55 protein-coding genes and 1 pseudogene (1 of these 56 cut by a window edge) are annotated in these 56,137 nt (G+C 60.1%); 26 read left to right on the top strand and 30 right to left on the bottom strand.

Translation table 11 applies throughout. From position 1 onward, the window contains the following. The 4 genes from GV818_RS17250 to GV818_RS17235 form a co-directional block, all read left to right on the top strand. Positions 1-4,143, top strand: partial view of a hemagglutinin repeat-containing protein gene (locus GV818_RS17250; RefSeq protein ID WP_161777069.1) — the 3' portion only. 816 nt of this gene lie to the left of the window's left edge; 4,143 of the gene's 4,959 nt are visible here — the last part of the coding sequence; its start codon lies beyond the left edge, outside the window; the stop codon is at positions 4,141-4,143. A 250-nt stretch (positions 4,144-4,393) separates the two neighbouring features. Continuing rightward, the gene (locus GV818_RS17245) at positions 4,394-5,020 is read left to right on the top strand and encodes a response regulator transcription factor (protein WP_161756963.1); all 627 of its coding nucleotides are present in this window, start codon (positions 4,394-4,396) and stop codon (positions 5,018-5,020) included. A 43-nt stretch (positions 5,021-5,063) separates the two neighbouring features. After that, positions 5,064-6,707 (top strand): response regulator, encoded by a 1,644-nt coding sequence (locus GV818_RS17240; protein ID WP_161777068.1) that lies wholly within the window; start codon positions 5,064-5,066, stop codon positions 6,705-6,707. Positions 6,708-6,942: 235 nt separating this feature from the next. Next, positions 6,943-9,891 carry an HD domain-containing phosphohydrolase gene (locus GV818_RS17235; protein ID WP_161777067.1) on the top strand — a complete coding sequence of 983 codons (2,949 nt, stop codon included), beginning with the start codon at positions 6,943-6,945 and terminating at the stop codon, positions 9,889-9,891. A gap of 4 nt (positions 9,892-9,895) precedes the next feature. On the opposite strand, the gene GV818_RS17230 is transcribed toward GV818_RS17235, so the two are convergent. Then, positions 9,896-10,378 (bottom strand): GAF domain-containing protein, encoded by a 483-nt coding sequence (locus GV818_RS17230; protein ID WP_161756966.1) that lies wholly within the window; start codon positions 10,376-10,378, stop codon positions 9,896-9,898. After that, positions 10,375-11,265 carry an ATP-binding protein gene (locus tag GV818_RS17225; protein WP_161756967.1) on the bottom strand — a complete coding sequence of 297 codons (891 nt, stop codon included), beginning with the start codon at positions 11,263-11,265 and terminating at the stop codon, positions 10,375-10,377. Before GV818_RS17225 ends, GV818_RS17230 begins: the two co-directional genes overlap by 4 nt. Before the next feature lie 165 nt (positions 11,266-11,430). On the opposite strand from GV818_RS17225, the gene GV818_RS17220 reads away from it, so the two are divergent. Continuing rightward, positions 11,431-13,752, top strand: a complete 2,322-nt coding sequence (locus GV818_RS17220; RefSeq protein WP_161756968.1) for a hybrid sensor histidine kinase/response regulator — start codon at positions 11,431-11,433, stop codon at positions 13,750-13,752. Here the strand turns inward: GV818_RS17220 and GV818_RS17215 are convergent. The 3 genes from GV818_RS17215 to msrB all read right to left on the bottom strand — a co-directional run bounded on the left by GV818_RS17215 (position 13,736) and on the right by msrB (position 15,176). Next, a complete protein-coding gene (locus tag GV818_RS17215) occupies positions 13,736-14,197 on the bottom strand; it encodes a MarR family winged helix-turn-helix transcriptional regulator (RefSeq protein ID WP_161777066.1) in 462 nt (153 codons plus the stop codon). The genes GV818_RS17220 and GV818_RS17215 overlap by 17 nt on opposite strands. Continuing rightward, positions 14,194-14,679 carry a glutathione peroxidase gene (locus GV818_RS17210; RefSeq protein WP_161777065.1) on the bottom strand — a complete coding sequence of 162 codons (486 nt, stop codon included), beginning with the start codon at positions 14,677-14,679 and terminating at the stop codon, positions 14,194-14,196. Before GV818_RS17210 ends, GV818_RS17215 begins: the two co-directional genes overlap by 4 nt. 104 nt (positions 14,680-14,783) lie before the next feature. After that, positions 14,784-15,176, bottom strand: coding sequence for a peptide-methionine (R)-S-oxide reductase MsrB (msrB, locus tag GV818_RS17205; RefSeq protein WP_161777064.1), 393 nt, complete (start codon positions 15,174-15,176; stop codon positions 14,784-14,786). Between the two features lie 224 nt (positions 15,177-15,400). Here msrB and GV818_RS17200 point away from each other — a divergent pair, with 224 nt between their 5' ends. Then, positions 15,401-16,612: a pyridoxal phosphate-dependent aminotransferase gene (locus GV818_RS17200; protein WP_161756972.1), complete on the top strand. Its 1,212-nt coding sequence runs from the start codon at positions 15,401-15,403 to the stop codon at positions 16,610-16,612. A gap of 303 nt (positions 16,613-16,915) precedes the next feature. Further along, the gene (htpX, locus tag GV818_RS17195; protein WP_161777063.1) at positions 16,916-17,803 is read left to right on the top strand and encodes a protease HtpX; all 888 of its coding nucleotides are present in this window, start codon (positions 16,916-16,918) and stop codon (positions 17,801-17,803) included. Positions 17,804-17,872: 69 nt separating this feature from the next. Here the strand turns inward: htpX and GV818_RS17190 are convergent, their stop codons facing one another. After that, the gene (locus tag GV818_RS17190) at positions 17,873-18,538 is read right to left on the bottom strand and encodes a thiopurine S-methyltransferase (RefSeq protein WP_161777062.1); all 666 of its coding nucleotides are present in this window, start codon (positions 18,536-18,538) and stop codon (positions 17,873-17,875) included. A gap of 102 nt (positions 18,539-18,640) precedes the next feature. Between GV818_RS17190 and GV818_RS17185 the strand changes: the two genes are divergently transcribed. Next, positions 18,641-19,408: a DODA-type extradiol aromatic ring-opening family dioxygenase gene (locus GV818_RS17185; protein WP_161777061.1), complete on the top strand. Its 768-nt coding sequence runs from the start codon at positions 18,641-18,643 to the stop codon at positions 19,406-19,408. A gap of 145 nt (positions 19,409-19,553) precedes the next feature. Here the strand turns inward: GV818_RS17185 and GV818_RS17180 are convergent, their stop codons facing one another. Beyond that, positions 19,554-21,227: a DEAD/DEAH box helicase gene (locus GV818_RS17180; RefSeq protein ID WP_161756976.1), complete on the bottom strand. Its 1,674-nt coding sequence runs from the start codon at positions 21,225-21,227 to the stop codon at positions 19,554-19,556. 421 nt (positions 21,228-21,648) lie between these two features. On the opposite strand from GV818_RS17180, the gene GV818_RS17170 reads away from it, so the two are divergent. Continuing rightward, a complete protein-coding gene (locus GV818_RS17170; protein WP_161777060.1) occupies positions 21,649-22,440 on the top strand; it encodes a crotonase/enoyl-CoA hydratase family protein in 792 nt (263 codons plus the stop codon). Between the two features lie 54 nt (positions 22,441-22,494). Here GV818_RS17170 and GV818_RS17165 read toward each other — a convergent pair whose 3' ends face one another. Further along, on the bottom strand, positions 22,495-23,250 hold the full coding sequence (locus tag GV818_RS17165) for a spermidine synthase (protein ID WP_161756978.1): 756 nt from the start codon (positions 23,248-23,250) through the stop codon (positions 22,495-22,497). Positions 23,251-23,411: 161 nt separating this feature from the next. Between GV818_RS17165 and GV818_RS17160 the strand changes: the two genes are divergently transcribed. Then, positions 23,412-24,758 (top strand): class II 3-deoxy-7-phosphoheptulonate synthase, encoded by a 1,347-nt coding sequence (locus tag GV818_RS17160; RefSeq protein ID WP_161777059.1) that lies wholly within the window; start codon positions 23,412-23,414, stop codon positions 24,756-24,758. Positions 24,759-24,825: 67 nt separating this feature from the next. Here GV818_RS17160 and GV818_RS17155 read toward each other — a convergent pair whose 3' ends face one another. Together GV818_RS17155 and GV818_RS17150 are read right to left on the bottom strand one after the other, a co-directional pair. Beyond that, complete coding sequence (locus GV818_RS17155) at positions 24,826-26,040, bottom strand: winged helix-turn-helix domain-containing protein (RefSeq protein ID WP_161777058.1); 1,215 nt, start codon at positions 26,038-26,040, stop codon at positions 24,826-24,828. 64 nt (positions 26,041-26,104) lie between these two features. Further along, positions 26,105-26,326: a DUF1127 domain-containing protein gene (locus tag GV818_RS17150; protein ID WP_161757115.1), complete on the bottom strand. Its 222-nt coding sequence runs from the start codon at positions 26,324-26,326 to the stop codon at positions 26,105-26,107. A 97-nt stretch (positions 26,327-26,423) separates the two neighbouring features. Here GV818_RS17150 and GV818_RS17145 point away from each other — a divergent pair, with 97 nt between their 5' ends. Beyond that, complete coding sequence (locus tag GV818_RS17145; RefSeq protein WP_178124966.1) at positions 26,424-27,278, top strand: LysR substrate-binding domain-containing protein; 855 nt, start codon at positions 26,424-26,426, stop codon at positions 27,276-27,278. Here the strand turns inward: GV818_RS17145 and GV818_RS17140 are convergent. After that, the gene (locus tag GV818_RS17140; RefSeq protein WP_161777056.1) at positions 27,268-28,017 is read right to left on the bottom strand and encodes a sulfite exporter TauE/SafE family protein; all 750 of its coding nucleotides are present in this window, start codon (positions 28,015-28,017) and stop codon (positions 27,268-27,270) included. The genes GV818_RS17145 and GV818_RS17140 overlap by 11 nt on opposite strands. A gap of 107 nt (positions 28,018-28,124) precedes the next feature. Here GV818_RS17140 and GV818_RS17135 point away from each other — a divergent pair, with 107 nt between their 5' ends. The 3 genes from GV818_RS17135 (at position 28,125) to GV818_RS17125 (ending at position 30,254) form a co-directional block, all read left to right on the top strand. Beyond that, positions 28,125-29,075: a LysR family transcriptional regulator gene (locus tag GV818_RS17135; RefSeq protein WP_161777055.1), complete on the top strand. Its 951-nt coding sequence runs from the start codon at positions 28,125-28,127 to the stop codon at positions 29,073-29,075. A gap of 76 nt (positions 29,076-29,151) precedes the next feature. Further along, the gene (locus GV818_RS17130) at positions 29,152-29,613 is read left to right on the top strand and encodes a MarR family winged helix-turn-helix transcriptional regulator (protein ID WP_161756984.1); all 462 of its coding nucleotides are present in this window, start codon (positions 29,152-29,154) and stop codon (positions 29,611-29,613) included. Positions 29,614-29,834: 221 nt separating this feature from the next. After that, complete coding sequence (locus GV818_RS17125) at positions 29,835-30,254, top strand: organic hydroperoxide resistance protein (protein WP_161756985.1); 420 nt, start codon at positions 29,835-29,837, stop codon at positions 30,252-30,254. A gap of 71 nt (positions 30,255-30,325) precedes the next feature. Here the strand turns inward: GV818_RS17125 and GV818_RS17120 are convergent, their stop codons facing one another. Both GV818_RS17120 and earP read right to left on the bottom strand, forming a co-directional pair. After that, the gene (locus GV818_RS17120) at positions 30,326-30,898 is read right to left on the bottom strand and encodes an elongation factor P (protein ID WP_161756986.1); all 573 of its coding nucleotides are present in this window, start codon (positions 30,896-30,898) and stop codon (positions 30,326-30,328) included. Positions 30,899-30,946: 48 nt separating this feature from the next. Beyond that, positions 30,947-32,080 (bottom strand): elongation factor P maturation arginine rhamnosyltransferase EarP, encoded by a 1,134-nt coding sequence (gene earP, locus GV818_RS17115; RefSeq protein ID WP_161777054.1) that lies wholly within the window; start codon positions 32,078-32,080, stop codon positions 30,947-30,949. A 123-nt stretch (positions 32,081-32,203) separates the two neighbouring features. On the opposite strand from earP, the gene GV818_RS17110 reads away from it, so the two are divergent. Both GV818_RS17110 and GV818_RS17105 read left to right on the top strand, forming a co-directional pair. Then, entirely contained in the window at positions 32,204-32,599 is a 396-nt protein-coding gene (locus tag GV818_RS17110; RefSeq protein ID WP_161777053.1) for a hypothetical protein, read from the top strand. A 2-nt stretch (positions 32,600-32,601) separates the two neighbouring features. Then, positions 32,602-33,084 carry a GreA/GreB family elongation factor gene (locus GV818_RS17105; RefSeq protein ID WP_161757030.1) on the top strand — a complete coding sequence of 161 codons (483 nt, stop codon included), beginning with the start codon at positions 32,602-32,604 and terminating at the stop codon, positions 33,082-33,084. A 12-nt stretch (positions 33,085-33,096) separates the two neighbouring features. Here GV818_RS17105 and cysB read toward each other — a convergent pair whose 3' ends face one another. The 5 genes from cysB to GV818_RS17080 all read right to left on the bottom strand — a co-directional run bounded on the left by cysB (position 33,097) and on the right by GV818_RS17080 (position 37,056). Then, positions 33,097-34,071 (bottom strand): HTH-type transcriptional regulator CysB, encoded by a 975-nt coding sequence (gene cysB / locus GV818_RS17100; protein ID WP_007931387.1) that lies wholly within the window; start codon positions 34,069-34,071, stop codon positions 33,097-33,099. 111 nt (positions 34,072-34,182) lie between these two features. Then, positions 34,183-34,683 (bottom strand): universal stress protein, encoded by a 501-nt coding sequence (locus tag GV818_RS17095; RefSeq protein ID WP_161757031.1) that lies wholly within the window; start codon positions 34,681-34,683, stop codon positions 34,183-34,185. 95 nt (positions 34,684-34,778) lie between these two features. Further along, positions 34,779-35,684, bottom strand: coding sequence for a 5'-nucleotidase (locus GV818_RS17090; RefSeq protein ID WP_161757032.1), 906 nt, complete (start codon positions 35,682-35,684; stop codon positions 34,779-34,781). 29 nt (positions 35,685-35,713) lie between these two features. Next, positions 35,714-36,670 carry a putative 2-dehydropantoate 2-reductase gene (locus tag GV818_RS17085; protein ID WP_161777052.1) on the bottom strand — a complete coding sequence of 319 codons (957 nt, stop codon included), beginning with the start codon at positions 36,668-36,670 and terminating at the stop codon, positions 35,714-35,716. Next, positions 36,670-37,056: a thioredoxin family protein gene (locus GV818_RS17080; RefSeq protein WP_161777051.1), complete on the bottom strand. Its 387-nt coding sequence runs from the start codon at positions 37,054-37,056 to the stop codon at positions 36,670-36,672. Before GV818_RS17080 ends, GV818_RS17085 begins: the two co-directional genes overlap by 1 nt. Between GV818_RS17080 and GV818_RS17075 the strand changes: the two genes are divergently transcribed. Further along, positions 37,055-37,489: a PilZ domain-containing protein gene (locus tag GV818_RS17075; protein WP_161757035.1), complete on the top strand. Its 435-nt coding sequence runs from the start codon at positions 37,055-37,057 to the stop codon at positions 37,487-37,489. The genes GV818_RS17080 and GV818_RS17075 overlap by 2 nt on opposite strands. Positions 37,490-37,629: 140 nt before the next feature. Next, entirely contained in the window at positions 37,630-38,706 is a 1,077-nt protein-coding gene (locus GV818_RS17070; protein WP_161757036.1) for a 3-deoxy-7-phosphoheptulonate synthase, read from the top strand. A gap of 60 nt (positions 38,707-38,766) precedes the next feature. Here the strand turns inward: GV818_RS17070 and GV818_RS17065 are convergent, their stop codons facing one another. Next, the gene (locus GV818_RS17065) at positions 38,767-39,048 is read right to left on the bottom strand and encodes a GNAT family N-acetyltransferase (RefSeq protein WP_011062548.1); all 282 of its coding nucleotides are present in this window, start codon (positions 39,046-39,048) and stop codon (positions 38,767-38,769) included. Positions 39,049-39,692: 644 nt separating this feature from the next. On the opposite strand from GV818_RS17065, the gene GV818_RS17060 reads away from it, so the two are divergent. Then, a complete protein-coding gene (locus GV818_RS17060) occupies positions 39,693-39,944 on the top strand; it encodes an Lpp/OprI family alanine-zipper lipoprotein (protein ID WP_161757037.1) in 252 nt (83 codons plus the stop codon). A gap of 127 nt (positions 39,945-40,071) precedes the next feature. On the opposite strand, the gene GV818_RS17055 is transcribed toward GV818_RS17060, so the two are convergent. The 3 genes from GV818_RS17055 to GV818_RS17045 form a co-directional block, all read right to left on the bottom strand. Then, entirely contained in the window at positions 40,072-41,046 is a 975-nt protein-coding gene (locus GV818_RS17055) for a L,D-transpeptidase family protein (protein WP_161757038.1), read from the bottom strand. A 133-nt stretch (positions 41,047-41,179) separates the two neighbouring features. Further along, positions 41,180-41,473 carry a hypothetical protein gene (locus GV818_RS17050; RefSeq protein WP_161757039.1) on the bottom strand — a complete coding sequence of 98 codons (294 nt, stop codon included), beginning with the start codon at positions 41,471-41,473 and terminating at the stop codon, positions 41,180-41,182. Positions 41,474-41,529: 56 nt separating this feature from the next. Then, the gene (locus tag GV818_RS17045; protein WP_178124961.1) at positions 41,530-42,135 is read right to left on the bottom strand and encodes an arylesterase; all 606 of its coding nucleotides are present in this window, start codon (positions 42,133-42,135) and stop codon (positions 41,530-41,532) included. A gap of 10 nt (positions 42,136-42,145) precedes the next feature. On the opposite strand from GV818_RS17045, the gene GV818_RS17040 reads away from it, so the two are divergent. Together GV818_RS17040 and GV818_RS17035 are read left to right on the top strand one after the other, a co-directional pair. Next, positions 42,146-42,829 (top strand): ABC transporter ATP-binding protein, encoded by a 684-nt coding sequence (locus tag GV818_RS17040; RefSeq protein WP_161757041.1) that lies wholly within the window; start codon positions 42,146-42,148, stop codon positions 42,827-42,829. Beyond that, complete coding sequence (locus tag GV818_RS17035; RefSeq protein ID WP_161757042.1) at positions 42,829-45,333, top strand: ABC transporter permease; 2,505 nt, start codon at positions 42,829-42,831, stop codon at positions 45,331-45,333. The genes GV818_RS17040 and GV818_RS17035 overlap by 1 nt, the downstream gene beginning before the upstream one ends. Positions 45,334-45,366: 33 nt before the next feature. On the opposite strand, the gene greB is transcribed toward GV818_RS17035, so the two are convergent. Continuing rightward, entirely contained in the window at positions 45,367-45,840 is a 474-nt protein-coding gene (greB, locus tag GV818_RS17030) for a transcription elongation factor GreB (RefSeq protein ID WP_161757043.1), read from the bottom strand. 347 nt (positions 45,841-46,187) lie between these two features. Between greB and GV818_RS17025 the strand changes: the two genes are divergently transcribed. Continuing rightward, positions 46,188-46,817: a response regulator transcription factor gene (locus GV818_RS17025; protein WP_161757044.1), complete on the top strand. Its 630-nt coding sequence runs from the start codon at positions 46,188-46,190 to the stop codon at positions 46,815-46,817. A gap of 143 nt (positions 46,818-46,960) precedes the next feature. Here GV818_RS17025 and GV818_RS17020 read toward each other — a convergent pair whose 3' ends face one another. The 3 genes from GV818_RS17020 to GV818_RS17010 form a co-directional block, all read right to left on the bottom strand. Next, complete coding sequence (locus tag GV818_RS17020) at positions 46,961-47,269, bottom strand: class I SAM-dependent methyltransferase (protein ID WP_161757045.1); 309 nt, start codon at positions 47,267-47,269, stop codon at positions 46,961-46,963. Between the two features lie 298 nt (positions 47,270-47,567). Continuing rightward, entirely contained in the window at positions 47,568-48,002 is a 435-nt protein-coding gene (locus GV818_RS17015) for a DoxX family protein (RefSeq protein WP_161757046.1), read from the bottom strand. A 102-nt stretch (positions 48,003-48,104) separates the two neighbouring features. Further along, a complete protein-coding gene (locus GV818_RS17010; protein ID WP_161777050.1) occupies positions 48,105-49,526 on the bottom strand; it encodes a transglycosylase SLT domain-containing protein in 1,422 nt (473 codons plus the stop codon). Between the two features lie 233 nt (positions 49,527-49,759). On the opposite strand from GV818_RS17010, the gene GV818_RS17005 reads away from it, so the two are divergent. The 3 genes and pseudogenes from GV818_RS17005 to GV818_RS16995 all read left to right on the top strand — a co-directional run bounded on the left by GV818_RS17005 (position 49,760) and on the right by GV818_RS16995 (position 52,592). Then, positions 49,760-50,566, top strand: coding sequence for a TatD family hydrolase (locus GV818_RS17005; protein ID WP_161777049.1), 807 nt, complete (start codon positions 49,760-49,762; stop codon positions 50,564-50,566). An 86-nt stretch (positions 50,567-50,652) separates the two neighbouring features. After that, a complete protein-coding gene (locus tag GV818_RS17000) occupies positions 50,653-52,134 on the top strand; it encodes a methyl-accepting chemotaxis protein (RefSeq protein ID WP_161777048.1) in 1,482 nt (493 codons plus the stop codon). A 142-nt stretch (positions 52,135-52,276) separates the two neighbouring features. Then, positions 52,277-52,592: pseudogene (locus tag GV818_RS16995) on the top strand (terminase). A gap of 4 nt (positions 52,593-52,596) precedes the next feature. On the opposite strand, the gene GV818_RS16990 reads toward GV818_RS16995, so the two are convergent. From GV818_RS16990 to GV818_RS16980, 3 genes are all read right to left on the bottom strand, one after another. Beyond that, the gene (locus tag GV818_RS16990) at positions 52,597-53,394 is read right to left on the bottom strand and encodes an acyl-CoA thioesterase (RefSeq protein WP_161777047.1); all 798 of its coding nucleotides are present in this window, start codon (positions 53,392-53,394) and stop codon (positions 52,597-52,599) included. Between the two features lie 109 nt (positions 53,395-53,503). Beyond that, the gene (locus GV818_RS16985; RefSeq protein ID WP_161777046.1) at positions 53,504-54,271 is read right to left on the bottom strand and encodes a CHAD domain-containing protein; all 768 of its coding nucleotides are present in this window, start codon (positions 54,269-54,271) and stop codon (positions 53,504-53,506) included. 143 nt (positions 54,272-54,414) lie between these two features. Then, the gene (locus GV818_RS16980; RefSeq protein WP_011062563.1) at positions 54,415-54,693 is read right to left on the bottom strand and encodes a hypothetical protein; all 279 of its coding nucleotides are present in this window, start codon (positions 54,691-54,693) and stop codon (positions 54,415-54,417) included. Between the two features lie 220 nt (positions 54,694-54,913). Here GV818_RS16980 and GV818_RS16975 point away from each other — a divergent pair, with 220 nt between their 5' ends. After that, complete coding sequence (locus tag GV818_RS16975; protein ID WP_161757052.1) at positions 54,914-55,948, top strand: patatin-like phospholipase family protein; 1,035 nt, start codon at positions 54,914-54,916, stop codon at positions 55,946-55,948. Between the two features lie 28 nt (positions 55,949-55,976). Here the strand turns inward: GV818_RS16975 and GV818_RS16970 are convergent. After that, positions 55,977-56,137: winged helix-turn-helix domain-containing protein (locus tag GV818_RS16970; protein ID WP_178124960.1), on the bottom strand; the 161-nt coding region annotated here is incomplete at its 5' end.

Below are 56,137 nucleotides of genomic sequence, written 5' to 3'. Positions count from 1 at the left end.
GTGCGCGTCGGCGCGGTCCAGGTGGACGGTCGTGACGGGGTCAAGCTGAGTTCCGCCGGCGACCTCGACATCCGCGGCCAGGCTGTGGACAACAGCCTCGACGCCATCCGCGCCGGCGTTCGCAGCCAGGGCGATATCGAGCTGCACGGAGCCAAGGATCTGACCCTGGCAGCTACCGATGTCAGCGGCCGCAACGTCAAGCTCGATGCTGGGCGCAACCTGACCCTGAGCAGCATCGAAAGCCGCAAGCTCCAGGAAAAACGCCAACAGTGGGACAAAAGCACTATCGGCATTACCTGGGAAACCTACGACCGCACCGAGACCGACAGCGACACCCGCCAGCACGGAAACAAAGTGGTGGCACAGCACGATGCCGAGCTGAATTCCGGTGCCCATACAGAAATCCAGGGCAGCAGCGTCGAAGCCGGTAATCGCCTGAAAGCCAACAGCGGCGGCGATCTGCGGCTGACGGCAGCCACCGAAACCCACACCCAGCGCGACCAGGGCCAGCATCGCAAGCACCTGTGGAAGGAGAACTGGGACACCGCCAGCAGTGAGCAACGCAGCGTCACCAGCCAACTCAAGGCCGGCAGTCAGCTGAAACTGAGCAGTGAGCAAACGCTGCAACTGCAAGGTGCCGATCTGCACAGCAAAGGCGACATTGAGCTGGCCGCGAAGGACGTCGACATCAACAGCGCCAGCCGTCAACAGAGCCAGAGCAACCAGCGTTACTCCGGCGACCTGGTGGGTGGTGGTTTCTTCGGCAAGAACGCCGACGGCGACCAGGGCAAGATCGAAAACCAAGGCAGCAAGGTCAATGCCGACGGCAAGCTGATCGTCCGCGCCGACAGCGTCCGCGTCAGCGGCAGCCAGGTCCGCGGCGGTACCGAGGCCAGCGTCGTCAGCGACAAGGGCTCACTGACCATCGATGGCGTGCAAGACACCTCCCACAGCAACAACCACAGCAAAGACAGCAAGTTCTTCGGCATCGCCAAGGACGAGAGCCGCCAGCAGAACAAGGGCAGCAGCACCGTCAGCAGCCAACTGCGCTCGGACAGCAACCTCAAGTTGCACAGTGCCGAGGACCTGACCATCAGCGGTTCCCAGGTCACTGCCAAGGGCCACCTCGACGCCAGCGCCGACGGCACCGTCAAAGTCGCGGCAGCCGAAGATACCCAACACAGCAACACCAGCACCCAAACCCGCGGCTTCGACGCTTACGCCAAGGAAAATGCCCCGGGCACCACTCAGTACCGGGCCGGCGTGCGCTACCAGGATGAACAGCGCAACGAGAGCACTGACAGCACCCGACAGCAGGCCTCCAGCCTCAGCGGCGGCACCCTGGCGGTCAGCGCCGGCGCCGATCTGCGTGTCGAGGGCAGCAACCTGGCGGCAACGGCTGGCGATGTCAGCCTGAGCGGGAAGAATGTGCAGTTGCTGGCTTCGGACAACACCCAAGAGAAACGCAGCGACAGCACCACCACCGGCGGCGGTTTCTACTACACCGGCGGCCTGGACCGGGCCGGCAATGGCGTGGAAGTGGCTCACAACAGCAGCCAGGACAGCAGCAGCAAGACCACCGCCCAGACCAGCAGCGTCGCCGCCAGTGGCAACCTGACCATCAATGCCGGCAACCGTCTGAGCACTGAAGGTGCCCAGGTCAAGGCCGGTGGCGCGCTGCAAGTCAACGCCGCCGAGATCGATAACAAGGCCGCGCACAACAGCGAAAGCAGCCAGCACCAGGAGAACAACTGGGCGGTGGATGTCGGCGCCAATGTCGAATACAAGGGTGTCACCCGGCCGATCGAGAAAGCCATCCAGGGAGTGGCACAGCGCAAGTTCCACCAGCCCGGAGTGCTTGATGCCCTGGAACAGCCCAACATCGGGCTCGATGTGGATGTCAGCCACCAGAACCGCCAGCGCAGCGAAAGCACCAGCAATGCCGTGGTCAGCCAGTTGAGCGGCGGCCAGGTCGACGTCAAGGTCGACGGACAACTGCGTGATCAAGGCACCCAGTACAGCGCCACCGACGGCGCCGTGAAGATCAGCGCCGACAGCCTGCTGGCCAGTGCCGCCAGCAATACCCACAGCAGCAGCGAACAGGCCGTGGACGCCAAGGCCGGCGTACGGGTCTACACCAATACCGGTGAGGACCTGAATATCCGCGGCAGCGGTGCCGGCGGCAGCAGCACCGTCACCAGCAGCAGCGAAAAAGCCCAGGTGGGCAGCTACGCTGGCAGCCAAGGCGTGGACATCAAGCTCGCGGGCGACGGGCGCTTCGAAGGTAGCCAGTTCAATGGCGGCCAAGCCGGGGTGAGCATAAAGACCGGTGGTGAGCTGGCGCTGAACCAGGCCAATGACCGCCAAAGCAGCAGCAACTCCAGCTTGCGTGGCGATGCCTCGCTGAGCCTGGGCACGATGCCAGGCAGCAGCGGTACCAACTTCAACCTCGGCGCCGGGCTGCAACTGGATCACAAGACCCTGGACCAGCAGGACAGCCAAGCGCGAGTTGCCAGTATCCAGGGCCAGGGACCGATTCAGTTGCACAGCGGCGCCGGCATGACGCTGCAGGGCACACAGATCGGCAACGCCGCGCGCCCCACCGGCGATATCAGTCTGAACGCCGGTGGCAAGCTCGACTTGCAGGCCGCAGTCGACACCCACAGCAGCCAGGGCAGCAACCTGGGCGGCGGCCTCACGGCAGGTGGCGGCAAAACCAGCAGCGAACAAAGCAGCGGCAAGAGCGCCAACTTCAGCGCCAACTTCAACATTGGCCGGGTCTCTGAAAATGACCAGAGCCAGCACGGCGGCCAACTCTATAGCCAGGGCACGGTCCTCCTGGGCAGCGCCGCCAGCGGCGACAGTGCGATTCACTTGCAGGGCACGCGGATCGACGCCGCCAAGGTGGTCCTGGATGCAGCCCAGGGCGGCATCTATCAGGAGTCGGCGCAGTCCACCCTGGCCCACAACAACTGGGGCCTGAACTTGGGCGCAGGGGCAAACCTGGGCAAGACCACCCTGGCCGATGCCGGTGAACACGACTCGCCGAAGATCGACCGCGGGATCAATGCCCGGGTCAAGATCGACGTCGACCAGCGTCAGAGCACCACCCAGCACAACAGTCTGATCAAAGCCGATCAGGTGACCTTCAACAGTGCCGGTGACGTGCATCTGGCCGGTGCCCGCATCGACGCTCAGCGAGTCGACGGGGTGATCGGCGGCGACCTCAATGTCGAAAGCCGTCAGGACCAGTCGCGCAGCACCCAGGTCAATATCGACGCCAAACTGGACGTGGCAAAAAACCAGCCGGGCCTGGTGAGCAAGCTGAGCAAACCTGCCGGCCCGCTCAAGGACAGCTTGCAGGCCAAGGCCGAGAAAGGCTTCGACAAGCACCGCGAGAAGCTGGAAAACGCCGTCGACAAGGGCGTGGACAAACTCAGCTCGGCCAAGGACACAGTGGTTGCCAAGGCCAGCGACGCCAAGGAGCGTCTGGGTGAGAAACTCAGCCGCAGCGGCAGCTACGATGTCAATCCGGAGCCCCGTGGCGCCTTCGGCAATGGCGTGGACAAGGCCAAGAACTACCTGGCCGATAAAGCCGACGCCGTGGGTAATCGTTTCTCCAGCCTGAAGGAGCGCTTCTGGCCAAAAACCAGCGACAGCTACTCGGTCAGCGAGAAGAACAGCACCGGCAGCCAGGTGGCCAACACTGCCGAAGGCGTGCTGTTCGGCGACAAGAGCGGCAAGACCTCCTACACCCCGACCTTGAACCTGAGCTTCAGCCACGCGGGCAAGAACAGCGTGGAGCAAGCCTCGGGCATCAGTGGTCAACAAGGAGTCAACCTGCGGGTGAACGGCGCAACCCAGCTCACCGGTGCACGCATCGGTGCCAGCGAGGGCCATGTCGAGCTGGGCGGTTCCAAGGTCAGCAGCACGGCCCTGGCCGGTTCGGACTATCGCGTCGACGCCGGGGTCAACCTGTCGAAATCCCCGGTCAACGTAGCGCTCGCCAGCGGTACCGAACTGACCCGCAAACAGGACGACGCCACTCAAAAGGACCAGTTGTTCAACCTGGGCCCGCTGCGTGTCGGCGGCCATAGTGACAGTCAACTGCTGCAAGCCGGCATCGACCAGCAAACACCATGAGGCCTGGGCCGCCCTCCTGTTCGGAGGGCGGCCTTGAGTGGCCTGCGCCAACTGTTCTGACGACTCCTGACCGCGGCCGGATAGCCGCCCTGCCCTCTTCTACTTCCCTTAACTGCCAACTGACTGTAATCCCTCCCCTTATTCGTTGTAAGACCTGTCTTAGATTGGGTCTTTCAGCACTTTGGCAATTATATCTCCCCCATCGGCTGAGCTACTGTCTGGGCCTTCTATTTATTGGCAGGAAACCAGTATGGGCTCAGTACTTATCGTCGATGATCATCCCGTCATACGCCTGGCCATTCGTATTCTGCTGGAGCATGAAGAATATAAAATCGTCGGTGAAACCGATAACGGAGTCGATGCACTGCAAATGGTCAGAGAATGCGAACCAGACCTGATCATCCTCGACATCTGCATCCCCAAGCTCGACGGACTGGAGCTTCTGGAACGCTTCAGCAACATGCCAAGACCCCCGCACACCCTGGTTCTTACAGCCCAGTCCGCGGCCTTGTTCGCCAATCGCTGCATGCGCGCCGGAGCCAGCGGCTATGTCTGCAAACAAAAGGACCTGAGTGAACTGCTCAGCGCCATCAAGGCGATCTGCAGTGGCTACAACTACTTTCCCAGCCAGGCGCTGCAAGTCGATCGAACGGGTCATGGCTTAACTTTAGAGTTGGCACAATTCAATTCGTTAAATGATCGCGAATTGATGGTCCTGCAACTTTTTGCCATGGGCCAGACCAATAATAAAATTGCCAGCGGCATGTTTCTCAGCAATAAAACCGTCAGCACTTACAAGAAACGCATCATGCAAAAAATGGCAACCACCTCGATGAGTAAACTGGTGGATATGGCCAAGCGCAATGAGTTGATATGAAGCGCACGCACGCCATACCGTTGCCCTGCCGGAAGCACCGACGATGACCAACGCCCTGCTACACCCTTTGTGCGTCATTGCCCTGTTGCTCGCCGCTGTGCAGATCGCCTGGCTGTACCGACAGCTGCACCAACGTCGAAAGGCGCTACAGGCACTTGGGCAGACGGTCGCGACCCTTGATGCCGGCAAACAGCAGGCCGAACAGGCCAATCAACTCAAAGGCCAGTTCCTCGGTCACCTCGGCCACGAAATTCGTACACCGCTGAATGCCTTCATCGGCCTGCTGGAACTGGTGCTGCAACGCACTGCGGCCAATAGCCAAAATCACGCCTCACTGCAATTGGCCCTGAACGCCGCCAACGACCTGCGGGAATTGCTTGGGGACCTATTGGACATCAGCCGAATCGACTCCGGACACCTGCAACTGACCCCGGCATGGGTCAGCTTGCGGGACAGCGTCGATGCGGTGGTCGGGGTGTTCCAGGCCCTGGCCCAAAAGAAGCATCTCAACCTGAACCTTGAGTTCAATGCACCGATCCCTGAACCCCGGGTGCTGATCGACGCCCTGCGTTTCAAGCAAGTGCTGGGCAATCTGCTGAGCAACTCGATCAAGTTCACCCACCAGGGTGCGATTGAGATCAGGCTGCAGCTGCAGCCGGCGGCGCGTGCGGATTACTTCGACCTGCAATTGCAGGTGCTGGACAGCGGTATCGGCATCCCCGAGCAAGAGCGCCAACGCCTGTTACAACCCTTTGCCCAGGCTGACCCAGGCAGCCAGTCGCCCAGGGACAGTGCCGGGCTGGGACTGCCCATCAGCCACCAGCTGTGCCAGAAAATGGGCGGCAGCCTGAGCCTGCATGGCCGCGCCGGCCCTGGCAGCGAAGCGCGGGTCAGGCTGACCCTGGCCGGCCAGATGGCTCTCGTCTCGGCGGAAGAAGAACCCATGCCGCAAGTGACTCGCCTGCCTCTGGATGTACTACTGGCAGACGATCACTCCGCCAGCCTGATGCTGTTGCGGGAGCAGTTGGAATATCTCGGGCACCGGGTCACCTGCGCCGAGGACGGGCTGCAGGCCTACGAGTTATGGCGTGAAGGTGATTTCGACCTGCTGATCGTCGACTGCAATATGCCCGTAATGGATGGCTATCAACTGGCCAAGGCCATCCGCCAGAGCGAACAGTTCGAACTACGGCCTGCCGTCACTCTGTTCGGTTACAGCGCCGACCACGCACCTCAGGCTCTCCAGCGCGGCCTGGACGCCGGCATGCACGATTGCCTGTGCAAACCCCTGGGCCTGAATCTGCTGAGCCACAAACTGTCTACGCTCAAGCCGCTGCCCAGGGCAGAAAGCTTCAGCATCGCGACCCTGGTTACCTTGACCCGTGGCGAGCCGCTGTTCGCCCAACGCATGCTCAATGAGCTGGTCCGGTGCTGCACCGAAGATCGCCACTTGCTGGGACTGATCCCCACCAGCGATCCCATGGCCCTGGTGACACTGGCCCACAAGATCAAGGGATCAGCGTTGATGGTGGGCGCCGACGCCTTGCAAACCGCCTGCGAAACCCTGGAACAGGCAAGCCTGGACGACGTCGGAATCGAGCTGATCAGCGCCGCCGTGCAGACCCTGGATCTAGCGCTGGTACGGTTTGTCCAATCCCTGCATCGCCACCTCAATCATCCTGAATAGCCCTCCTTGGCCACTCAACCCGGTATTGCTCAGTCTCACGGAGACGGGACGACTTACCCTCTTGCCAGGAAAATATCAAAAGGCCAGTATTGCCCCCGCCGTCAGTCACATCCACGCAACCTGTGCCAACGAGGTCTTCAATACCTCGATCCCGGCAAGGCCAAGGTAGGAACTGCCTGCCTTAAACTATGCTTGGGGCCTGAGCCATGCCCATGTGTCTTTGGAGAGAATTGGAATGCCAAGCTCGCCAGCGCCCGTACAACGTCGCTTTCCGCTGCATATCCATATCAGTGCGATGTTTACCCTGCTGCTGCTCCTGACTGGTGTGGTGCTGGGCATCTACCACTACCAGCAGACCACGCGCATCATCCTTGGCAGCAGCGAAAAACTTTTCCAGCGTATTGAACAGGATGTGCGCAGCGACCTGAGGTCCACCTACGAGCCCATGCGCCACCTGCTCAGCCTGCTGGCGGTTGCTCCAGCGGCCCAGGCGCCGGATCTGGTACAACGCCTGGCCCTGCTCAGGCCCTTCAGCCAGGCACTGATGGACAACCCGGACCTGGCCTCGTTGTATCTGGGGTATGCCAATGGTGACTTCTTCATGGTGCGGCCATTGCGTAACGCCGCGCTCAGGGACAAGCGCCAGGCCCCGGAGAACAGCGCCTACGAAGTCTGGAGCATCGAGCGCGATGCCAGCACGGGCAAGCTCCACTCACAATCGCTGTTCTATGACGCCGAGTTGTCACTGATCGATCGCCTGGAGCATCCCGACGAGCGCTACGATCCGCGAACCCGCGACTGGTTCTCCAACGCTCGAGGGGGCGCCGACCAGATCACTACCCGCCCCTACGTGTTTTATTCCACCCTCAATGTCGGCACCACCCTGGCCCGGCGCAGCGGCAAGATGGCAGTGATAGCCGCCGACCTGACCCTGGAACAGCTGTCCTCGACCCTGGCCAAACACCGGGTCACCCCTGCCACCGAAGTCGCTCTGCTGGATGACCTGGGCAACGTCGTGGCCTATCCCGACAGCCACAAGCTATTGCTGGAACAACGCACTGCACGCCTGATCCGGGGCGACGATCTGAACCCGGCATTGAGTGCCCTGTTGCACGGCCAGACCGCCGACGGCCACTTGCAGGTCCTGGGACGCAACTGGATAGTCGCCAGCAGCCATATCGCCGAGGGTGGCCCCGGCGGGCTGCAACTGGCATTGCTGGTGCCCGAGGACGAACTGCTGGCCGATGCCTATCGCCTGCGCTGGCAAGGCGCACTGATCACCCTCAGCACCTTGCTGCTGTGCCTGCCCCTGGGCTGGTTGATCTCGCGCATTCTGGTGCGGCCGCTGCGCATTCTGGTGCGAGAGGCCGACGCCATCCGCAGTTTCGACTTCGACTACCCGGTGTCACGTCGTTCGCCAGTGCTGGAGGTGGATCAACTGAGCGTTTCCATGGCCCTGATGAAAGACACCCTGGCCAGTTTTTTTGAAATCAACGCCAGCCTGTCTGCCGAAACCCGTTTTGATCCACTGCTGCAACGGGTGCTGTTCGAGACGGTGAAAATCGCCCAGGCCCAGGCCGGCCTGATCTACCTCTGTGAAAGCAAGGGCTCGCGCCTGGAACCCCACGGCCTGATCATTGACGGCCAACCCCAGGACCTGCCGCTGTTCAACATCTCCACCCAGGACCTGAGCGACCCACAAACCCCTGACTGGCTGCAACAACTGGCCAGCAGCGACAACGTGGTCACTACCCTGGGCTTCGAACAGGCGGGGAATCTGCAACCTGTGCTATTGGCGCTCGACAGCCCCAGTGCGCATCTGCTGGGAATCCGCCTACGCAACCGGCATAACGAGACTGTCGGGATGCTCCTGCTATTTCTGGTGGACAGTGGCGCCGAAGCGGATCTGGACAAACTCAGCGCAGACCGCATCGCCTTTATCCAGGCGGTGTCCGCCACGGCCGCGCTGTGCATCGAAAGCCAGCGCCTGCAGAACAAGCAAAAGCAGTTGCTGGACTCGTTCATTCAGTTACTGGCTGGAGCCATCGACGCCAAGAGTCCCTACACCGGCGGCCACTGCCAGCGGGTACCGGCCCTGACCCTGATGCTGGCCGAGGCCGCCGCGGCCAGCCAGGACCCGAGGTTTGCCGCCTACCAACCCAGCGAAGACGAGTGGGAAGCCTTGCACATCGCCGCCTGGCTGCATGATTGCGGCAAAGTCACGACGCCTGAATACGTGGTGGACAAGGCCACCAAGCTGGAAACTCTCAACGACCGGATCCACGAGATCCGCACCCGCTTCGAAGTGCTCAAGCGCGATACCTGGATCGACTACTGGCGGGCCCTGTCCCAAGGCGCCGAGGAAACCCTCCTGGCAGCCGAGCGCGAGACCTGCCTGCAGGCCCTGGATGAGGATTTTGCCTTTGTCGCCCGCTGTAACCTGGGAGTGGAATTCATGGCCGAGGCCGATCAACAGCGGCTGCAGAAGATCGCCCTGCGCACCTGGAGCCGGACCCTGGACGATCGCCTGGGGGTGTCCTGGGAGGAAAACCAGCGTCAGGAACGCCTGCCGGCACCCAGCCTGCCAGTCATGGAGCAGCTCCTGGCCGACAAACCCGAACATCTGCTGGAGCGCAAGACTGCGGAAATCTTTGCCACGGACAACCCCTGGGGCTTCAAGCTCCAGGTACCCGTGCACAAGTACAACCGAGGCGAGCTGTACAACCTGAGCATTCCCCGAGGCACGCTCACCGCCGAAGAGCGCTATGTGATCAACCACCACATCGTGCAGACCATCATCATGCTCGAACACCTGCCGTTCCCCAGCCACTTGCAGAACGTAGCGGAGATCGCCGGCGGCCATCATGAGAAAATGGACGGCAGCGGCTACCCGAAACAGCTCAAGCGCGAACAGATGAGCTTGCCGGCGCGGATGATGGCCATTGCCGACATCTTCGAGGCCCTGACCGCTGCTGACCGCCCCTACAAGAAGGGCAAGACCTTGAGCGAAGCGCTGAACATCATGGCCATGATGTGCCGTGATGCACATATCGATCCGGAGCTGTTCGAGCTGTTTATCCAGCAACGGATCTACCAGCAGTACGCCGAACGCTTCCTGACCCCGCAGCAGATCGACCCGGTGGATCAAGCGACCTTGCTGGACAAGGCCGGGTTGCGTGCCTGAAAGCTCAGCAGTCGCTCAAGCGCAGGAAGATTGCCGCCAGACGCTCGATACCAGCCTGGTCCTCAACGCCAAAGCGCGCGAGTTTGGGGCTGTCCAGGTCGAGTACGCCGATCAGCCGGCCATCCTTGACCAGCGGCACCACCAACTCGCTGTTGGAGGCGCTGTCACAGGCAATGTGCCCGGCAAAGGCGTGCACATCTTCCACTCGCTGAGTCTGCAGAGTCGCCGCTGCGGTGCCGCAGACGCCACGGCCGAAGGGAATTCGTACGCAGGCGATCTGCCCCTGGAACGGGCCGAGCACCAACTCCTGGTTGCGATTGAGGTAGAACCCCGCCCAGTTCAGGTCGTCCAGCTGGCTGAACAGGAACGCCGAGAACTGCGCCGCGTTGGCGATGAAATCGCGCTCATCGGCCAGCAGCGACTCCAGCTGGGCACACAACAGCCCGTAGCCATCCAGGCCTTGGCCGGTGCTTTGCAAATCAATCATGCTTTTTGCTCCAACAACTGCAAGCCCACCCAGTAGCGGGCAAATTGGTAGGCACAACGGCCATTACGGTTACCCCGACCCGTGGCCCAGCGCACTGCCAGGATGTCCAGGGCGTCGTCACGCTGCCAACTCAAGCCGGCCTTGCTCGCCAGCTCGCCGATCCAATGCTCCACCACATCGAGAAAGTGCTCCTGGGTGAACGGATAGAACGACAGCCACAGGCCAAAGCGGTCCGACAGCGCGATCTTGTCTTCCACGGCCTCGCTGGGATGCAACTCGCCATCGACGCGTTTCCAGTTCTCGTTGTCGCTTTCCTTTTCCGGCACCAGGTGCCGGCGGTTCGATGTGGCGTACAGCAGGACATTCTCCGGAGCCTGTTCCAGGGAACCGTCAAGTACGCTCTTGAGCACCCGGTAATCGCCCTCGCCGGACTCGAAGGACAGATCGTCGCAAAACAGTACGAAACGCTGGGGCAGCTTGACCAGTTGCTCCACCACCCGCGGCAGGTCCGCCAGGTGATCACGCTCGATCTCGATCAGGCGCAGGCCACCCTTGGCATGTTCGGCCAGCAAGGCCCGCACCAGGGAGGATTTACCGGTGCCACGCGACCCCCAGAGCAAGGCATGGTTGGCGGGCAGGCCGTCGAGGAACTGCTGGGTGTTACGTGCCAATTGCTCGCGCTGCTTGTCAACCCCGATCAGGTCGCTCAAGCGCATGTCCAGGCTGACTTCCAGGGGCAGCAGGAAGCCGCTGCGTCCCTCGCGCTGCCAGCGAGCCGCCAGACAGTGGTTCCAGTCGATGGCTTGGCGAAGGGCGGGCAACAGCGGTTCGATCCGGGCCAGGACCGCATCGGCACGTTCAAGAAATGCATTCAATCGGGCATCCACGACTTTTCCTCAGGCACGTTCAAGGTAATGATGCGGCACACAGACGAAACGCAGTCCTGATCCAGGGGTCTATCGCCTTATCAGCTGCTGCCAGGTCAAGCCGGCAACCAAAGATGATCAGCTATGCTTGCGCAGCGAAGGGAAACGAAAGTGGTTCAGCCCCCCATGGATATCAAGTTCACCAACCGCCTGTCCTATAAACAGGCCCGGCTCACCGTACTGGTGGGTTTCATTCTGGGGACCGCGCTCAGTCTGCTGCAAATCGGCATCGATTATGCCAGCGAAGACGCCTCCATCAATCGTGAAATCCACTCGCTGCTGGAAATCAGTCACAACCCGGCCTCGCGCATTGCCTACAACATCGATTCCGAACTGGCCCAGGAACTGACCCTGGGCCTGCTGCGCTCCCCGGCGATCATTCGCGCGCAACTGATCGATAACAACAATACCCTACTGGCCAACGTCGAACGCCCTGCGCAACAAAGCCGCTACCGGGCCGTCAGCGACTTCCTGTTCGGCGCCGACCGGCAGTTCGAGGACCGCCTGTACCTCAGCCACCTGCCTGAGGAATCCCTCGGCACCCTGCACCTGGACGTGGACACCTACGCGTTCGGCAGCCGCTTTCTGCGTCGCGCCGAAGTCACCCTGATCAACGGTTTCGCCCGCAGCCTGATCCTTACCGGGATTCTCCTGGCGCTGTTCTACGTCATGCTGACCAAGCCTTTGGTAGGGGTTATCCGTGAACTCAGCAGCCGGGATCCGCGCAGTCCGAAACAGGCCAAGCTGGACTTCCCTCCCGGCCACGAGAACGACGAAGTCGGGGTGCTGGTCAAGGTCGCCAACCAGCAATTCGAGATCATGGCCACCGAGATTCAGCAACGGCGCAACGCCGAGAACCGCCTGACCGAATACCTCGGGCAACTGGAGAACATCGTCTCGGCGCGCACCACCGAGCTCAAGGCCAGCAACGCCCGGCTCAGCCAGTCCAACGAGGAACTGGAAGCCGCACGCCGCACCGCCCTGGACATGGCCCAGGCTCGCGCCGCGTTCCTGGCCAACATGAGCCACGAGATCCGCACGCCGCTCAACGGCTTGCTGGGCATGATCGCCCTGTCCCTGGACAGCCCGCTGAACCCCGAGCAACGCCAACAGCTATCCATCGCTCACGACTCCGGCAAGGTCCTGGTGGAACTGCTCAACGATGTTCTCGACATGTCCAAGTTCGACGCCGGGCAACTGGAACTGGAGCGCATTCCCTTCGACCTTGGGGTGCTGGTGGAAGACACCGCCAACCTGCTGTCGCAGAACGCCGCGGCCAGCGTCGAACTGGCCTGCCTGATCGCCCCGGACTTTCCAGCATTGGTGCTGGGAGACCCGACCCGAGTGCGGCAGATTGTCAGCAACCTGTTGTCCAACGCCCTCAAGTTCACCCGCTTCGGTCGGGTCGATGTGCGCCTGAGCAGCTTGGGCGATGGGGTCCGCATCGAGATCTGCGACACCGGCATTGGCATCGCCCAAGAGGCCCAGGTGAAGATCTTCCAGCCCTATACCCAGGCAGGCGCCGGTATTACCCGCCAGTACGGCGGTACCGGCCTGGGACTGGCACTGACCAACAACCTGTGCGAAGCGATGAACGGGCGTTTGAGCATCAGTTCGGAAGTCGGCTTTGGCAGTCGGTTCTGCGCGGACCTGCCGCTGCCTTGCCACACCCCGAGCAGCGCTCCGCCCGCGCTGTCCGGCAAGATAATCGGCATCACCGACGCCGGTAGCGGCCTGGCTGAACTGCTGGGCTCCCTGCTACCGACCTGGGGGCTCGACTATCAGCGCTTCGATATCGAGGACTCCCTGGCCGGAGTGAACCCCGACCTGCTGATCACCGACTGTCCCGAATGCCTGTTTGGCCTGCGCCCGGCCATTACCGCACCGATCCTGCTGGTGACCGCCTATGGCAGCTTCCTGCCCAGCGAAGAGGCCAGTGCCCTGGCACCGCTGCAACAACAGGCCCGCCCGCTGGCGCGCAATGCCCTGTATCAAACCCTGCGCCGTGCGCTGCTGACGGAAACCATTACCCTCAACGACGCCCAACTGGAAATGCCAGTGCAGGTCCGGCGGGCCAATATACTGCTGGTGGAAGACAACCCGGTGAATCAACTGGTGGCCAAAGGCATGCTGAGCAAGCTCGGTTGCACAGTGACCGTAGCTGCCCACGGCGCCGAAGCCCTCAACCAGCTGGAGCACAATCACTTCGATCTGGTGTTGATGGACTGCAACATGCCAGTCATGGACGGCTACGAGGCCAGCCGGCAGATTCGCCGCAGCGGCCGCTGGCCGGACCTGCCGATCATCGCCCTGACCGCCAACGCGATGCCCGAGGAGCGCGAGCGTTGTCGTGCCGCCGGCATGAGCGACTACCTGGCCAAACCGTTTCGCCGTGAAGAACTGATTGCCTTGCTGGATCTCTGGGTACCGACTACGACAAAGCTCTGATCTGACGCAGCAGTTGATCAAGGCTGTCGTGCAATGGTTCCAGGCTGTTGAGATCGACCCCGCTTTCGCACAGCAGCACCGCCTTGAGCGGTGCTACCTGGTCGCGCAGAGCCAAACCCGCGTCACTCAAGCTCAAGTGCACTTCGCGCTCGTCGCGCGCGGAACGTCGACGTTGCACCAACTGCAACTGCTCCAGGCGCTTGAGCAGCGGCGTCAAGGTGCCGGAGTCCAGAGATAGGCGCTCTCCCAGGGCCTTCACCGTGGGCAAGGGCGGTGATACGGCCTGCCACTCCCACAGCACCAGCATCACCAGGTACTGCGGGTAGGTCAGGCCCAGACGGTCGAGCATCGGCTTGTAGCCTCGGACCACGGCCCGCGAGGCGGCGTACAGCTTGAAGCACAGCTGGCTGTCGAGCCGCAGTGAATCCACGGACAGATCATTCATTTGAGCATGGCTTCAATCTCACGGCTCAGGTCCTGGGGTTTGGTCGCCGGGGCGAAACGCTTGACCCGCTTGCCGTCCTGGCCGATCAGGAACTTGGTGAAGTTCCACTTGATGCCCTGGGAACCCAGAACTCCGGGCGCGCGCTTCTTCAACTGGACGAACAGCGGGTGGGCGTCAGCGCCATTGACCTCGATCTTCTTGAACAGCGGAAAGCTCACGCCGTAATTCAGCTCGCAGAACTCGGAAATCGCCCCTTCGCTGCCCGGCTCCTGCTTGCCGAACTGGTTGCATGGGAACCCCAGCACCACCAGGCCCTGGTCCTTGTAGGCCTGCCACAGCTCTTCCAGTCCCTTGTACTGGGGAGTGAAGCCACACTTGCTGGCGGTATTGACCACCAGCACGACCTTGCCAGCAAAATCCGCCAGGGTCTTCTGCTCACCCTTGATGGTGGTGCAGGGAATCGTCAACAGCGCGTCGGTCATGGCAGTCACTCCATTCATGAGTAAGAAGCGATAAAAATAGCGCGCAACTAAATCGTGTGCAATTTAATCAATGGAAAGACGACTCCGAAGAATCGTCCTGATGCCTAGCGCGGCACCAGATCCAGGCACACCGAGTTGATGCAGTAGCGCAGACCGGTGGGCGGCGGACCGTCCGGGAACACATGACCCAGATGAGCGTCGCACTTTGAACAGACCACTTCGGTGCGGATCATGCCGTGGCTCGCGTCGCGGATCTCGATCATCGCGCCGTCGGCGATGGGCTCGTAGAAGCTCGGCCAGCCACAACCGGAATCGAATTTGGCCTTGGCGTCGAACAGCGGCTCATTGCAGCAGATGCAGTGATAGACCCCATCGGTCTTGGTCCCGTTGTACTTGCCCGAGAAGGGCCGTTCGGTGCCCTTGAGCCGGCAGACGTTGTACTGCTCGGGATCGAGCATCGCCCGCCATTCTTCCAGGGTTTTCTCCAGCTTTTCCATGGTCCATCCTCTGCAACGGAAAAAGCCCGATCTGGATCTTTTCCACGGATCGGGCGGCACGTATGATTGCGCCTCGTCAGACGCCAGTCTGGCAGCCGCGTTACACCCATTCAAACGGATTTTGCCGCAGCCGGTGCGGGTTACAGCCCGGTATGACACGGCAGGATTCCCAGTACGGTAGTTCATCCTCCGCCTGGATCGTTCATTCTCGGGAACACATCGCCATGCAGGTCAGCAAATCGAACAAGCTCGCCAACGTCTGTTATGACATTCGCGGCCCAGTGCTCAAGCACGCCAAACGCCTGGAAGAGGAAGGCCATCGCATCCTCAAGCTGAACATCGGCAATCCAGCACCCTTTGGTTTCGAAGCGCCGGACGAAATTCTCCAGGACGTGATCCGCAACCTGCCCACTGCCCAGGGCTACAGCGACTCCAAGGGTTTGTTCAGTGCGCGCAAGGCGGTGATGCAGTACTACCAGCAAAAGCAGGTGGAAGGCATCGGCATTGAAGACATCTACCTGGGCAACGGTGTTTCCGAACTGATCGTGATGGCCATGCAGGCCCTGCTCAATAACGGCGATGAAGTGCTGGTCCCGGCTCCGGACTACCCGCTGTGGACCGCTGCGGTCAGCCTGGCCGGCGGCAACCCGGTGCACTACCTGTGCGACGAGCAGGCCTACTGGTGGCCGGACCTCGCTGACATCAAGGCCAAGATCACCCCGAACACCAAGGCCCTGGTAATCATCAACCCGAACAACCCGACCGGCGCGGTGTACCCCAAGGAAGTCCTGCTGGGCATGCTGGAACTGGCTCGCCAGCACAACCTGGTGGTGTTCTCGGACGAGATCTACGACAAGATCCTCTACGATGACGCCGTGCACATCTGCACCGCATCCCTGGCCCCGGACCTGCTGTGCCTGACCTTCAACGGCCTGTCCAAGTCCTATCGCGTAGCCGGTTTCCGCTCCGGCTGGGTGGCCATCTCCGGTCCCAAGCAGCATGCCCTGAGCTATATCGAAGGCATCGACATGCTGGCCAACATGCGTTTGTGCGCCAACGTGCCGAGCCAGCATGCGATCCAGACCGCACTGGGTGGCTACCAGAGCATCAATGACCTGGTGCTGCCGCAGGGTCGCCTGCTGGAACAACGCAACCGGACCTGGGAGTTGCTCAATGACATTCCCGGAGTCAGCTGCGTAAAACCCATGGGCGCGCTGTATGCCTTCCCGCGGATCGATCCGAAAGTCTGCCCGATCCACAACGACGAGAAGTTCGTCCTCGACCTGCTGCTCTCGGAAAAACTCCTGGTGGTACAAGGCACGGCCTTCAACTGGCCATGGCCGGACCACTTCCGCGTGGTGACGCTGCCACGGGTGGATGACCTGGAGCAGGCCATTGGTCGAATTGGAAACTTCCTCAAGTCCTACCGCCAGTAAACCCTAAAACGCAGTGCGATCCTTTTCCGATCGCACTGCGATTAATTCAGCAACACATCTTCACTGCCCTGCTCCATCCCCCTTCTATAAGCTTGCACTTTCCGTCACACCCACTGTCACAAGGCTTACAACCCGACCGGGTGGTCGCAGCGCCGGGCGATGGCTCATAGAGTTGCAACGCAAGCGTCTAGACTCGGCCTGTGCGACACAGTTTGAAATAGAAGCCGTATTGAATAGGCCGTTGCCGCACCTTATATAGCCCGCAGTACGCTACATATTTAGCTTGAGGAGATTTCTACAACCATGATGCGAATCCTGCTGTTTTTGGCCACTAACCTTGCGGTCGTGCTGATTGCCAGCATCACCCTGAGCCTTTTCGGCTTCAACGGGTTCATGGCGGCCAATGGGGTTGATCTGAACCTCAATCAGCTGCTGATTTTCTGTGCGGTCTTTGGTTTTGCCGGTTCGCTGTTCTCGCTGTTCATCTCCAAGTGGATGGCGAAGATGAGCACCAGCACGCAGATCATCACTCAACCGCGCACCCGCCATGAACAATGGTTGTTGCAGACCGTTGAGCAACTGTCCCGCGAAGCCGGTATCAAGATGCCCGAAGTGGGCATTTTCCCGGCCTACGAGGCCAACGCCTTCGCCACCGGCTGGAACAAGAACGATGCCCTGGTAGCCGTCAGCCAGGGCCTGTTGGAGCGCTTCTCGCCGGATGAAGTGAAAGCGGTGCTGGCCCACGAGATCGGCCACGTCGCCAACGGCGACATGGTGACCCTGGCGCTGATCCAGGGTGTGGTGAACACCTTCGTGATGTTCTTCGCGCGGATCATCGGCAACTTCGTCGATAAAGTGATCTTCAAGAACGAAGAAGGCCAGGGCATGGCCTACTACGTGGCGACCATCTTCGCCGAACTGGTCCTGGGCATCCTCGCCAGCGCCATCGTCATGTGGTTCTCGCGCAAGCGCGAATTCCGCGCCGACGAAGCCGGCGCCCGTCTGGCCGGTACCAACGCAATGATCAGCGCCCTGCAGCGCCTGCGTTCGGAACAAGGCCTGCCGGTGCACATGCCTGACACCCTGAACGCCTTCGGCATCAACGGTGGCATCAAACAGGGCCTGGCTCGCATGTTCATGAGCCACCCGCCGCTGGAAGAGCGCATCGACGCCCTGCGTCGTCGCGGCTGATCAGCTACACGGAAACACCCAAAAGGGCGACGCGAGTCGCCCTTTTGCATGAACGCAGGAAAAACCTGGTCAGCACCCGCCCTGTTTGTCCAGTCGATAGACCCGCTCCACCAGCCGGGTGACTCCAACCTGAAGAAACTTCCAGCTTTCGCCGAGGATGTCGCGCTCCATTTCCACATCCAGGTGCCAGGCATCGCTCAGCCGCAATCTGACCTCATCATCAAGCACGGCAAACGGCGGCCCGTCCAACTGGGACTGGTCATAATCCAGGGTAATCAACAGCCCCTTGCTGCCATCAGGCAGTAGGTCATTCAAGTGAGCGGTGTAGCGCTGGCGCATCTCGGGCGGCAAGGCGATCATCGCGGCACGGTCATACCAGGCTGCGCAACCAGTGATGTCCTCGGCTGTCAGGGCAAAGAAATCGCCGCACCAGAGCTGGAGCGGCCCCTGAGCATAGACCTTGAAAGCCCCCTGCTGGCTGACCTGCGGTTGCAGGTTGTGCTCACGAAAGAAGTCCTCCACGGCCTTCTCCGTCAGTTCGACGCCCAGCACCTGATACCCCTGGTCGGCGAGCCAGATCAGGTCCAGGCTCTTGCCACACAACGGCACCAGCACCCGGGTCTGCGCAGGCAGGCCCAGGGCCGGCCAATACTGCTGCAGATACGGATTGACCTCTGCCAGGTGAAAGCCGATCTGATCGCTTTCCCAACGCTTTTGCCAAAAGTCCGCTTGCATGCCAAGTCCTTATAATTCGATCAAAAAGCCCTAAAACTTATATTAGATTTAGATCAATGATCTGATTGAAGATGGCTCATCTTAACCTTCAGGACCTCCTTCATGCTCCCCAGCCTGTTCATCTCCCATGGTTCTCCCATGCTGGCCCTGGAACCCGGCGCCAGTGGCCCCGCGCTCGCTCGCCTGGCAGCAGAGCTGCCACGACCCAAGGCTATTCTGGTGGTATCAGCGCACTGGGAAAGCGCGGATCTGCGGATCAGCTCCCATCCGCACCCGGAAACCTGGCACGACTTCGGCAGCTTCCCCGCCGCGCTGTTTGCCGTGCAATACCCGGCGCCGGGAGATCCCGAACTGGCGGCGCAGGTGCTGGAGTTGCTCAAGGCTGATGGCTTGCCGGCGCAGCTAGACAGCCAGCGTCCGTTTGACCACGGCACCTGGGTGCCGCTGTCATTGATCTACCCACAAGCAGACATTCCGGTGGTTCAGCTATCGCTGCCCAGTCGTCAAGGGCCGGCCCTGCAGACCCGCGTCGGTCATGCCCTGGCCAGCTTGCGGGAGCAAGGCGTATTGCTGATCGGTTCCGGCAGCATCACCCACAACCTGCGGGAGCTGGACTGGCGTGCCGGCCCGGAAAGCATCGAACCCTGGGCCAAGGCTTTTCGTGACTGGATGATCGAGAAACTGGCTGCCAACGATGAGGCGGCCCTGCATGACTATCGGCAACTGGCCCCCCATGCCGTACGCAGTCACCCCAGCGATGAACACCTGCTGCCGCTGTATTTCGCCCGCGGGGCGGGTGGTGACTTCAGTGTTGCCCACCAGGGCTTCACCATGGGCGCCCTGGGGATGGATATCTACCGGTTTGGATGATGATTCGCCGAGACGCCTGCGCCTGCAAGATCCTCACGCAGGAGCCGGCTTGCGGCGAACAGGACGGCTGGGTAAATGACAGGCAAAAAAAATCCCCGAACCAGTCGGGGATTTTTTATGTTCGATCAATCAGCCCGAGAGCGGATCAATCTTCGCGATAGCGACGCAGCTTCAACTGCTTACCAGCAACACGAGTGTCCTTCAGCTTGGTCAGGAGCTTCTCCAGACCATCTTCCGGCAGCTCTACCAGCGAGAAGCTGTCACGTACCTGGATGCGACCGATCGCTTCACGTGCCAGGCCACCCTCGTTGAGGATAGCGCCCAGCAGGTTCTTGGCGGCGATACCATCACGCGCGCCCAGCGCGGTACGGCAGCGAGCACGGCCTTCAGCCAATGGAACCGGAGCGCGACGCTCACGGTCACCACGATCAGGACGATCACCGGAACGCTCTGGACGATCGCCACGCGGTGCATTGTTCGGCACCAGTGGACGCTCCTTCTCGATAGCAGCCAGGTTCAGTGCTTGACCGTTGGTAGCCTTGCGCAGCAGAGCTGCGGCCAGGGCACGCGGGCTGCAACCGATGTCAGCAGTCAGGCGATCCAGCAGCTCACCGTGGGTCGCTTCAGCGTCAGCCACCAGCGGCGACAGGCTGTTGGTCAGCTTCTTGATGCGCGCATCGAGAACAGCTTGGGCGTCCGGCAGGCGAACTTCGGCAACCTTCTGACCGGTTACACGCTCGATCACTTGCAGCATGCGGCGCTCACGTGGAGTCACCAGCAACAGCGCACGACCTTCGCGACCGGCACGGCCGGTACGGCCGATACGGTGCACGTAGGATTCCGGGTCGTACGGCATGTCCACGTTGAATACGTGGGTGATGCGCGGTACGTCCAGACCACGAGCAGCAACGTCGGTCGCCACAACGATGTCCAGGCGGCCATCCTTGAGGGAGTCGATCACGCGCTCACGTTGGTTCTGAGCAATGTCACCGTTCAGCGCAGCGGCTTTGTAGCCTTTGGCTTCCAGGGCACTGGCCAGATCCAGGGTCGCTTGCTTGGTGCGCACGAACATGATCAGGGCGTCGAAATCTTCAACTTCCAGCAGGCTCAGAACAGCAGAGGTCTTCTGGTCAGCGTGAACCAACAGGTGAGCCTGTTCGATCGCGGTAACGGTCTGGGTCTTGCTTTGGATCTTGACGTGCTTCGGATCGCGCAAGTGGCGCTCAGCGATGGCACGGATCGATTGCGGCAAGGTGGCCGAGAACAGTACGGTCTGGCGGGTTTCCGGCATGGCCTTGAAGATCACTTCCAGGTCGTCCATGAAGCCCAGCTTGAGCATCTCGTCGGCTTCGTCGAGAACCAGGTGGTTCACGGTGGCCAGTACTTTTTCGTCGCGACGCAGGTGGTCGCACAGACGGCCCGGAGTGGCGACAACAATTTGTGCGCCATTACGGATTGCTTTCAATTGTGGGCCCATCGGCGCGCCGCCGTAGACAGCCACAACAGTCACGCCCGGCATTTGCTTGGCGTAGGTTTCGAAAGCGGTTGCAACTTGCAGCGCCAACTCACGGGTTGGGGCCAGGATCAGAGCTTGCGGCTCGCGCTTGGACGGATCAATGCGGTGCAGGATAGGCAGGGCAAAGGCAGCGGTTTTACCGGTACCGGTTTGCGCCTGACCAATCATATCGTGACCGGCAAGGATGATCGGGATCGACTGCTGCTGAATAGCCGAAGGCTCTTCATAGCCGGTAGCGACTACTGCAGCGACAATATTGGGATGAAGTTCAAGAGCGGCGAAGCCGCCGATTTCCTGGGTCATGGGTCTGCCTCTAAGTGCATCCGCAAAGACCCATGCTCCAAAGCTGCGCATGCCGTGTAAGACTCAAGAGTCGCCCTGGCAGCTTTGTCGGCGGGGATTTGCGAAAACGATTGAATGAATGGATCGTCAAGGATAGTCCGCGCAGCGGACAAGCAGCCGAAGCTGACTTCGGGGAATTGCATCACCTATAACGTGGCCTGGCTAAAGGCCGGCGCGTACTATACCGGAATAACTCAAAAAAGGGAGTTTTATTTATCGGAAAATACCGCTGAACAGCCGATTGTCATGGGCTTTGCGCAGACTCGGACGACGGACTATTTTGCTCAGGCCCGCCGCTGTTGGTCGGAACGCTTAAACGGTTCACCTTTGTGCTTGAAACTGCTCTCTCAAACGTCCCTTTTGCCATCCAAGGAGCGCCTTCATGAATCAGCCCAGCGCCAGCCGTGTCAGCCGCGAGCAACGCGGCCATCTGTTCCTTATCGGCCTGGACCGGGTCGCTAAGCGCAATGCCTTCGACCTTGAGCTGCTCAATCAGCTGAGCCTGGCCTATGGCGAGTTCGAAGCCAGCGCCGACGCGCGAATCGCAGTGGTGTTCGGCCACGGTGAACACTTCAGCGCCGGGCTGGATCTGGCCAATGTCGGCACCGCCCTGGCTCAAGGCTGGCAGGCACCGCCCGGTGGCTGCGATCCCTGGGGGGTGTTCGCCGGACCACGGGTGAGCAAGCCAGTGATCGTCGCCGTGCAGGGTTACTGCCTGACCATCGGCATCGAGTTAATGCTGGCCGCCGATATCAACCTTTGCGCCAGCAACACCCGCTTTGCCCAGATGGAGGTGCAGCGCGGCATCTTTCCCTTCGGCGGCGCGACCCTGCGCCTGCACCAACTGGCCGGCTGGGGCAACGCCATGCGCTGGTTGCTGACCGGTGATGAATTCGATGCTCACGAGGCACTGCGGCTGGGGCTGGTGCAGGAAGTCATGGCCAGCGAGGACCTGCTGCCCCGGGCTATCGAGCTTGCCGAACGGATTGCCCGGCAGGCGCCGCTGGGAGTGCAAGCGACGCTGATGTCGGCGCGCCAGGCGCGCCTTGAAGGCGAGACGGCGGCCGCTCAGGGCTTACCGCCGCTGGTGCACAAGCTGATGAACAGCGAGGACGCCAAGGAAGGTGTACGGGCGATGATCGAGAAACGCCCAGGGGTCTTCAAGGGCTGTTGAAGGCCATGGCCGGCGGCGACCTTCGCCGGCAAGCCGGCCCCTGCAACTGTTATCTCAGGTGGCGGGGCGAATGGCCTTGATCAGAGCCTGCAGTGAGTAGCCCAGGCGTGGCGCCAGGGCTTCGGCCCGAGCAGTCAGCGCTGCCATGTCCAGCTCCTGATCCAGGTCGGACGGCACAATCAGAATCACGTTGCCCTCCTTCACCGGCAGCTCCCAGTAGTGCCGGTGATACAGCCCACGCAACAAGGCGGCCCCCAGAGGCCTGCCGTCATCGGTGGCCCATTGGTTGATCACCAGCCAGCCGCCCGGATTGAGGCGTTTCTGGCAGTTCTCCAGGAAGCCCCAGGCCAGATGCCCGACACCCGGTCCGACATCGGTGTACAGGTCGACGAAGATCAGGTCGGCAGACTCGGCACTGTCCAGCAATTCCAGCGCATCACCGACTCTTATATAGAGGCGCGGATCATCGTCCAGCCCCAGGTATTCGATAGCCAGGCGCGGCACGTCGGGACGCAGTTCGATAGCCTCGACATCTTCCAGAGGCAGGAACTTCAGGCAAGCCTGGGTCAGGGTGCCAGCCCCCAGCCCGAGAAACAGCGCGCTCTCCGGAGCCTCATGGCACAGTGCACCGATCAGCATGGCCCGGGTGTAGTCGTATTCCAGCCAACTGGGATCGGCCGTGAACACACAGCTTTGCTCGATGGCGTCGCCAAATTCGAGAAAGCGGTAATCCGCCACTTCCAGCACGCGGATCATGCCGAACTCGTCGTGAACTTCGGCGAGCACACGCTCGACGCGCTCCTCAGTCATTTCATCTCCTAGTCGCGCGGGCCTGAATTCTTGCCGGCGCGAAAAAACAACCGCTCGGCAGCGAGCGGGAAAGGCGCGATTGTCGGCCAAGCGAGAGGAGCAGGTCACGTACTAATTTGCTGCTAACATGCCCCTCCCACCGTAAAGCACTCGAGTCCGCGATGAGCCAACCCTGGAGCCCCGATAGCTGGCGCGCCTTGCCGATCCAGCAGCAACCCCACTACCCCGACGCTGCGCATCTGCTGCAGGTCGAGCAAACCCTGGCCAGTTATCCTCCCCTGGTGTTTGCCGGTGAAGCCCGCGAGTTGCGCCGTCAGTTTGCCGAGGTCACCCAGGGTCGGGCCTTCCTGCTGCAGGGTGGCGACTGCGCCGAAAGCTTCGCCGAATTCTCCGCAGCGAAGATCCGCGACACCTTCAAGGTGCTGCTGCAGATGGCCATTGTCATGACCTTTGCCGCCGGTTGCCCGGTGGTCAAGGTTGGACGCATGGCCGGCCAGTTCGCCAAGCCACGCTCGGCCAACGACGAGACCATCAATGGCGTGACCCTGCCGGCCTATCGCGGCGACATCGTCAACGGCATCGGCTTCGATGAAAAAAGTCGGGTGCCAGACCCGGACCGCCTGTTGCAGTCCTACCACCAGGCCACTGCCACCCTCAATCTGCTGCGGGCCTTCGCCCAAGGCGGCTTCGCCGACCTGCACCAAGTGCACAAGTGGAACCTGGACTTCATCGCCAACTCGGCCCTGGCCGAGAAATACAGCCAATTGGCGGATCGCATTGATGAAACCCTGACCTTCATGCGCGCCTGTGGCATGGACAGCTCGCCGCAACTGCGCGAAACCAGCTTCTTCACCGCCCACGAAGCGCTGCTGCTGAACTACGAAGAAGCCTTCGTGCGCCGCGATAGCTTGACCAACGACTACTACGATTGCTCCGCGCACATGCTGTGGATTGGCGACCGCACCCGGCAACTGGATGGCGCCCATGTGGAGTTCCTGCGCGGGGTGAACAACCCGATCGGGGTCAAGGTCGGACCAAGCATGAACACCGAGGAGCTGATCCGCCTGATCGATATCCTCAACCCGGACAACGATCCCGGCCGCCTCAATCTGATCGTGCGTATGGGCGCAAACAAGGTCGGCGATCACCTGCCCCAGCTGATTCGCGCAGTGGAAAGCGAAGGCAAGCAAGTGCTGTGGAGCTCGGACCCGATGCACGGCAACACCATCAAGGCCAGCAGCGGCTACAAGACCCGGGATTTCGCGCAGATCCTCACCGAAGTGAAACAGTTCTTCCAGGTACACCAGGCGGAAGGCAGCTATGCCGGCGGCATCCATATCGAGATGACTGGGCAGAATGTCACCGAATGCATCGGTGGCGCGCGACCGATTACCGAAGACGGTTTGTCGGACCGCTATCACACCCATTGCGACCCTCGGATGAACGCCGATCAGTCACTGGAACTGGCGTTTCTGATTGCCGAGACCTTGAAGCAGGTCAAACGCTGAAGATCGCTTTCGCGGGCCAGGCCGCTCCTACAGGACGGGTCTAGGAGCGGCCTGGCCGGCGCAACTTTTACCGCAGTACCTGACGCAAGCGCCGAGCCCCGTCGCGCTGGCAATTGAGCTGGATCTGCGCCAGCCCCAGCCAGTCGGCCATCTGCTGCAATTGCACCGCCAGTGCCTGGATCCCCTGCTCGTCCAGGCCCGGCTCTTCCTCATGTACCGCGTGCACCGCCAGGCGCCCTTGCGCCCGTTCCGCCCGCAGGTCGACCCGGGCGACGATACTCTCGTTGTGCAGGAACGGCAGCACGTAGTAGCCATAGATCCGCTTGTGCCGGGGCGTGTAGATCTCCAGCCGGTAGCGAAAATCGAACAGTCGCTCAGTACGACTGCGCTCCCAGATCAGCGAATCAAAAGGCGATAACAGCGCACTGGCCTCGACCTTGCGCGGCACCTTGACCTCAGGCAGGCAATAGGCCGTCTGCCGCCAACCCTGTACCTCGCAGGCCAGCAACTCGCCGGACTCCAGCAGCTCGGCCAGGCGCGCACGGCTGTCGCCGGGCTCGAAACGAAAGTAATCGCGCAGATCCTTTTCCGTGGCCACGCCCAATGCCGTCGCTCCCTGCACCAACAGTCGGCGCTGAGCCTGGGCTTCGTCCAGCAAGGGTTGCCCAAGGATCGCCGACGGAATCACCCGCTCCGGCAAATCGTACAGACGCTCGAACCCGCGACGCCCTGCCACTGTTACTTCACCGGCGGCGAACAGCCATTCCAGCGCATGTTTTTCATTGCTCCAGTCCCACCAGGGCCCCGCCCGCTGCTCACGAGTGGACAGACTGCCGGCCCCCAAGGCGCCCTGCTCCTCAACCGCCGCCAGCACTCGGCGAATAGTGACTCGCTGTTCCTGGCCAAAGCGCGCCAACTGGGAATAGATGCCCTGCCCCTGCCGCGCCCGCTGCATCCGCCAGCGCATCAACGGGTACATGGACATCGGTAACAACGACGCTTCATGCCCCCAGTACTCGAACAAGGTACGTTGCCGCCCCTGACTCCAGGCCGCCTGGTCGAGCAGTTGCTGTGGATAACTGCCAAGACGGGAAAACAGCGGCAGGTAATGGGCGCGTACCAAGGCGTTAACCGAATCGATCTGCAGCAGCCCCAGACGCTCTATCTGCTGATTGAGCCGAGCGGCCTTGATCGACGCCGGCGGCGGGCGCCCGCCAAACCCTTGGGCGGCCAATGCCAGTCGTCGAGCCTGCTTGAGAGAGAAACAGCGTTCTGCGGGCATGTGGTTCTCCTTGTCTGCCCGCACGCTAACGCACCAAGAACCGACTTGTGTAGCTGTCCGCTGCTTATTTGTGCATCGGGTCATCCCAGAACGGCCGGACCCGCTCGTGCTCGACATCTGCCCGAGTGAGCCCCAGGTCCTTCAACGCTTCATCGCTCAGCCCGGCAAGCATCCGGCGCTCCCGACCCAACGCATGCCAACGGATCACCCTGTGCCAGAGCGTACGTAGCGACAACGCCTGAAATGACAGCTTGTGGACCAGCACATAACCTTTTTGACCTTTCATCATCTTGCCCTCCAGTGTGGATGACGAAAGTGTGTTCCCGGGAATAAGATCAATCCAACGAATGTTTCTTATGCCGTACATCTCGGAGATTGATGAATTGTCCCAGTTCCCCAGTATCGACACCGAAGTGCTACGCACCTTCGTCGCCATCGCCGATGAAGGCGGATTCACTCGGGCTGGGGAACGGGTCAATCGCACCCAGTCGGCGGTGAGCATGCAGATGAAGCGCCTCGAAGAGGATGTGCTGCAACGCCGGTTATTCCAGCGCGATGGGCGCCAGGTCAAGCTGACTGCCGAGGGGCAGGTGCTGCTGGGCTATGCCCGGCGCATCCTGAAACTGCACAGCGAGGTGTTCAATACCCTGCGCGAACCGCACATGGTGGGGTTGGTACGTATCGGCACGCCAGATGACTACGTGATGCGCTTTCTACCGGGGATTCTGTCGCGCTTCGCCCAGAGCTACCCACTGATCCAGATCGAAGTGCATTGCGAATCGTCCAAGCAGTTGCTGCAACGCCAGGACCTGGACCTGTCCATCGTCACCCGCGAACCGGGCAACGAAATCGGCCAGTTACTGCGCAAGGAGCGCTTTGTCTGGGCCCAGGCCCAGTGCTTCAGTGCCCATGAGCAAACGCCCCTGCCCCTGGCGATGTTCAACAGCGACTGCTTCTGCCGGCTCTGGGCCTGCAATGCCCTGGACGCCGTCGGCCTCGATTATCGGATTGCCTACAACAGTTCGAGCCTGTCGGCGATCATGGCGGTGGTCAGCGCCGGACTGGCGGTCACTGCGCAACTGGAAAGCCTGATCACTCCGGACATGCGCATCCTCGGCGAAAACGAAGGGCTGCCTCAGCTGCCAGAGGCCAGCATCATGCTGTTGCGCAATCTCAATACCCCCTCCCCGATCACCGAGTGCCTGGCCGAACACATTGTCGAAGGTTTCAAACTTTAAAGGCCAGCATTGCCGCACACACCACCAGGAACCCACAGAACAAACCGCGCAACAGTCGCTCAGGCAAGGCATGAGCGACCTTAACCCCCCAACTGATGCTAAACAGGCCACCCACCGCCAAGGGCAGGCCAATCATCCAGTCCACCTGATGGTGAAAACCATAGGTCACCAGGGTCACACAGGTACTGGGCAGCGCCAACGCCAGGGACAGACCTTGCGCCACCACCTGGGTAGTACCGAAGACGCTGGTCAGCACCGGCGTCGCCACCACCGCGCCACCGACCCCGAAGAGTCCGCCCATGGTCCCGGACGCCGCACCGAGGACGCCCAGCCAAGGCCAGGAGTAACGCATCTGGTCACTGGCCGGGGCACTGGCCATGAACATGCGCAACAGGTTGTAGGTGGACAGGACCAGGAGAAAAGCGACAAAACCAATACGCATTTTCTGCGCATCAATTCCAACAGCCCAGATCGAACCCAGCCAGGCAAAACTGAAGCCCATCAGTGCCAGTGGCACCGCGTGGCGCAACTCGATACGGTTGCGCTGGTGATAACGCCTCAGCGCCAACATCACATTCGGCACCACCATTACCAGCGCCGTGCCCTGGGCAATCTGCTGATCCAGGCCGAACAGCACACCGAGCACGGGAATCGCGATCAGGCCGCCGCCAATGCCGAACAGACCGCCCACCGTTCCCAGGGCCGCGCCCAACAACAGATACATCACTAACTCGATCAACGCCGCTCTCCTCACCTCAAGCCTTGCATGCTACGCAGTCCGCCCTGGCACGGAAACGCATAGCAACGCACAATGGCTTTGCCGTTTTCGCATAAGCGATGTTGACCATGAATCCCAACACCCTCACCGAACAACTCGGGCTGTTTCTGGACGTGCTGGAGTCCGGCAGTTTCTCCGCGGCAGCCCGCCGCCATCCGTTGACCCCTTCGGCTGTGGCCCGGCGCATCGACAGCCTGGAAAGCGCCGTGGGCACAACTCTGTTCATGCGTACCACGCATGCCGTGGTGGCCACAGCTGCCGGCCAAGCGTTTGCCGAGCGAGCCCGGCGCATCGTCGCCGAGCTGCAACTGGCCCGCGCCGAGGCCGTCTCCTTGAGCCATGCGCCGGAAGGCCTGATCCGCATCGATGCGCCGGCAGCCTTCGGTCGGCGTCATCTGGCGCCGGCCATTGCCGATTTCCTAGGGCTCTACCCGGGCCTGGATGTGCAACTGCACTTGATCGACAGTTTCGTCGACATGCAAGGTTCCCACCTTGGCAAGGTTGATCTGGTACTACGAGCCGGGCAAAGGGTGGACACGCGAATGGTCGCCACCTCCCTGGCCAGCATCGTACGGATCGCCTGTGCCAGCCCGGCCTATCTGAAAAGCCGTGGCACCCCGACCCACCCCGCAGAACTCATTGAGCACGACGGCCTTGACTGGGATGGCCTGGCGCCGCTGTTCGCCTGGCGTTTCGAACTCGACGGCCGGGTCCACAGCTATCGCCCACAACGCATCCGCCTCAGCGCCAACAATGCCGAGGCCCTGCTCTCCGGCGCCCTGGCCGGGCTCGGCATTGCCCATCTTCCCACCTGGCTGGTGAGCGAATATCTGTTACGCGGGGAACTGGTGCCACTGTTCTGCGATGCCGGGCTGCCCAAACCGGAAACCGCCGGTATCTATGCCTTGCGCATGGAACAGCACCCCAATGCTCGCAGCCGCCTGTTGCTGGAATACCTGAAGACCCGCTTCAGCCCGGTTCCACCCTGGGACCTGGCGCTGCAGAGCGCGATGAACTGACTGACGACGAGAATTGTCTGGCGCATTAAAGACTCGCCCGCTAGATTCAGGACCATTAACGATCAAGGCTGCCCAGATGACTACCGACCATACCCCCCAGGCCCCTTGCGATCAGTTGCTGCTGGACAATCAGGTGTGTTTCGCCCTGCACTCGACCTCGCTACTGATGACCAAGGTCTACAAACCGCTGCTGCAAAAACTGCGACTGACCTACCCGCAGTACCTGGCGATGCTGGTGCTCTGGGAGCAGGACGGGCTGACAGTCGGTGAGATCAGCCAGCGTCTGTTGACCGATCCTGGCTCCCTGACCCCCTTGCTCAAGCGCCTGGAAGCCGAGGGCCTGCTCAGCCGTACTCGCAGCCGTGAAGATGAACGTGTAGTGATTATCGAGCTGACTGAACAAGGTCGCGCACTGCGGGATCAGGCCCGGGATATTCCACAATGCATCCTTGGCGCCAGCGGTCGGTCTGTAGAGCAATTGCAACAGCTGCAAGCAGACTTGCAGGTGCTGCGAGGGCATTTGCAGAAGAACCTCTGAGGTATCGGTGAGCAATCCGCTCCAGTGAGGAGCGGCAACCGTCTTCAGCACAAAAAAATATCTTATTTGAAATCAAAGGCCTGAATCTGATTTTGCATGTGCTGCAAGTCTCTTTGAGGTTTTTATATTGCGCGCCAAATAATTGCGCGATACATTTATTTCGCACTTACTTAGCGCGCAAATAATTAGCGCAAAATAAATCTGAAACGAGGCTTCCCACCATGCAAACCCTCTACACCGCAGTTGCAACCGCCACCGGTGGCCGTGATGGTCGCGCGGTTTCCAACGACAACATTCTCGACGTCAAGCTGGCTACCCCCAAAGAACTGGGTGGTGCCGGTGGACAAGCAACCAACCCGGAACAACTGTTCGCCGCCGGCTACTCAGCCTGCTTTATCGGCGCCCTGAAGTTCGTTGCCAGCCAGAGCAAACGCTCGATTCCGGACGACACATCGATCACTGCCCATGTCGGTATCGGCCAGATCCCGGGCGGTTTTGGTCTGGACATCGACCTGCATGTCAGCCTGCCGGGCCTGGCACTGGACGAGGCACAAAGCCTGGTGGACGCCGCGCATCAGGTCTGCCCCTACTCCAATGCCACCCGCGGCAATGTCGATGTGCGCCTGCACGTCAGCGTCTGAAACAGTAAATCCCAGGCATAAAAAAGCCCGACTCAAGGTCGGGCTTTTTCATCTGCAAAGTCGAGCCAGGTTTAAACCTTGGCGCGGCCTTTGTAGGAACCGCCTTCGCGGGTATCGATCTCGATCCAATCGCCGATTTCGATGAAATCTGCAACGCTCAGCTCGGTACCGTTTTTCAGTTTGGCAGGCTTCATCACCTTGCCCGAAGTGTCACCGCGAGCGGAACCTTCGGTGTAGTCAATCTGGCGCACGATGGTGGTCGGCAGATCAACGGAAACCAGACGATCGTCGAAGAACACAGCTTCGCAAACGTCGGTCATGCCTTCTTCGATGAACGGCAGAACCGCTTCGATGTCTTCGGCGTTCAGCTCGTACATGGTGTAGTCAGTGGTGTCCATGAACGTGTAGGTGTCACCGCTGATGAACGACAGGGTCGCTTCTTTGCGATCCAGGATCACGTCGTCCAGCTTGTCGTCCGCACCGTAAACGGTTTCGGTCTTGTAACCGGTCAGCAGGTTCTTCAGCTTGGTCTTCATGATCGCGCTGTTACGACCGGACTTGGTGAATTCAGCTTTCTGAACCAGCCAAGGATCGTTGTCGATACGGATCACGGTACCGGGTTTGAGTTCTTTACCAGTTTTCATTGCGAATATCCGAATTTGGATGGGATTTACAAAAATCTAGGCCGCGTATCATATCCAATTTAGGTAAAACTGCACCAGCGCCGCAGCAAGATCGGCTTGCAAGCCTTGTTCCAGACACCATTGTTCGGTGTGTTTCGTGACTTCCGGCCAGTGTTGCAGCAGGTTTTTCCAGGAATCGGCCATGGGTGCCTCAGTGTTCCAGGCCCGCCACAAGGCCAGGACCGCAGCCTTGGCGCCCGGGGAAAGCGCCCGGGTGTACAAGGAGAGAAAGGCCTCTAGCTTGTCCAGGTGGATGTCTTCGTCCTGCCGGTAGATGTGCCAGAGCATCGGTCGCCCCGCCCATTGCGCCCGCACAAAGGAGTCCTCCCCCCGCACCGCGTTGAAAGCACAGCACCACAGCAGTCGGTCGTAATCCTCCTGACGCACAAAGGGCAGCACCTGGATGGTCAGGGCCTGGCGTACTCGCAGGCTGCCAACAGTCAGTGGCTCGGCTCCCAACCAGCGCTGCACATCTCCCAGAATCCGTCCTTCAGGCACCAGTAGATGGGTCGGCTGGGCATCCGCGGCCAAAACATCCAACCAACTGGCGAGGCCCGCATTTTCGTAGGCAAACAGCGATATCAATCGGGCATCAGCGGCGGGCGAAACGCCCAGTCCCTGGAGGAAATCCAGCTGGGCCTGGCGATTGCGCTGGAAGTCATGCCGCTGTTCCAGCAGTCCTGCCTCGCGCAGGAGCCCACCGGTACCGGCCTGAAAACCGGGAAAGAAGAAGTACTTCTGCACCCCACGAAACTTCACCGAAGGCAGGCCGTGACAACCACTGACCCAGTCCTCGGCGCTCAGGTAGTCCAGATTCAGCCACAGCGGCGCACGCTCGCGGTCGGCCATGGCGTCCATATAGGCGTGGGGCAACTGACAAGCAAACGCGGCGATCACCACATCGGCCGCCACTTCTGCCTGCCAAGCAGCCGGCCAGTGCCTGACTTCGACTCCATCCTGGTATTGCCGGGCCAGCTCGACGTCAATCTGCGGGCAGATTTTTTCGAACGCGCGCAAGTCATCGACCCACAAACGCACCACACATTGATGCTCGGCCACCAGTTGCCGGGCCAGGCGCCAGGTCACGCCAATGTCGCCGTAGTTGTCGACCACGCTGCAAAAAATGTCCCAGGAGGCTTTCATTCCAGTCCCCGATTGGCAAAGGCGCCGATTGTCCGCATAAATGCGCCTGTGCAGAAGAGCCAACCGCGATTATCTTCGTGCGACAATCAGCCCTCGCCCAACACTGCCCGCCAGGAGGCAACCATGTCCTATCGCCCACCCGCCCGTCGACCGCTGCGCATCAGCCTCAACGTTCTGGCCCTCAGCGGCAGTATCGCCCTGGGCCTGTGGCTGGGTTTTCTGGCCATCGCCCTGACCTGCTGGCTGGCTGCGCATTTTCTCTTCAACCAACAACTGGCGCCCGTGGCGCAAGCGGTGCAGCAGCTGGCGAAACCACCGGTGGTCGTACCTGAGCCACCGAACCGCTTGTTCGAACAGTATCAGGAGAACCTGCGCAAGAACGAAGAGCTGCAGTCCCTGGATAGTGCTCGCAAAAACCCACGCAACTTGTCCAACCCCAAGTGCCAGTTCTGGTTGCAACAGGACCAGACCGCACCAAGCGAAAAGAGTCGGGCCAATGTCCTGCAATTCTGTAATTGACCATGAATAAACAGTCTGTCTGCCAACTGATTCTGCAACAACTTCGGGACGATCTGGAGGTTGCGTCACGGGCCGCGCAAACCGCCTACGAAACCGCTACCCATGAAGAGAATATTGCCGAGAACAAATACGACACCTTGGGCCTGGAAGCCTCCTACCTGGCGGCCGGCCAAGCCCGGCGGGTCGAAGAGATCCGTCAGGCGCTGAATCTTTGGCAAAATTTGCCCCTGCGCCCTTACGACTCACAGTCCGGAATTCAGGTCGGCGCGTTGTTGGGGCTGGAAGATCAAAACGGCCACGAACAATGGCTGTTTCTGGGTCCCGATGGGGCGGGCCTGAAAGTCTATGTGGTGGGGCAGTTGGTGACCGTCATCACTCCACGCTCGCCGCTGGGCAAAAGCCTACTGGGCAAGTTCGAGGAGGATGAGGTGGAAATCGTGGTGGCCGAGACTCGGCAACAGTTCACTGTCACCGAGGTCCGCTAGGCTGGCTGAAAATCAGTGAACCGGCAGTTCGACGCCATCGAACAGCTCTTCCAGCTCCTGCTTGTTGTGGCATTGAATTGCCTTGGCCATGACTTCACGGGTGAGGTGCGGAGCAAACTTCTCGATGAAGTCGCACATGAAGCCACGCAGGAAGGTGCCACGACGGAAACCGATCTTGGTGATGCTCGACTCGAACAATTCACTGGCATCCAGCACCACCAGGTCGCTGTCGAGCTTGGTGTCGACCGCCATCTTGGCCACGATGCCCACGCCTAGCCCCAAACGCACATAGGTCTTGATCACGTCGGCGTCGGCGGCGGTGAACACCACCTTCGGCGTCAGACCACGATGGCTGAAGGCCTCGTCGAGCTTGGAGCGGCCGGTAAAACCGAAGACGTAGGTAACGATGGGGTACTCGGCCAGGGTTTCCAGGGTCAACTTCGGCAGCTTGGTCAGCGGGTGACCCTGCGGCACCACCACGCAACGGTTCCAGCGGTAGCACGGCATCATCACCAGATCACCGAACAGTTCCAGAGCCTCGGTGGCAATGGCGAAATCCACGGTGCCGTCGGCGGCCATTTCCGCGATCTGCATCGGTGAGCCCTGGTGCATGTGCAGAGCGACGTCGGGGTATTGCTTGATAAAGCTACTGATCACCGGTGGCAAGGCGTAGCGCGCCTGGGTATGGGTGGTCGCGATGGACAGAGTGCCCTTCTTCTCGTTGGAGAACTCCTGGGCAATCTGCTTGATGCTTTCGACCTTGCGCAGAATCTCGCCGGCGGTGGTGATGATGCGCTCACCGGCCGGGGTTACGCGGGTCAGGTGCTTGCCGCTACGGGCGAAGACCTCAACGCCGAGTTCGTCCTCGAGCAGACGGATCTGCTTGCTGATACCTGGTTGCGAGGTGTAAAGGCTTTGGGCAGTAGCGGAAACGTTGAGGTCGTGGTGCGCCACTTCCCAGATGTAGCGCAATTGTTGAAGCTTCATATGAATCCCTCAAAGCAGGTAGACGCCACGGGTATCAGCGACGGTATATAACTATATTAATGGTCAGGAGAATAAATCTAGAACTTTTATTCAAAATTTTCCATTCCGTCCTCAGACATCGCCCTGACGTCGGCGCTGCACCAGAGGCACCAGGTAAACCGGTACTTTGGCCAACTGCAAAACCCGGGTTGCCGTACGCCCCAAAGGAGTTTGAGCACCGACCCCGTGGCTATGACTTCCCACGATCAGCAAATCCACCGAGAGTTTCGCCGCCTGATCCAGAATCACCTGTGACGGATCCCCCTGAAGGACACGCACCGACTGGATCAAGACCAGATCCTGCATGCCCTCCCCCAACTCCTCGCGAAAACTGTCGAGCACCCGCTGCTCGATATTGGCCATTACCGTACTCAGGCCCTGGCGATGAAACTCATTCAGCGACTGCTCATCCAGGTAACTCTGCAACACCGATTCGGCGAACAGGCCCATGGGTTCTACAGCGTGCACTACATGTAAGTCGGCATTGAACGTTCGAGCCAGCTCCAGCGCATGCTGCATCACAAAAGGTGCATACAGACCGAGGTCGGTGGCATACAGCATCGAACGAATCATATGACCTCCTCAACTGCCAATACGGCGGAGATTGATTCAGCTTAGCAGTGCCTGGAACTGTGGGAGGTTCAGCGCAAAACCTCGAACTTGAGGGTTCAAGTCCGAGCTTCGTTACTGATGCCGTGGGGTACATGACCGGTGGCGACCACCTCGCGAGCCAACTCGCAGTGACCGGGCTGATCATCGAAAAAGACATCGGCGGCGAACGCTTCGAGAAAAGCGGCTTTCTCCAATCCGCCCAGGAACAAGGACTCGTCCAGACGAATGTCCCATTCGCGCAACGTGCGGATCACTCGTTCATGAGCCGGTGCCGAACGGGCGGTCACCAAAGCGGTACGGATTGGACAGGTATCGTTGGGAAACTCGCCCTGGAGCAGATTGAGCGCAGCCAGGAACCCCTTGAACGGCCCTCCTGGCAAGGGCTCCCGAGCCGCCTGCCGCTCGCTGGCCTGAAACGCCTCCAGGCCACCGGACTGATAGACCCGCTCCGAATCATCGGAAAACAATACTGCGTCACCGTCGAAGGCAATGCGCAACTCGCCATTTTCCGCACGCCGGGCCCCGCCGGAGAGAATGGTCGCAGCGGCAAATCCGGCGTCCAGCGCACTGCGCACATCCTCGGCATGGGTCGAAAGAAACAGGTCGCTGCCAAAGGCCGCAAGGTAGGGATAAGGACTGCGACCGCCAACGAACGCGGCCCGGGAAATGGCCAAGCCGTAGTGCTGGATTGAATTGAATACCCGCAAGCCGGTGTCGGCGCTGTTACGCGAGACCAACACCACTTCAACCCGCGCATGCCCCAGGCTGGCGTTCAGGCTGAGGAGCTTTTTCACCAGGGGAAAGGCATCGCCCGGCTCGAGGATCTCCTCCTCATGCTCGATCTGGTATTGCCGATAGGCCTCGACGCCTTGGGCCAGATAGACCTTGTGGCTGTCACTCAGGTCGAACAGCGCCCGCGAGGAGATCGCCACCACCAGTTTGTCATCCAAGCCCTTTGCCATGTTCCGCCCCTTCAGGTGATGAGCCCAGCTCAAGCGTGGCGTCGGTCGATGAAACTCAAGGCTTGGTACAACGCCTGGATTTTCGGCAACTCACAACCGGCAGCCCGCGCTGCCGCCAAAGGTGCGGCATAGATAGCCGCCAACTCCAGAGGACGCTGATGCAGGAAATCATGGTACATGCTCGGCCAGTAGTCGGGCATGTGCTCAGTGGACTTGAACAACTGCTGTGCATAGGCGACGGGGATGACATGCCCGCAAGCCGCTGCACCCTGCAGCACTTCCTGCATCAGATCCTGAATCAACTCACGGCTAGCTGGGTCGCCCATCAGCGGCGTGGTGCTCGCCTTGAGCAACACCGACAAACCGTTGTACGGCACATTCCACACCAGCTTTTGCCAGCGCGCCTGATGCAGGTTGCTCATGGCCTGGGAGTCGAGCCCAGCTTCACGAAACAAAGCGGCGCCCTCCTCGACAATCGTCTGGCTCAAGGCCGGATCAGCACTTGCCGGACCGCTGTGGTAACCAAGGTTCACAGCACCCAAGGCCTGATGCTCGATCTGGCCAGGCCCCGCACGATGCACGCAGATAAAGCACAGGCCGCCCAATAGATGCAGCGACTCGGGCAGCACAGCGCGCAACGCATCTTCGACATCAAGGCCATTTTGCAATACCAGAACCTTGGCATCAGGTGCCGCCGCCTGGATGATCGACGGTGCCAGCTGGACGTTGCTGGTGGCTTTGGCGCCCACCAGCAGCCAGTCACAAGGGGGCATTTCTTCGGCACTGGCGTACGCCTGCACCGGCTTCAGGCTCAGCACTCCGTGCTGGGTGCTGTTAACCCTTATCCCTTGCTCGACCACCGCCGAGAACTCGCTGCGTAATAGAAAGTGCACGTCGAAACCAGCCCGGGCCAGCATCACCCCGTAAAAACCTCCGATCGCTCCGGTCCCGATAATGCCCAAACGCGGTTTACGGCCTGCACCCATCAAGGCAACTCCTCTGGTAATCGATTAAGCGCCTGACCCAGGCTCTCGCTGAGCTCCTTGTACGTCAGACGGGACTCCAAGGCCCCATAAAACTCACCGTCGCGTACCACGAACAGGGCCGGGAGGTGAAACACCTGATAACGCTCCACCGCTCCGCCGTTGTCGCCCGCATCGATCCAGCACAGACGGTCGACCGGCAGCGCCAACTTCGGCAATTGCGCCCGGGCCCAACGACAACCGGAACAGCCAGGACTGGTGAAAACCAAGAGGGAAATACCATCCAGGCCCAGTAGTTGCTGGTCGACATCGAAGTCGGACAGTTCCAATTCGACCACTATACTGGTGGAGACAATGTCAATTGGACGACACTTGGAGTCTGCGGTCATGGGACGCTTTCTGCCTCATCCTGATGAAGTTCCGGTTGAACTGACCCTGCGCAAGCACGCGTGTATTTCGCGCCAGCGGTTGCACACTATCAGTCTCGGCGGCATGGCATGCAATTACCACCGTGCCTGGCGCCGTGGCACTGCGCTGGAGGTACACATGCCGACGCTGGGGGAAAATGCCCGCTACAACGGCTATGTCGCCTGGTGCCTGAAACGCAAGCGCGGCTATCTAGTTGGCATCGCCTTTGTCGATGAACAAACGCTGTTCGGCGCCCGCATGGGCGAACAGGTGTGCCAGATTGCCCGCTACTGCCGCCTGCATGAGCCTCAGAGCGAACAGCAATGCATCGAGGCCCTGGCCCTGGATTGGGTCGAGCAGCACGCCGAGGACTATTCCGAAGACAGCGTGCACGAGGCTTTTGTGCAGCCATAGCCCAATAAAACCGCCGCCTGCCCATTGTAGAGTCACTGGGTAACGCGCTAAGGTTCCGCTCCCCGACGCGCTCAAATCCGCTGTGCTCCGCCGCGCGGGGATCGCTGGCGGCCGGCACCCGTGACCTGACGAGTAACACGATGGCTGATTTACCGATCAACGACCTTAACGTCGCCTCCAACGAGACCCTGATCACCCCTGATCAACTCAAACGAGACATCCCGCTGAGCGACACTGCCTTGCGCACCGTGACCAAGGGTCGCGAAGTTATCCGCAATATCCTCGACGGCACTGATCATCGTCTGTTCATCGTCATTGGACCCTGCTCGATCCACGACATCAAGGCAGCCCACGAGTACGCCGAGCGGCTCAAGGCCCTGGCGGCGGAAGTCTCCGACACCCTGTACTTGGTGATGCGGGTGTACTTCGAAAAACCACGCACTACCGTGGGCTGGAAAGGCCTGATCAACGACCCTTACCTGGATGACTCTTTCAAGATTCAGGACGGTTTGCATATCGGCCGCCAACTGTTGCTGGACCTGGCCGAAATGGGCTTGCCCACTGCCACCGAAGCCCTGGACCCGATCTCCCCGCAATACCTGCAGGATCTGATCAGTTGGTCGGCCATTGGTGCGCGTACCACCGAATCCCAGACCCACCGCGAAATGGCTTCCGGCCTGTCGTCGGCCGTAGGTTTCAAGAATGGCACCGACGGCGGCCTCACCGTGGCGATCAACGCCTTGCAATCGGTTTCCAGCCCGCATCGCTTCCTCGGGATCAACCCACAAGGCGGTGTGTCGATCGTTACGACCAAAGGCAACGCCTACGGTCACGTGGTGCTGCGTGGCGGCAACGGCAAGCCGAACTATGACTCGGTCAGTGTCGCCGTCTGCGAACAGGCCCTGAGCAAGTCCAAGATCAAGCCGAACATCATGATCGACTGCAGCCATGCCAACTCCAACAAGGATCCGGCACTGCAACCTCTGGTCATGGAGAACGTCGCCAACCAGATCCTCGAAGGCAACCAATCGATCATTGGCCTGATGGTTGAAAGCCACTTGAACTGGGGCTGCCAGGCGATTCCGAAGGACCTTTCGGAACTGCAATACGGCGTCTCGGTTACCGACGCCTGTATTGACTGGGAAAGCACCGAGAAAACCTTGCGCGGCATGCATGCCAAGCTCAAGGACGTGCTGCCGAAACGCGATCGCGCCTGATCTTTTTCGACAGCCACAAAAACGCCGGGCCAAGCCCGGCGTTTTTCATGGTCACCCCGATCAGAGTTTTGCAGCGTGACGCTGATGGCGTTCCATGTAGCGCTCTACATAAGAGCAGGACGGGATCACCGTGTAGCCCATACGCTCGGCGTACTCCAGCGCCTGCTCGGTCAACGCCGCAGCAATACCGCGTCCACGCAGCGCGTTGGGCACGAAGGTGCGATAAATATCCAGGGTTTGCTTACCCAGGTCCATATAGGTCAGGTAGGCACGATGACCGTCCACATTGGTCTCGAACTGATGACCAGCCTGGTCATGGTGGATGGACAACGCCTCGCTCATCACTACTCCTTGCGGGTCTGGAATGCCGACCCCTACCTTACCGATGTTTTTCCGGCGAAGGAACAACTACGCCACCTCGTACCTGCAGGACGCCGAGTAGAAGCCATCGCTCTTGTCACCACGAGCACGTTACAAAATAGTAGGCGCCCTTGGCATAAATGCTCAAGCCACACTCATCACAGATCAGCGCAAAACCTTGCCCAACCCTCGACTGAAGCCGCGCCAAGGTGAGCGTAAGAATGCGTAGGAGCTAAACATCGCCGGATGCTGAAACTTAAGACGAGCTTCGCCTCTTAAAGTCACCGGCAAGATGGATAAAGATAGGCCCACACCCGTACAAAATCTGAACAAAAGTGTCATCGGCACAATATAGAACGACTTTAGCCTAGACTCAGAAACTGCGCCTGGAAAAGCCCGAGGCCAGCGCTGGCACGCAAGCAGGACCCTCTGCCAGAGCCTTGCCGCTGAATATTTTTTATACAAGCCGCTAAAAAGTTGCTCGAAAAAGATTCACCGCCTAGACTTTTTTTTGCTTCTTGCGCTACGTCAGTTTACTTACTACAAGTAATGGGTAGTATGTACGCCGGCTGTTTCCTCACTCTGAGGCGATAGCTATTAATAGAAAGTCCTTGAAGGGGAACACGATGAACAACGTTCTGAAATTCTCTGCTCTGGCTCTGGCCGCAGTTCTGGCTACCGGTTGCAGCAGCGTATCCAAAGAAACCGAAGCTCGCCTGACTTCTGTTGAAGACTCGTCGGCTCGTGCTCAGGCTCGTGCAGACGAAGCCTACCGTAAAGCTGATGAAGCTCTGGCTGCTGCTCAAAAAGCACAACAGACTGCTGACGAAGCTAACGAGCGCGCTCTGCGTATGCTGGAAAAAGCTAGCCGCAAGTAATAATCCTTCGGGATTGTTATCAAGCCGATCCATTTTTTGGATCGGCTTTTTTATTGCCTGAAATTTTCTTCGGGCAATAAAAAACCCGCGCATACCAACCGGTATCCGCGGGTTGTCGTTGTATCGCTTACTGCTGCATATCGTAGGGGGTACTGGACAGCGATGCCGCGGACGCCGTGGTTGGCACAGCGATCTCAACCGGCAGACCATCTTCGGCCGCGACCACATCACGTACCACATCCCAATTCATGCGTAGGTTATTGGCCAGGTCCGCACGTTTGAGCAAGGCATTGATCACCGCAGTGTGCTTGTCGACCACCGAAGGATTGCCCTTGTCATCCAATGGAGTATGCGCCTCCAGGTAGACTTTGCCGCCACTGACACCGAACTTGTACGGGTCGTTGATGATGCGTACGGAAGTTCCCACCGGAACCATGCCAGCCATTTCCAGCACATTGTTGTTGAACATACGGAAACAACCGTGGCTGGTACGCATGCCAATCCCGAACTTCTTGTTCGAACCGTGGATCAGGTACCCCGGAGTGCCCAGGGTGAACTTGAACGGCCCCAGCGGATTGTCCGGCCCTGCCGGCACCACGTTCGGCAACGGGTCGCCATCGGCAGCATGCTCGGCCTTGATCGACGCTGGCGGAGTCCAGGTCGGGTTCGGGGTTTTCGCGGTGATGCTGGTGTGCGCAATCGGCGAGCCCCAACCCTCACGACCGATACCCAGAGGGAACGTGTAAACCACGCTCCGGCCCTTCGGGTAGTAGTACAGGCGATACTCGGCCAGGTTGATCACGATGCCTTCACGAGGCCCCGGCGGCAGGATGAAGCGAGTGGGCAGGACCACTTCGGTGCCCGCACCCGGCAACCACGGATCGACTCCCGGGTTGGCCGCCACCATCTCCAGGTAACCCAGGTCATAAGTAGTGCCGAGGTCAGCGAAGGTGTCTTCATACTTGGCCTTGATCACCTGCACCTGACCGACGATGTCTTCACCAGGCGGCGGTAGAGGCAATTCCAATGCGGCAACGGGACCAGCCACACACAATGCGGCAAGAGTCAGGCAGCGGGTGACGACAGGGAGGCGCGGCAACATCCGGATAATCCTTCGCATGAACAACGAATGAAAGAACACGATTGTACACCCCGCCCCTTGGCTGCGGCAGCCAGGCCGGAGAGACAAACATAGACATATGAAATCCCTGTCGAAACGGTCCGCTACGGACCGTCTACAGCTCGAACCGCAACTCCGGCCAGATCGGCGGCGTGCCACGTTTTTGCGACTCCAGAATCGCCCGGCACAGCGGGCAGAGTCGTTGGTCCTGGAAAATCGTCCGACCCACAGTCGACCAACGAGGCTGGGCAGGCAACAACGTGCCACACAAGGTCCGATCGGCGGAACCTCCCAGCTCCAACTGACGCGTCACTAGATGCACCCGAACCTCCTGGCAGGCGAACAGGTCGAGCTGTTCATCAGGCTCGATCAATTGATAGGCAAACAGGGACCAGGCGGGACGCGGCATTGGGGGCTCCAAATAGGGGGCGCCACATTAGCCGAAACACTGCTACTAGAAAAGCATCAAAGCAGCGGTTTTAGCGTCGGCCAGACATTTTCCAGCAACTTGCCCTGAGCCGCCGCTGCGGGGTGCAGACCATCTGCCTGCATCAACTCCGGATGACCGCCAATCCCGTCGAGAAAAAATGGCACCAGAGCCACCTTCTTGTCACTGGCCAACTGGCCATAGACCTGAGCGAATGCCTGGGTATAGCGCACACCGTAGTTGGGCGGCAACTGCATGCCCAACAGCAGCACCTTCGCGCCACCGGCCTGGGCACTGTCGATCATCGACGCAAGATTTTGTTGCAATTGCTGGGGCGGCTGGCCACGCAAGCCATCATTGCCCCCCAACTCAAGTATCACCACTTGGGGTTTATGCTCTGCAAGCAGCGCTGGCAGCCGCGCCTGGCCCCCGGCACTGGTATCACCACTGACCGAAGCGTTGACCACCTGATCATTGAAACCCTGCTCCTTGAGCCGCTTCTCCAGCAGGGCAACCCAGCCTTGGCGGGTATCCAGCCCGAAAGCCGCACTGATACTATCGCCAACGATCAGGACTGTACCCGCCGCTGCGTTCTGGGCCATGCACATCAAGGCCAGGCCGGCACTCAAAAACCATACACGCATCGGATTCTCCATGGGCGCAAGCATTCTCACTGCGCGGAACCTTAGCAAAGTGGTTCCCAGCGCGGAAGGTGAACTGACCATCCTCCACGAACTCAGCCTGGAACTGAATCAAGGCGATAGTCTGGCCATCGTCGGCGCCTCAGGTTCCGGAAAATCCACATTGCTCGGATTACTGGCAGGGCTCGACCTGCCCAGCAGCGGCGAAGTCACCCTCGCCGGACAAGCCCTGAGTGGCCTGGATGAAGACCAGCGAGCACGTATCAGAGCCGAACATGTGGGATTCGTCTTTCAATCCTTCCAACTGCTCGACAGCCTCAACGCCCTGGAAAACGTCATGCTGCCCCTGGAGCTGGACGGCCGCCGCGACGCCCGCGAGCGCGCTACCGAGCTGCTGCAGCGGGTCGGCCTCGGTCAGCGCCTGAGCCACTCGCCACGCCAGCTTTCCGGTGGTGAGCAACAACGAGTGGCTATCGCCCGGGCCTTTGCCGCTGAACCTGACGTACTGTTTGCCGATGAGCCCACCGGCAACCTCGACAGTCATACCGGTGAACGTATCAGCGACCTGTTGTTTGAACTCAACAAGGAACGCGGCACCACCCTGGTGCTGGTGACTCACGATGAACGCCTGGCCCATCGCTGCCGGCGCTTGATCCGTCTTGAAGCGGGCTTGCTGGTCGCCCCTCTGGAGCCTTGATGGCACGTTTGCCGCTGTTGCGCCTGTTCAGCCTCGCCTTCCGCCAGCTGCTGCGCGATGCCCGCGCCGGAGAGTTGCGGGTGTTGTTCTTTGCCTTGCTGGTCGCCGTTGCGGCGAGTACTGCCATAGGCTACTTCGGCGCGCGCCTGAACGGCGCCATGCTGCTGCGGGCCACCGAGTTTCTCGGTGCCGACCTGCTGCTGGAAGGCAGCTCGCCTGCACGTCCGGAACAGCTCAGTAGCGGGCGTGAACTGGGGCTGGATCACGCTCGAATTGTCGAGTTTTCCAGCGTTATCGCCACCGACAACAGTATCCAGCTCTCAAGCATCAAGGCAGTCGACCCGTCTTACCCTCTGCGCGGACAACTCAAGAGTGCAGCCGCGCCCTACGCGACTGAAGTACTCGGCGGCGGACCGAAGCCCGGAGAAGCCTGGGTCGAACCTCGTCTGTTGACTGCGCTGGACCTGAAGATCGGCGACAGCATCGACGTCGGCATGAAGACCCTGCACCTTACCCGGGTACTGACCTACGAACCCGACCGTGCCGGAAACTTCTACAGCCTGACCCCACGGGTACTGATCAGCCTGGAGGACCTGCAAGCCACTGGCGTCGTCCAGCCGGGTAGCCGGGTCAGCTATAAGGAGCTCTGGCGTGGTCCGGCACCAGCACTTGAGACCTATCGCCAATTGATCAAGCCGGGGCTGGCAGCCAACCAGCGACTTCAAGATGCACGTGATGGCAACCAGCAGATCGGGGGAGCACTGGGCAAGGCCGAGCGCTATCTGAATATGGCCAGCCTGGTAGCGGTGCTGCTCTCGGGCGTTGCCGTGGCCTTGTCGGCCAACCGTTTCGCCACCCGGCGCTTCGATGCCAGCGCCCTACTACGTTGCCTGGGCCTGTCTCGTCGGGAAACGATGCTGCTGTTCAGTGTGCAACTGGGGCTTCTCGGACTGCTCGCCAGCCTCAGCGGCGCCCTGTTGGGATGGCTGGCGCAACTTGGCCTGTTTTATCTGCTGCATGACCTGCTTCCCAGTGACGTACCACCAGGCGGGCTGCTCCCTGCAATCGCCGGCATTGGCACAGGCCTGGTAGCCTTGGCCGGTTTTGCCTTGCCGCCGCTGGCGGCACTGGGTCGGGTCCCGCCGTTGCGCGTGCTGCGCCGCGACCTGCTACCGATCCCTTCCAGCACCTGGATGATCTACGGCGCCGCGTTGTTTGCCCTGGGTCTGATCATGTGGCGCTTGAGCCTGGACCTGGTACTGACCTTCGCCCTGCTCGGAGGCGGCCTGCTGGCCGCACTGGCACTGGGAGGATTGTTGTTGCTGGTGCTGCAAAGCTTGCGTCGCCTGTTGGCTCGTTCCGCCCTGCCCTGGCGCTTGGGCTTGGGCCAACTGCTGCGCCACCCCTTGGCGGCCGCCGGGCAGTCCCTGGCCTTTGGCCTGATCCTGCTGTCCATGGCGTTGATTGCCCTTCTACGCGGAGAGTTGCTGGACACCTGGCAGAACCAACTGCCGAAAAATGCCCCCAATTACTTCGCACTGAACATTCTGCCGGCTGACAAACAGGCTTTCACCGATCGCCTGGTACAACTCTCGGCCCCCTCTGCCCCTCTATACCCGGTTGTTCCTGGCCGCCTCGTGAGCATTAATGGCGAACCTGTCAGGGAGCTTGTCAGCAAGGAATCAGAGGGTGATCGCGCGGTACAGCGCGACCTGAGCCTGACTTGGGCAGCCGAACTCCCCGCTGGCAACAGCATCACCCAAGGAAGTTGGTGGGCGGCGCAAGCAGATGATGCTTTACCTGGCGTCTCGGTCGAGGCCAAAGTGGCACAAAGCCTGAAACTGAAGCTGGGGGACCAACTGACCTTCACTGTCGCTGGCGTCAATCGAGAGGCCCGGGTCACCAGCCTGCGCAGTATCAACTGGGATAACTTCCAGCCAAACTTCTTCATGATTTTCCAGCCGGGTACATTGAAGGACTTGCCTGCAACCTACCTGACCAGTTTCTACCTGAGCCCGGGCCACGACCAGCAGATCGTCGAGCTGTCCAGGGCATTTCCGGCCGTCACCATCCTTCAGGTAGAGGCCCTGCTGGAGCAATTGCGCAGCATCCTGGCCCAGGTCACCCTGGCGGTGGAGTATGTATTGCTGTTTGTACTGGCAGCGGGGATGGCGGTGCTGTTTTCCGGACTGCAGGCCACCCTTGACGAGCGTATTCGCCAAGGTGCGCTATTACGCGCCCTCGGCGCCGAACGGCAGTTGCTGGTCAAGGCGCGGCGAATCGAGTTTGGCCTGCTCGGCGCGGTCAGCGGCCTATTGGCAGCCTTAGGTTGCGAACTGGTCAGCTTGGTGCTCTACCGTTTCGCCTTCGATCTACCCTGGCAGCCACATCCCTGGCTGTTGCTGCTACCGCTGATTGGCGCACTGCTGGTGGGCGGGGCCGGAGTTTTCGGCACCCGCCGGGCGTTGAATGCCAGTCCGTTGAGCGTCTTGCGCGAAGGTTGAAGACGATAGGCTCGTCGACTCGCAGCGACGAGCCTACTTCACATAGTCGATCTGGTTGATCCACCACAAGGTCTCGCCCGCAGGGGTATGGACGATGGCCTCATCGCCCACTTCTTTCTTCAGCAGCGCCCTGGCCATGGGTGAGTCGATGGAGATGTAATCCTTGCGCTGATAGATCTCGTCATAACCCACGACACGAAAGCGCTTGATCTCGGCAGCTTCATTTTCAACTTCGACCCACGCACCAAAGAACACCCGCCCCTCCTGCTCTGGCGCATAGGTCACGACTTTCATGTCTTCCAGGCGCTTGCGTATGTAGCGCACCCGGCGGTCGATCTCTCGAAGGAGCTTCTTGTTGTACTGATAGTCGGCATTTTCACTTCTATCACCCAGTGAGGCGGCCCAGGTGACCTTCTGCGTGATGTCCGGGCGTTTTTCCCGCCACAGATAATCCAGCTCCTGTTTCAGAGCGTCGTAACCATCCTGTGTAATGAGCTTGGTACTCAATGGCTAATCGCCCTCCAGCCTTGTGCAGGCTGCTCTGTATTTGAATGAACCGAAGACTTGCCCGGCCATGGCCGTTGACCAAGGGGCTCGAGTCACACTTCGCTCCAGCCGCTGCGCAAGCGCACACGATATCCCGTCCTTCTATGTGACATCACTATCAGATTTGTCCGATTTAGATTTCAGAGAGGTCGGCTAATCATAGAGCCAAACAGTCGATGCTTACTGTCTCAGGCACCTCTACAACCACGGCTTTTGTAATCAGTGCAACCTCGCTACTTGAAACCTACTTCCCCAAACAGTTCGCCAACCACTACCAATACCTCTAAAAATCAAAGGGAATGTATTAAATGGGCAATATCATTATCGTCGATGACCACCCCCTGATCCGATTGGCCATCAAGTCGGTGCTGGAACCCTATCAGCACACTATCGTCGCCGAGGCTGACAATGGCGCGGACGCGGTTCAACTAGTGCGCAAGCACATGCCGGACCTGCTGATCCTCGATCTGGGAATCCCCAACCTGGACGGTTTTTCGGTCATCGCCCATATCAAGTCTGCCGAGCTGCATGTCAAGACCCTAGTACTAACCTCCAGTGACTCGAAGAACTTCGCCCTGCGCTGCCTGCAGGCAGGAGCCGCAGGCTTCCTGTGCAAGACCGAGAACCTTCACGAACTGGGCAATGCCGTAAAAGCCATCTTGTCCGGATACAGCTACTTCCCGGAAGACACCATCAATATTCTGCAGCAGAACACCAACGCCGCCAGCCAGGAAAGCGTACTGATTTCCCGCCTGACTGACCGTGAGATAACGGTCTTGAAGTTATTGGCTACCGGTCTGAACAACCAGCAGATAGCCGAAGCACTGCTAATCAGCCACAAGACTGTCAGTACCTATAAGGTGCGACTGCTCAAACGCTTCAATATTTCCAACCTGGTGGCACTGGCGGAACTGGCAAAACGTAACGCGGTTGTTTGAATCCCAAGCTCTGGTAATCCCAGGTACAGCGGTGGCAGCCACAGCTGCGAGCGTTGTTGCCAGTATCTGGACGAACCCAAGCTGATCCGAATACGGCGCAGTTCAGCAATATGCTGTCCAGCTCCGTCGGATTAGCTGCACATTCAACGGCGAATAATCAGTCCCTGTCGGGCAACACGAGTCAGGTGTTTAATCACCTCTGCGGCAGCTTCAGCACTGGGAGCGGGTATGACCGCCAGATCAAAGCTGTCGCTGGCAAAGCGCGCCAGGGAGTCGCCATCTTCGACAAATTGAATCAGAAATGCCGCCGGGCCTGCGGAACGCCGTGGCCAGCCATCGAGATAACGCAACAAGGTGGGTTGGTGTTTACCACCAAGAAGTATTTTCGGATTGCGCGGGGATAGACTCGCCGTGATCGGCGCAAGACGTACAAGGGGGCGTGGTGCATTCATCGTATCGTGTCTCTACCTCAAGTTTCTGCCGGGCAGGTGAGAGGCAACACCGAACCAGCGCTTTAGCGGTATTTCGAAGCCTGGAAATAGCTTCTATCAGTGATCTTTCGACTCACTTGGCGCCCCGCAAGTAGCTGTTTAAATCGGCGCATAAGCAGCATCCTAGAGAAGCCGACAGGTCAGTGTCAAGAATCAGTAGCAATGAAAAAGGCCTGCATTCGCAGGCCTTGGAAAATCTTCGTAACGGTTGATCCAAAGCTGGCGACAAGTGTCCGGCCAGTTGAATGAGCCAGCCGAGTTACCTGGCAATCGTTGCATCCAGTGACAGCTTGCCTGCACCTTCAAACAGAACCGCCACTGTACCGCCGAGCAATGCCAGGGCGAATTCATAACCGTTGTCGGCCATGAACAAGCCATGACTGATATGCACCGAGAAGATCGCCACCAGCAAGGTAAACGATAGACCCAGTGCCGCCGGCCGCACCAACAGGCCAACGATCAACGCCAACCCGGCAAAGAATTCGGTGCCGCCGGCCAGCAGCGCCATCAGATAACCAGGAGCGAGGCCAATGCTTTCCATCCACTGAGCCGTTCCTGCCAGACCGCCACCACCAAACCAGCCAAAGAGTTTCTGCGAGCCGTGGGCCGCGAAGATGATGCCGACGAAAATTCGCAAAACGGTCAAGCCATAACCGGCGCGAGTGCCCAGCAGGTTTTTGATCAGTGTGCTCATGCTGTGTAGTCCTGTGTAAGGTAGGGAAGTTGGTCGCCATACTAATCAGTTTTTATCATGTTAAAAGCGGAAATTATCCGACATAACAATCAATATTTTCGATTACTTTCGAGACGCAACTTTTCGCTCCGGAGGCTCCAGGGAGCCTCGCTCACGATCAAAGGCCAGATAGTACTTGTTGACACTATTAACATAGCTGACCGCCCCCATGCCCACCTGCTCCATAGCGATACGCTCTACCTGGAAGAACCACTGATTGGGATTCAACCCCCTGCGTCGGGCCTCGCTGCGCATCCCCTGAACCCGTTCCGGCCCCATGTTGTAGGCCGCCAGGACGAAAGCCATGCGCTCGCGTTCGTTGAGCTTGGGACTGGAAAAGAACTTGCGGCGAATCATCGCCAGGTACTTGGCTCCGGCCTGCACATTGCTGTCCACGGACTGAATATTGCTGACCCCGACTCGTTGTGCGGCGGAGGGCGTGATCTGCATCAGCCCGGTAGGCCCACCACCACTCCTGTCACTAGGCTGCAGGGCCGACTCCTTGAACGCCAGGGCCGCAAGGTTCAGCCAGTCCATGCCCTGCTCCCCCGCATGCTTCTGCAACACCGGGCGCAGTTTCTCCAGTCGCTGGCGATCAGCCCGGGCCAAGGGGTAATGCACCTGATACTGGCGTCGATAGATGCGCAGGAATGCGACATCCTGATCTGCGGGTGCCTTATAGGTCTTGAGGAAACGATCGATACTGGCGCGCAACATCGATGCATCACGCCGGACAAACCAATGCTCCTCGCCCGGCTCGCTGATCTTCAATTGCTTGTCGAAACGCAACCTGGGCAGAATCTTGCTCCAGCGCTCGGCAATCGGCTGCTCGACAATGGTCAGGTGGAATATGCCGCCCTGGACCATTTCCAGCACATCCTCCACCGCCAGGCTGGGATCGACCCACTCGACCTTGATCGGCGCGAGTTTGTGCAGCGTCAGCTTCTGATTGATCTGGCTTACCGCCTCCCCCGCAGCGCTGCCAGTGGTCAAGGTCAGGGTCTTGCCGGACAACTGCTCGATCCGCGTATAGCGACGCTCACCCTTGATCCCCACCAGCAACAAAGGAACATTGCTGACAATTGGATCACTGGAATTGACCGCATGCCCTGGCTGAGCCTCCAACAACTCACCTGGCGCCACAAGATCCCCTTCTCCTCGCTGCAAGGCACCCAGCAATTGATCCTTGGCCTTGGGAATGATCTTGAGACTGATTTCCTGGCCATCACGGGCATGCCCATTGAGGTACTGCTCGAACGAGCGCAGGCGATGGTATTCGACACCGATGGCCTGGCCCTGGACTTCACCAGAGCTATTACGGCTCTGATTGACCAGCACTCGCAACACTCGACTACTGCGAATTTCCGCCAGATCGCGCACCTTGGCAGCAGCCAAGGTTTCCGGCGGACCGGCCAAACGCGCCACGGCCGGCAACGGCATCAGCAACGACAGGCACAGCGCAAGCAATATCGAGGGTCGGGTCATCCGCTCTCCGCAAAGAATGCTGTTCAACCCTTCGTCGTTTTTGAAGGATTGATCGACAGAAACAGAGCGCCTTGAGCGCTGGCATGGTGCGAAAGACAATCGTAGCGACGGCAAAATCCCGGCCACCACGTTCTTCCGGCAGCAAAAGACCGCTTTAACTCGTTGTAGTTCTTGGTTTTTCTTATAAATCTACAGCTCTGATATGCTTTCCGGCCGCAGGCGGAGATAGCACCATGCAACTCATCGATATCGGCGTCAACCTGACCAATCCCTCTTTTGCCGAAAAACACCAAGCCGTTCTCGATCGTGCTTATGAAGCGGGAGTCTGCCAATTGGTCCTGACCGGAACCAGCGTCGAAGGCAGTGAACAGGCCTTGGAGTTGTGCCAGCAACTGGACACCGCTGGGCAACGACTGTTCGCCACGGCAGGCCTGCACCCTCACTGCGCCAGCGACTGGAATGCCGACAGCGTCCGACGTTTGCGCGCCCTGCTCAGCGAACCCCGGATACGTGCCGTGGGCGAATGTGGACTGGACTTCAATCGAGATTTCTCCCCTCGGCCACAACAGGAAAAGGTCCTGGAAGAACACCTGGCACTGGCTGTCGAACTGCAACTGCCAGTATTCCTCCACGAACGTGATGCCAGCCAGCGCCTGCTGGACATCCTGCGAGACTTTCGCGACCGCTTGCCGGCAGCCGTGGTGCATTGCTTTACCGGTGAGCAGCAGGCGCTGTTCCGCTACCTTGACCTGGACCTGCACATCGGCATCACCGGCTGGATCTGCGACGAGCGCCGGGGCACGCACTTGCACCCGCTGGTGCGCAATATTCCCCGTGGGCGCCTGATGCTGGAAAGCGACGCCCCCTACCTGCTGCCACGCAGCCTGCGGCCGAAACCGAAAAACGGCCGTAACGAACCGGCCTACCTGACGGAAGTCTTGCGCGAAGTCGCACGGCACCGCGAAGAGACGCCAGAACACCTGGCAAGCCACAGCACCGCCTGTGCCAGAGCATTTTTCCACTTGCCTGAGATTGCTTGACTCATATCAAGATTTTTCCGAGAGCATGGCGGCACAATAATGGCACCTTGCCAATACTGTTCCGCTCAATCAGAGAAGACCTTCTTATGGGTGCCTGGCTTAGCAACATCTCGCTGAAATACAAATTCTGGGCAGTCAATGCGGTCGCCTTCGTCACCACCTTGTTATTAGTGCTGTACGCAGTGCAACTGGAGCAACAGGCTCGCGGCCAGGCAGCACAGGCCTCTGCCCAGACCCAGGCCCACTTGCTCGGATCCTGGCCTGCCGGACAGCCCCTGCCCAGTGACGAGCACCTGCTGTACTTCGCCCGGGGGCAGACTCCCAGCATCAACGAACAGGCATTGCCCGAGCTGAACGGCGCCAATGGCTGGGTCGAGCTCAATCACTTGCCACTGTTCGGCGACAACCCACTGTTAGGCGCCGAAGTCATCCATCGCGCCGACGGCCAACAGGTCGCGGTTCTGGCCCACGCCCCAAGCCTCGTTCAGGTCTTCAGTGATCGCTTCACCCACTATGCAGTCGCCGTGTTCATCCTGATGTTCGCCATGCTGTGTGCTTCTCAGTTGCTGATCCGCTTTCTCCTCAGCCAACTCAACACCCTCAAGGATGTGATGCTGCACGTAGAAAAGACTGGCGACCTGTCCGCCCGCGTCCCGCTGTCCTGCAAGGATGAAGTGGGCCAGATGGCCAGCGCCTTCAACGCCATGCAGGCCGGGTATCAACGAGTGGTAAACACCGTGGCCAACACCGCCAGGCAGCTGGACCAGGGTGCTGCCCGCCTGGCCTCGAGCATGAACGACGTGCGTCATGGCATGCTCGGCCAGCAGAGCGAAACCGATCAGGCCGCCACTGCTATCAATGAAATGTCCGCCACCGTCTACCACATCGCCCAGCATGCCGGCGCCACCCGGGATCTGTCGCAAACCGCCGACGCGCTGGCTGGCACCGGGCACGAAGTAGTCGGCCGGGTGCAGAAGTCCATCGCTGGGCTTTCCAATGGCGTGCAGCAAACCGCCGAGATGATTCAAAAACTCGCCGAGGACAGCCAAAAGATCAACGGTGTGGTCAACGTGATCCATAGCATCGCCGAACAGACCAACCTGCTTGCGCTCAACGCGGCCATCGAGGCCGCCCGGGCCGGAGAAATGGGTCGCGGCTTTGCCGTGGTAGCAGACGAAGTACGCAATCTGGCCAAACGCGTGCAAGCCTCCACCGATGAAATCACCAGCATGGTATCTGCCCTGCAAGCGGGCACCCGCGACGCGGTGGACTTCATGCAGGAAAGCTCGTTCAAGGCCGACGACTGCGTGCAGCAGGCCCAGGAAGCTGGGGCGGCACTGGCGGAAATTACCAGCGCGGTGGCACAGATGCGTGAAAGCAACACCCAGATCGCCGTAGCTGCGGAACAACAGAGCCAGGTGGCGGAAGAAATGAACCGAGCAGTAGTGAGCATCCGAGACGTCACCGAAAACACCGTGCAACAGACCGTCGCCTCTGCCACCACTAGCGGTGAACTGGCGACCCTGGCCGGCGAGCTGAGCAAGGCCATCGGCCAGTTGAAGCTCTGAGCAGCGCACCCAACAGGCTCAGCACCAGCACTTTGCCCCCTACCCGCTGGCTATCAGCCCGATAGCCAGCTTCGATTCGCCGCAAGACCGCCTGCGCCCTATTCTTGGTTCATCAGTTTCCATGAACCAGAGGATGATCAACATGGGCAAACGTCACCCCAACCTTCCTGCCTGGCAATGGCGCGTCTACCCGCAAAGCCACCAGCATCCGACCAACCTGATACTGCACCTGATCGCCGTGCCGCTGTTCATCGTCGGTTTTCTGCTGGTCGCTTCAGGGGTGTTTTCGTTGAGCTTCCTGAGCCTGGCAATCGGCGTGGTCGGCATCCTGGCGGCTCTGGGCTTGCAGCGTCACGGCCACAGCCTGGAGGCGTAAACCTCCGAGCCGTTCAGTAATCGTAAAGATGCAGTGCAACACCTACTGGTGGCGCGCCTGGTTGCAACGCCACCGGCACTGAAGGCTCAGGCGAAGATCGTCACCGTCTGCCGGCTCAGGGCAATCAACTGCCCATCGGAGCTCCACAGCGCCGCAGCGGCGTGGCCATAACCGTCTCGGGCATGTTCGACTTCCACCCGGTACTTGCACCAGTCCAGGGTACTCACCTGCAGTAGCGGCTGGACGAACTCGATGGTCCAGGTCAGGGTGCTGCCGGCCGCCGGCTTGCTCAGGTGCGGCAGCAATGCCGGCGGCCAGGCATCCACCAGCGCCAGAATGTGCGCCTCGGTCACCGGTTCCTCCTTGACATCCCCGCGCAAACGCACCCAGCCGCCCATGTCCCGAGAACGGTTACCGGTGAATGGCAGGCCGCCAATGCTCCAGCGCATCGCCAGATGACGCATGAACTCCGGTGTCACACCCTTGATATAAGGCAACTCCTGGCAATCATCCCAATGCTTCATCTCCGGCGCAGGTTCGGCGCCAACTGTTACGCAAGATTCACGGGAAGCTCCAAAGCTGCCCTGTACCAGAGTCACCACCTGACCTTCCTGCATGACCCGCCCCAATACCTGGCTGACGGCCTTGCCTTCACGCAGCACGTCCACTTCAAAACTGACCGGTACATCCGGAGCCACTGGACCGACAAAGGTAATCGCCAGGGAGCGTACCGGCCGCTCCGCCGGAACCTTGGCCCGCATCGCTTCATACTGCAGGGCCACCACCAAACCACCGAAACTGGCGCGACCCTGAGCCCACTCCGCCGGAATGGTCAGCGACTGGGGCTGGCCGCGAACGGCTTCGAGCAAATCGTAGAAACGCATGAAAACCTCGGGGAAGGGAAAATAGACGGAGGAATCTTAACCAGCGTCGCAGAGCCGTACAGCAACTATTCCGGCCAAAGCAGCGGACAGATAAGCCGCCGAACAGCGATCAGCGCCCGAAGCAATCTCTGTGCAACTGGTCCAACACCTGGTCGGCACGCGCCTCGGCCTTGAGCATGGTGCGACGCCAGAGTGCTACACAAGGCCGCAGATCCACCTGCTGTTCGGCCTGGGCCAGCCATTGCCAGCAGTCATGCCAATCCCCCAGAGCACCCTGTGCGGCCTTGAGGCGTCTCATGGCTTTGGCAGGCAAGCGATCCAGCTCGGGATAAGCATCAGCCGCATAACGTACACGTTTGATCAACAACCGCAGGCGATGCCGGTCATGGGCGGGGTCCAGGAGCGCCTTACCCAGGGTTTTCCACTGTTTGGCCAAGCGTTTTTCAATCCGTCCACGCAAACCACGGAGCAACCCCTCTCGCCCGGAGGCTCGCAGAAATCGCGGGAATGCATCCAGCACCAGAAACAGCTGCGCCAACTCAGGCCCCGCTGCCACCGCCGAATATTCATCGAGCAACTGGGCAGTACGGTGCTCGGCGGCGGCATGCTGACCATGCTGATGCAGATAGGCCGCCAACACTTCACGATCACGAATCGGTGTTGTCAGGCGCCCCACTTCACTGACGGCGGCCTCCAACTGCTCGACGCCGGGCAACCCGCGCAGCGGACGCAGCAAGCTGCGCAGGCGCCGCACACTGATACGTAAGTCATGCAGGGCCTCAGCATCGGTGGCGGCGGCCAATCGTGCCTGACAGGCCAACAAACTCACTTCCAGGCTCAGGATCTGAGCCACCAATCGGTCGACCAAGGCAGACATCACGGATTCCCCAACAAAACTCACAAGCCTGGTTTCGGCTCATCCAGTTCCAAGAATGGCACCGCTGGACCGCGACCGGCATTGCGCCAAGTCATTCAGGCCCACGGTGATGATTGTCGCTTCAGCGTAGCGGTTGTAGCGGCTCAACGCCCGGCACGGGACTCACGAATATAGAAGCGCGCCTTCTCGGCCTTGTTGGTGCAGCCTTCAAAGGCTTCGAATTGCTGCTGGGTCTTGGCGCCTGTCAGCAGCGACAACGCCTTGGAGTAACTCACGGTGCCAGCGAAACCTTCGGCCTTGGCCAGGTCCAGTTCATGCCAGGCGGCGTCCAGCTGAGTGCCACAGCTGTCGCGATAGGCGGTCTTGCCCGCGCAACCGGTCAATACCAATGCAATCAGGGGCAAGCAGATCCAGGCTTTCATCAATGACACCTCAAGAATAGGAAACAGTCGTACAGGTTAAGACGGTGGCGACAGCAAAAAGTGCCAAACCCAACCCTTGGAAAATATAGCCGCAGGAGCATAGCCGCGCGGCCCGATACGCCCTAGAAAAACCACCGGGCAGTTCCTGCACTGCATCAGCAATTGAACCTCGAGGCGCTATGGGTGCATTGTTGCAGCCTGTTTGGCGAAGGGATGAATCATGAACAAACGTGTCGCATTGGTCCTTGGCTCAGGAGGCGCTCGCGGGTATGCCCACATCGGGGTCATCGAGGAGATCGAAAGACGCGGGTATGACATCGCCTGCATCGCCGGTTGCTCAATGGGCGCAGTGGTGGGTGGCATCTATTCGGCGGGCAAGCTCGCCGAGTACCGCGAGTGGATCGAAAGCCTGGATTACCTCGATGTACTGCGCCTGGTGGACGTGAGTTTTCGCCTGGGCGCGATTCGCGGCGAAAAGGTCTTCGGGCAAATTCGCAAGATCGTCGGCGAAGTGAACATCGAAGACCTGCGCATTCCCTATACGGCCGTGGCCACCGACCTGACCAACCAGCAGGAAATCTGGTTTCAGGAAGGCTGCCTGCATCAAGCCATGCGGGCTTCAGCCGCCATCCCCAGCCTGTTCACCCCAGTGATGCAAGGCAACCGGATGCTGGTGGACGGCGGCCTGCTCAACCCGCTGCCAATCGTTCCGGTGGTCTCCAGTCATTGCGACCTGATCATTGCGGTCAACCTCAACTCGACCAATCAGCGTCATTACCAACTGCCGGTGATCCAGCGCCCGCCTGCGTTCAAAAGCCGCTTCGACAGCCTGATCAATTCCCTTGGCTCGCACCTGCCGTTCCGGCGCAAACAGGCCGAGCAACTATTGCTGCTCGAACAAGAAGCCTTCAGGAGCGAAGCGGCCGAGATCAATCCCTGGGTCGAGGGCGCTGAGCCGGAATCCCAGCAGCCGGCCGCAGCGCCGGAGTCCGACGGCGCCCCCAAGTCCGCCAGCGGCTCATTCATCATCGACAACGTCGGCCCAGCCTCGCTACTGGACCTGGTGAACCAGAGCTTCGAGGTCATGCAGACCTCCCTGGCGCAGTACAAGATCGCTGGCTATCCGCCGGATATCTTGATCAACGTACCGAAGCGCGTATGTCGATTCTTCGAGTTCTACAAGGCACCGGAGTTGATCGCCCTGGGCCGGGAAATCGCCAGTGACACCCTGGACCGCTACGAACAGGAACAGTAGCTAGCCCTGAAAGCCTGAGCCGGAAGGCTCAGGAATCCCCACCCACTAGACGGTAGCCAACCCCCGCTTCAGTGACGATGAAACGCGGCTGGGTCGGATCGTCCGCCAGTTTCTGGCGCAAGTGTCCAACCACGATGCGCAGATAGTGACTGTCCTCGGTGTGGGTCGGTCCCCAGATATCCTTGAGCA

The organism is Pseudomonas sp. Fl4BN1 (genome assembly GCF_009908285.1).
Classification (GTDB): Bacteria; Pseudomonadota; Gammaproteobacteria; order Pseudomonadales; family Pseudomonadaceae; genus Aquipseudomonas.
This window is presented reverse-complemented; position numbering and strand designations above follow the sequence as displayed.

Excerpts from the sequence above, each read along its gene's own strand:
- GV818_RS17245 (WP_161756963.1), top strand. The coding sequence starts at position 4,394 with ATGGGCTCAGTACTTATCGTCGATGATCATCCCGTCATACGCCTGGCC.
- GV818_RS17240 (WP_161777068.1), top strand. The coding sequence starts at position 5,064 with ATGACCAACGCCCTGCTACACCCTTTGTGCGTCATTGCCCTGTTGCTC.
- GV818_RS17235 (WP_161777067.1), top strand. The coding sequence starts at position 6,943 with ATGCCAAGCTCGCCAGCGCCCGTACAACGTCGCTTTCCGCTGCATATC.
- GV818_RS17230 (WP_161756966.1), bottom strand. The coding sequence starts at position 10,378 with ATGATTGATTTGCAAAGCACCGGCCAAGGCCTGGATGGCTACGGGCTG.
- GV818_RS17220 (WP_161756968.1), top strand. The coding sequence starts at position 11,431 with ATGGATATCAAGTTCACCAACCGCCTGTCCTATAAACAGGCCCGGCTC.
- GV818_RS17215 (WP_161777066.1), bottom strand. The coding sequence starts at position 14,197 with ATGAATGATCTGTCCGTGGATTCACTGCGGCTCGACAGCCAGCTGTGC.
- GV818_RS17210 (WP_161777065.1), bottom strand. The coding sequence starts at position 14,679 with ATGACCGACGCGCTGTTGACGATTCCCTGCACCACCATCAAGGGTGAG.
- msrB (WP_161777064.1), bottom strand. The coding sequence starts at position 15,176 with ATGGAAAAGCTGGAGAAAACCCTGGAAGAATGGCGGGCGATGCTCGAT.
- GV818_RS17200 (WP_161756972.1), top strand. The coding sequence starts at position 15,401 with ATGCAGGTCAGCAAATCGAACAAGCTCGCCAACGTCTGTTATGACATT.
- htpX (WP_161777063.1), top strand. The coding sequence starts at position 16,916 with ATGATGCGAATCCTGCTGTTTTTGGCCACTAACCTTGCGGTCGTGCTG.
- GV818_RS17190 (WP_161777062.1), bottom strand. The coding sequence starts at position 18,538 with ATGCAAGCGGACTTTTGGCAAAAGCGTTGGGAAAGCGATCAGATCGGC.
- GV818_RS17185 (WP_161777061.1), top strand. The coding sequence starts at position 18,641 with ATGCTCCCCAGCCTGTTCATCTCCCATGGTTCTCCCATGCTGGCCCTG.
- GV818_RS17180 (WP_161756976.1), bottom strand. The coding sequence starts at position 21,227 with ATGACCCAGGAAATCGGCGGCTTCGCCGCTCTTGAACTTCATCCCAAT.
- GV818_RS17170 (WP_161777060.1), top strand. The coding sequence starts at position 21,649 with ATGAATCAGCCCAGCGCCAGCCGTGTCAGCCGCGAGCAACGCGGCCAT.
- GV818_RS17165 (WP_161756978.1), bottom strand. The coding sequence starts at position 23,250 with ATGACTGAGGAGCGCGTCGAGCGTGTGCTCGCCGAAGTTCACGACGAG.
- GV818_RS17160 (WP_161777059.1), top strand. The coding sequence starts at position 23,412 with ATGAGCCAACCCTGGAGCCCCGATAGCTGGCGCGCCTTGCCGATCCAG.
- GV818_RS17155 (WP_161777058.1), bottom strand. The coding sequence starts at position 26,040 with ATGCCCGCAGAACGCTGTTTCTCTCTCAAGCAGGCTCGACGACTGGCA.
- GV818_RS17150 (WP_161757115.1), bottom strand. The coding sequence starts at position 26,326 with ATGAAAGGTCAAAAAGGTTATGTGCTGGTCCACAAGCTGTCATTTCAG.
- GV818_RS17135 (WP_161777055.1), top strand. The coding sequence starts at position 28,125 with ATGAATCCCAACACCCTCACCGAACAACTCGGGCTGTTTCTGGACGTG.
- GV818_RS17130 (WP_161756984.1), top strand. The coding sequence starts at position 29,152 with ATGACTACCGACCATACCCCCCAGGCCCCTTGCGATCAGTTGCTGCTG.
- GV818_RS17125 (WP_161756985.1), top strand. The coding sequence starts at position 29,835 with ATGCAAACCCTCTACACCGCAGTTGCAACCGCCACCGGTGGCCGTGAT.
- GV818_RS17120 (WP_161756986.1), bottom strand. The coding sequence starts at position 30,898 with ATGAAAACTGGTAAAGAACTCAAACCCGGTACCGTGATCCGTATCGAC.
- earP (WP_161777054.1), bottom strand. The coding sequence starts at position 32,080 with ATGAAAGCCTCCTGGGACATTTTTTGCAGCGTGGTCGACAACTACGGC.
- GV818_RS17110 (WP_161777053.1), top strand. The coding sequence starts at position 32,204 with ATGTCCTATCGCCCACCCGCCCGTCGACCGCTGCGCATCAGCCTCAAC.
- GV818_RS17105 (WP_161757030.1), top strand. The coding sequence starts at position 32,602 with ATGAATAAACAGTCTGTCTGCCAACTGATTCTGCAACAACTTCGGGAC.
- cysB (WP_007931387.1), bottom strand. The coding sequence starts at position 34,071 with ATGAAGCTTCAACAATTGCGCTACATCTGGGAAGTGGCGCACCACGAC.
- GV818_RS17095 (WP_161757031.1), bottom strand. The coding sequence starts at position 34,683 with ATGATTCGTTCGATGCTGTATGCCACCGACCTCGGTCTGTATGCACCT.
- GV818_RS17090 (WP_161757032.1), bottom strand. The coding sequence starts at position 35,684 with ATGGCAAAGGGCTTGGATGACAAACTGGTGGTGGCGATCTCCTCGCGG.
- GV818_RS17085 (WP_161777052.1), bottom strand. The coding sequence starts at position 36,670 with ATGGGTGCAGGCCGTAAACCGCGTTTGGGCATTATCGGGACCGGAGCG.
- GV818_RS17075 (WP_161757035.1), top strand. The coding sequence starts at position 37,055 with ATGGGACGCTTTCTGCCTCATCCTGATGAAGTTCCGGTTGAACTGACC.
- GV818_RS17080 (WP_161777051.1), bottom strand. The coding sequence starts at position 37,056 with ATGACCGCAGACTCCAAGTGTCGTCCAATTGACATTGTCTCCACCAGT.
- GV818_RS17070 (WP_161757036.1), top strand. The coding sequence starts at position 37,630 with ATGGCTGATTTACCGATCAACGACCTTAACGTCGCCTCCAACGAGACC.
- GV818_RS17065 (WP_011062548.1), bottom strand. The coding sequence starts at position 39,048 with ATGAGCGAGGCGTTGTCCATCCACCATGACCAGGCTGGTCATCAGTTC.
- GV818_RS17060 (WP_161757037.1), top strand. The coding sequence starts at position 39,693 with ATGAACAACGTTCTGAAATTCTCTGCTCTGGCTCTGGCCGCAGTTCTG.
- GV818_RS17055 (WP_161757038.1), bottom strand. The coding sequence starts at position 41,046 with ATGTTGCCGCGCCTCCCTGTCGTCACCCGCTGCCTGACTCTTGCCGCA.
- GV818_RS17050 (WP_161757039.1), bottom strand. The coding sequence starts at position 41,473 with ATGCCGCGTCCCGCCTGGTCCCTGTTTGCCTATCAATTGATCGAGCCT.
- GV818_RS17045 (WP_178124961.1), bottom strand. The coding sequence starts at position 42,135 with ATGCGTGTATGGTTTTTGAGTGCCGGCCTGGCCTTGATGTGCATGGCC.
- GV818_RS17040 (WP_161757041.1), top strand. The coding sequence starts at position 42,146 with ATGGGCGCAAGCATTCTCACTGCGCGGAACCTTAGCAAAGTGGTTCCC.
- GV818_RS17035 (WP_161757042.1), top strand. The coding sequence starts at position 42,829 with ATGGCACGTTTGCCGCTGTTGCGCCTGTTCAGCCTCGCCTTCCGCCAG.
- GV818_RS17025 (WP_161757044.1), top strand. The coding sequence starts at position 46,188 with ATGGGCAATATCATTATCGTCGATGACCACCCCCTGATCCGATTGGCC.
- GV818_RS17020 (WP_161757045.1), bottom strand. The coding sequence starts at position 47,269 with ATGAATGCACCACGCCCCCTTGTACGTCTTGCGCCGATCACGGCGAGT.
- GV818_RS17015 (WP_161757046.1), bottom strand. The coding sequence starts at position 48,002 with ATGAGCACACTGATCAAAAACCTGCTGGGCACTCGCGCCGGTTATGGC.
- GV818_RS17010 (WP_161777050.1), bottom strand. The coding sequence starts at position 49,526 with ATGACCCGACCCTCGATATTGCTTGCGCTGTGCCTGTCGTTGCTGATG.
- GV818_RS17005 (WP_161777049.1), top strand. The coding sequence starts at position 49,760 with ATGCAACTCATCGATATCGGCGTCAACCTGACCAATCCCTCTTTTGCC.
- GV818_RS17000 (WP_161777048.1), top strand. The coding sequence starts at position 50,653 with ATGGGTGCCTGGCTTAGCAACATCTCGCTGAAATACAAATTCTGGGCA.
- GV818_RS16990 (WP_161777047.1), bottom strand. The coding sequence starts at position 53,394 with ATGCGTTTCTACGATTTGCTCGAAGCCGTTCGCGGCCAGCCCCAGTCG.
- GV818_RS16985 (WP_161777046.1), bottom strand. The coding sequence starts at position 54,271 with ATGTCTGCCTTGGTCGACCGATTGGTGGCTCAGATCCTGAGCCTGGAA.
- GV818_RS16980 (WP_011062563.1), bottom strand. The coding sequence starts at position 54,693 with ATGAAAGCCTGGATCTGCTTGCCCCTGATTGCATTGGTATTGACCGGT.
- GV818_RS16975 (WP_161757052.1), top strand. The coding sequence starts at position 54,914 with ATGAACAAACGTGTCGCATTGGTCCTTGGCTCAGGAGGCGCTCGCGGG.